At 69.3% G+C, this 57,671-nt stretch carries 33 protein-coding genes (1 of these 33 running past the window's edge); 21 read left to right on the forward strand and 12 right to left on the reverse strand.

Going from position 1 to position 57,671, the window contains the following annotated elements; genetic code table 11:
• Positions 1 to 331: 331 nt before the first annotated feature.
• From ACWGKS_RS26575 to ACWGKS_RS26585, 3 genes are all read left to right on the forward strand, one after another.
• Positions 332 to 1,186, forward strand: coding sequence for a S1 family peptidase (locus tag ACWGKS_RS26575; protein ID WP_358513948.1), 855 nt, complete (start codon positions 332 to 334; stop codon positions 1,184 to 1,186).
• A 156-nt stretch (positions 1,187 to 1,342) separates the two neighbouring features.
• Complete coding sequence (locus ACWGKS_RS26580; protein WP_358513950.1) at positions 1,343 to 2,077, forward strand: DUF6882 domain-containing protein; 735 nt, start codon at positions 1,343 to 1,345, stop codon at positions 2,075 to 2,077.
• Between the two features lie 201 nt (positions 2,078 to 2,278).
• Positions 2,279 to 3,646, forward strand: a complete 1,368-nt coding sequence (locus ACWGKS_RS26585; RefSeq protein WP_358513952.1) for a CoA transferase — start codon at positions 2,279 to 2,281, stop codon at positions 3,644 to 3,646.
• Positions 3,647 to 3,667: 21 nt separating this feature from the next.
• Here ACWGKS_RS26585 and ACWGKS_RS26590 read toward each other — a convergent pair whose 3' ends face one another.
• Together ACWGKS_RS26590 and ACWGKS_RS26595 are read right to left on the reverse strand one after the other, a co-directional pair.
• A complete protein-coding gene (locus tag ACWGKS_RS26590) occupies positions 3,668 to 6,094 on the reverse strand; it encodes an FtsX-like permease family protein (protein ID WP_452524420.1) in 2,427 nt (808 codons plus the stop codon).
• The gene (locus tag ACWGKS_RS26595) at positions 6,091 to 6,855 is read right to left on the reverse strand and encodes an ABC transporter ATP-binding protein (protein WP_358513956.1); all 765 of its coding nucleotides are present in this window, start codon (positions 6,853 to 6,855) and stop codon (positions 6,091 to 6,093) included. Before ACWGKS_RS26595 ends, ACWGKS_RS26590 begins: the two co-directional genes overlap by 4 nt.
• Before the next feature lie 111 nt (positions 6,856 to 6,966).
• Between ACWGKS_RS26595 and ACWGKS_RS26600 the strand changes: the two genes are divergently transcribed.
• Positions 6,967 to 8,172 (forward strand): sensor histidine kinase, encoded by a 1,206-nt coding sequence (locus ACWGKS_RS26600; protein WP_358513958.1) that lies wholly within the window; start codon positions 6,967 to 6,969, stop codon positions 8,170 to 8,172.
• Entirely contained in the window at positions 8,169 to 8,822 is a 654-nt protein-coding gene (locus ACWGKS_RS26605) for a response regulator transcription factor (RefSeq protein WP_358513960.1), read from the forward strand. Before ACWGKS_RS26600 ends, ACWGKS_RS26605 begins: the two co-directional genes overlap by 4 nt.
• 137 nt (positions 8,823 to 8,959) lie before the next feature.
• Here the strand turns inward: ACWGKS_RS26605 and ACWGKS_RS26610 are convergent, their stop codons facing one another.
• A complete protein-coding gene (locus ACWGKS_RS26610) occupies positions 8,960 to 9,571 on the reverse strand; it encodes an ArsR/SmtB family transcription factor (RefSeq protein ID WP_358513962.1) in 612 nt (203 codons plus the stop codon).
• Between the two features lie 148 nt (positions 9,572 to 9,719).
• On the opposite strand from ACWGKS_RS26610, the gene ACWGKS_RS26615 reads away from it, so the two are divergent.
• On the forward strand, positions 9,720 to 11,219 hold the full coding sequence (locus tag ACWGKS_RS26615; RefSeq protein ID WP_358513964.1) for an alpha/beta hydrolase: 1,500 nt from the start codon (positions 9,720 to 9,722) through the stop codon (positions 11,217 to 11,219).
• Here ACWGKS_RS26615 and ACWGKS_RS26620 read toward each other — a convergent pair.
• A complete protein-coding gene (locus ACWGKS_RS26620) occupies positions 11,209 to 12,039 on the reverse strand; it encodes a hypothetical protein (RefSeq protein ID WP_358513966.1) in 831 nt (276 codons plus the stop codon). The two genes, ACWGKS_RS26615 and ACWGKS_RS26620, sit on opposite strands and share 11 nt — an antisense overlap.
• Positions 12,040 to 12,186: 147 nt before the next feature.
• Here ACWGKS_RS26620 and ACWGKS_RS26625 point away from each other — a divergent pair, with 147 nt between their 5' ends.
• The 3 genes from ACWGKS_RS26625 to ACWGKS_RS26635 are packed head-to-tail and all read left to right on the forward strand — an operon-like array spanning position 12,187 to position 15,164.
• A complete protein-coding gene (locus tag ACWGKS_RS26625) occupies positions 12,187 to 13,947 on the forward strand; it encodes a carbon starvation CstA family protein (RefSeq protein ID WP_358513968.1) in 1,761 nt (586 codons plus the stop codon).
• A 3-nt stretch (positions 13,948 to 13,950) separates the two neighbouring features.
• Positions 13,951 to 14,232: a cory-CC-star protein gene (locus ACWGKS_RS26630; protein ID WP_358513970.1), complete on the forward strand. Its 282-nt coding sequence runs from the start codon at positions 13,951 to 13,953 to the stop codon at positions 14,230 to 14,232.
• Complete coding sequence (locus ACWGKS_RS26635) at positions 14,223 to 15,164, forward strand: ArsA family ATPase (RefSeq protein WP_358513972.1); 942 nt, start codon at positions 14,223 to 14,225, stop codon at positions 15,162 to 15,164. Before ACWGKS_RS26630 ends, ACWGKS_RS26635 begins: the two co-directional genes overlap by 10 nt.
• 94 nt (positions 15,165 to 15,258) lie before the next feature.
• On the opposite strand, the gene ACWGKS_RS26640 is transcribed toward ACWGKS_RS26635, so the two are convergent.
• The 3 genes from ACWGKS_RS26640 to ACWGKS_RS26650 are packed head-to-tail and all read right to left on the reverse strand — an operon-like array spanning position 15,259 to position 18,369.
• Positions 15,259 to 15,921 (reverse strand): sulfotransferase family protein, encoded by a 663-nt coding sequence (locus tag ACWGKS_RS26640; RefSeq protein WP_358513974.1) that lies wholly within the window; start codon positions 15,919 to 15,921, stop codon positions 15,259 to 15,261.
• Positions 15,918 to 17,231 carry an activator-dependent family glycosyltransferase gene (locus ACWGKS_RS26645; RefSeq protein WP_358513976.1) on the reverse strand — a complete coding sequence of 438 codons (1,314 nt, stop codon included), beginning with the start codon at positions 17,229 to 17,231 and terminating at the stop codon, positions 15,918 to 15,920. Before ACWGKS_RS26645 ends, ACWGKS_RS26640 begins: the two co-directional genes overlap by 4 nt.
• 28 nt (positions 17,232 to 17,259) lie before the next feature.
• Entirely contained in the window at positions 17,260 to 18,369 is a 1,110-nt protein-coding gene (locus ACWGKS_RS26650; protein WP_358513978.1) for a DegT/DnrJ/EryC1/StrS family aminotransferase, read from the reverse strand.
• Positions 18,370 to 18,599: 230 nt separating this feature from the next.
• Between ACWGKS_RS26650 and ACWGKS_RS26655 the strand changes: the two genes are divergently transcribed.
• Genes ACWGKS_RS26655 through rfbB form a run of 3 tightly spaced genes read left to right on the forward strand, consistent with a single transcriptional unit; the run spans position 18,600 to position 20,932 of the window.
• Positions 18,600 to 19,019 carry a cold-shock protein gene (locus tag ACWGKS_RS26655; RefSeq protein WP_358513980.1) on the forward strand — a complete coding sequence of 140 codons (420 nt, stop codon included), beginning with the start codon at positions 18,600 to 18,602 and terminating at the stop codon, positions 19,017 to 19,019.
• A 49-nt stretch (positions 19,020 to 19,068) separates the two neighbouring features.
• Complete coding sequence (rfbA, locus tag ACWGKS_RS26660; protein ID WP_304069506.1) at positions 19,069 to 19,956, forward strand: glucose-1-phosphate thymidylyltransferase RfbA; 888 nt, start codon at positions 19,069 to 19,071, stop codon at positions 19,954 to 19,956.
• Positions 19,957 to 19,963: 7 nt separating this feature from the next.
• Positions 19,964 to 20,932 carry a dTDP-glucose 4,6-dehydratase gene (gene rfbB / locus ACWGKS_RS26665; RefSeq protein ID WP_358513982.1) on the forward strand — a complete coding sequence of 323 codons (969 nt, stop codon included), beginning with the start codon at positions 19,964 to 19,966 and terminating at the stop codon, positions 20,930 to 20,932.
• 59 nt (positions 20,933 to 20,991) lie between these two features.
• Here rfbB and ACWGKS_RS26670 read toward each other — a convergent pair whose 3' ends face one another.
• Together ACWGKS_RS26670 and ACWGKS_RS26675 are read right to left on the reverse strand one after the other, a co-directional pair.
• Entirely contained in the window at positions 20,992 to 22,377 is a 1,386-nt protein-coding gene (locus tag ACWGKS_RS26670; RefSeq protein ID WP_358513984.1) for an NDP-hexose 2,3-dehydratase family protein, read from the reverse strand.
• A complete protein-coding gene (locus ACWGKS_RS26675; protein WP_358513986.1) occupies positions 22,377 to 23,603 on the reverse strand; it encodes a class I SAM-dependent methyltransferase in 1,227 nt (408 codons plus the stop codon). The genes ACWGKS_RS26670 and ACWGKS_RS26675 overlap by 1 nt, the downstream gene beginning before the upstream one ends.
• Positions 23,604 to 24,153: 550 nt before the next feature.
• On the opposite strand from ACWGKS_RS26675, the gene ACWGKS_RS26680 reads away from it, so the two are divergent.
• Genes ACWGKS_RS26680 through ACWGKS_RS26695 form a run of 4 tightly spaced genes read left to right on the forward strand, consistent with a single transcriptional unit; the run spans position 24,154 to position 27,622 of the window.
• Positions 24,154 to 25,029: an ABC transporter ATP-binding protein gene (locus ACWGKS_RS26680; RefSeq protein WP_358513988.1), complete on the forward strand. Its 876-nt coding sequence runs from the start codon at positions 24,154 to 24,156 to the stop codon at positions 25,027 to 25,029.
• A complete protein-coding gene (locus ACWGKS_RS26685) occupies positions 25,026 to 25,781 on the forward strand; it encodes an ABC transporter permease (RefSeq protein ID WP_358513990.1) in 756 nt (251 codons plus the stop codon). The genes ACWGKS_RS26680 and ACWGKS_RS26685 overlap by 4 nt, the downstream gene beginning before the upstream one ends.
• Positions 25,782 to 25,796: 15 nt before the next feature.
• A complete protein-coding gene (locus ACWGKS_RS26690; RefSeq protein ID WP_358513992.1) occupies positions 25,797 to 27,020 on the forward strand; it encodes a sensor histidine kinase in 1,224 nt (407 codons plus the stop codon).
• Entirely contained in the window at positions 27,017 to 27,622 is a 606-nt protein-coding gene (locus ACWGKS_RS26695; protein ID WP_358513994.1) for a response regulator transcription factor, read from the forward strand. Before ACWGKS_RS26690 ends, ACWGKS_RS26695 begins: the two co-directional genes overlap by 4 nt.
• Before the next feature lie 29 nt (positions 27,623 to 27,651).
• Here the strand turns inward: ACWGKS_RS26695 and ACWGKS_RS26700 are convergent, their stop codons facing one another.
• Together ACWGKS_RS26700 and ACWGKS_RS26705 are read right to left on the reverse strand one after the other, a co-directional pair.
• Positions 27,652 to 28,257 (reverse strand): dTDP-4-dehydrorhamnose 3,5-epimerase family protein, encoded by a 606-nt coding sequence (locus ACWGKS_RS26700; protein ID WP_358513996.1) that lies wholly within the window; start codon positions 28,255 to 28,257, stop codon positions 27,652 to 27,654.
• A gap of 80 nt (positions 28,258 to 28,337) precedes the next feature.
• A complete protein-coding gene (locus ACWGKS_RS26705) occupies positions 28,338 to 28,511 on the reverse strand; it encodes a hypothetical protein (protein WP_358513998.1) in 174 nt (57 codons plus the stop codon).
• A 221-nt stretch (positions 28,512 to 28,732) separates the two neighbouring features.
• Between ACWGKS_RS26705 and ACWGKS_RS26710 the strand changes: the two genes are divergently transcribed.
• Positions 28,733 to 29,908, forward strand: coding sequence for a macrolide family glycosyltransferase (locus ACWGKS_RS26710; protein WP_358514004.1), 1,176 nt, complete (start codon positions 28,733 to 28,735; stop codon positions 29,906 to 29,908).
• On the opposite strand, the gene ACWGKS_RS26715 is transcribed toward ACWGKS_RS26710, so the two are convergent.
• On the reverse strand, positions 29,889 to 30,773 hold the full coding sequence (locus ACWGKS_RS26715) for a TIGR03621 family F420-dependent LLM class oxidoreductase (RefSeq protein ID WP_358514000.1): 885 nt from the start codon (positions 30,771 to 30,773) through the stop codon (positions 29,889 to 29,891). The genes ACWGKS_RS26710 and ACWGKS_RS26715 overlap by 20 nt on opposite strands.
• A gap of 165 nt (positions 30,774 to 30,938) precedes the next feature.
• On the opposite strand from ACWGKS_RS26715, the gene ACWGKS_RS26720 reads away from it, so the two are divergent.
• From ACWGKS_RS26720 to ACWGKS_RS26735, 4 genes are all read left to right on the forward strand, one after another.
• Entirely contained in the window at positions 30,939 to 43,736 is a 12,798-nt protein-coding gene (locus tag ACWGKS_RS26720) for a type I polyketide synthase (protein ID WP_452524429.1), read from the forward strand.
• Positions 43,733 to 48,388, forward strand: a complete 4,656-nt coding sequence (locus tag ACWGKS_RS26725; RefSeq protein WP_452524431.1) for an SDR family NAD(P)-dependent oxidoreductase — start codon at positions 43,733 to 43,735, stop codon at positions 48,386 to 48,388. The genes ACWGKS_RS26720 and ACWGKS_RS26725 overlap by 4 nt, the downstream gene beginning before the upstream one ends.
• Entirely contained in the window at positions 48,385 to 53,253 is a 4,869-nt protein-coding gene (locus tag ACWGKS_RS26730; protein ID WP_452524433.1) for a type I polyketide synthase, read from the forward strand. The genes ACWGKS_RS26725 and ACWGKS_RS26730 overlap by 4 nt, the downstream gene beginning before the upstream one ends.
• Positions 53,250 to 57,671: part of a type I polyketide synthase coding region (locus ACWGKS_RS26735; protein ID WP_358515630.1), annotated on the forward strand (this coding region is incomplete at its 3' end). The annotated region continues 1,475 nt past the right edge of the window; the window shows 4,422 of its 5,897 annotated nt. The genes ACWGKS_RS26730 and ACWGKS_RS26735, both read left to right, overlap by 4 nt.

A 57,671-nucleotide genomic window follows, 5' to 3' on the forward strand; every position in this document is an offset into this window, starting at 1 on the left:
CGTTGTGTCCAGTGCGGCTACACAGAGCACGCCGATCGGGTGGGAGCGGTCAACGTTGGTATCAGGGCCGGGCTGGTCCTTCCTGTTGCCTGAGTAGCGACAGGAGAAGCCCACCGCTTCAGCGGTGGGAGGAGTCACGTTCCGCATCCTAGATGACGCGGGCCGGTCCGATCGGCGACGGACGAGGACTTCCGTAGCCCTCGGTCCGGTTCCCGGCCCGCCTTTCGTAGGTGTGCGTTCTCGTTCCCGAGGTCGATGTTCCGGCCGATTCCGTTCCGTAGTTTTGCTGTCACATCGAACGAAGCGACAGCGAGACGGAAAGGGCCAGGACGTGAGCCACAGCCGAGAGAAGCGAATCGGAACACGGGTCGGTACGGTCGGTGCGGGAGCCCTGCTCGCGGCGGTCGCCCTGAGCGCCCCGGCCGGCGCCGTCATCGGCGGAACCGACGCCACTGAGGAGTACTCCTTCATGGCGGCGCTCTACAACGATCAGGGCGAACACTACTGCGGTGGCGCGCTGGTGGACGCGGAATGGGTGTTGACGGCGGGCCACTGCACCGAGTCCGAGAACATCGCTGTGCGGGTCGGCAGCACCGACCGTGGCGGTGGCGGCAGCGAGCGCGAGGTGGCCGAGACCGTCCTGCACCCCGAATACGAGGTCGAAGACGTGAGCGACGACCCCGACTACCCCATCTCGCAGTACCTGCTGCACAACGACCTGGCCCTGCTCCGGTTGGACGCTCCGGTCGACGAGACCCCCATCGACATCGCCGCCGAGTCGGCCACCCCCGGCACACCGGTGCGAGGACTGGGCTGGGGCATGGTCGACGAGTTCGGAGAGGAGGAGAAGCCCACCGTCCTCCAACAACTGGACACCGAGGTCACCGAACCCGACCGGTGCGCGGAGATGGACGAGGACGCCGACCTGTGTTCGGAGCACCCCACCGAGGCGGCCCAGATGTGCATCTCCGACTCCGGCGGCCCGGCCGTGCGGGGCGAGGAGGGCGACTGGGAACTGGTGGGCGTGGTCAGCCGGGACGGTGACTTCGACGTCGACCCGTCCTGCGTGGGGCCGATGGTGCTGACCGACCCGGTCGCCCACGGCGACTGGATCACCGAGACGACCTCGACCGATACCCACGCCCCCGAGGCGCGCCGGGCCGGAGAGCCGGTGACCACCTCCTGAGCGGGTAGGACTCACCACCACCCGAAGGGACCGCCCGGACGACCAACGGACCGGCCGCCACCGCGATGCTTCCGGAGCATCGCGGTGGCGTCGGACGGTTCGTCGCCGCGCGCCCCGACCCCGGAGGGTGTCGGAACCGGGCAATAGCATCGTGGCATGAGCAAGAAGCACACCCTCCCGGACATACTCGACGACGCGGCCTTGTTCTCCTTGGAGCACCAGCTCCACCTGGAGGAGTTCCTCGGCGACCACCACTGGAACGTCGACTTCCAGGTGCCCAGGTTCGAGTTCACCGGTGATCGCCCCCTGGTCTGCGAACGCTTCCACCTGCTGGGCAGCGCCGCCCTGGGTCCGCGATCCTGGATGTGGGGCTGGGCCAACCCCTCCGGCTTCTCCCCGGATCTGACCGCTCTCGGCGCGGCCGTTCGGGACTTCGGTCGGGACAACGACATCCCCGCCCTGTCCGAGGCCGAGGTCCCCTTCGCGACGCTGCCGGGCGCGCCGGAGGAGGCACACCTGGCGCTGCATCCGTTGACCGAGGCGGCCAAGCTCCTCACCGGCCGTTGGTTCGCCTACAACGGTGACGCGGGCGGCGGCACCCGGGTCTCCTTCATCATCGAACATCCGGACCTGAGGCTCCCGCGGCCCACCCCCCTGCGGGTCATGCGCATCCTCCAGGAAGGGGTGGCGGGTCTGCGGCTGTCCGACCCCAAACGCGCCGTGTACACCTACGCCCGGCTGCGCGGGTTGTCGCCGCGATTCACCGACGCGGACCGTCGGAGGTTGTCCCTGACCGGACCCGACATCGGTGTGGAGGTGGGTTTCGACGAGCTCGACCGGGTGAACCGGATCGAGGGGACCGCGACCCCCGCCGGGGAACGGGGCTACTAGGGCGTGTTCCGTTGTGAGCGTGGCGCCGGTGACCACGGTTCGGCTCTGGGGCGGGCCGACCGAAGCCGACGCGGATCCCCGGGGGAGGGCGAACCGGGTATGTATTCGCGTGACACGCCCCAAGAGCCATCGCCGGCCGAGTACCACCTGCTGTTCGGCGAGGTCCCCCTCCTCGCCGAGTAGGGATTGTGAGTCACCCCGATGATCGATGAGACGACCCTGCGAGCCTGGACCGCGATCGCGGGCGCGGCCGAACCACCGGCCGCGATCGTCCGGCACACGGCCGGGAACGTACTGCCCGCGGTACTTCCGGTGCGCGCCCTGGCCACGGCCACCGTCGGTGTCTGTTCCCTGGCCGCCGCCGAACTCCTGGCCGCCCGCAACGGCGGTGCGGTCCCACGGGTCCACGTGGACGAGGGCGCGGTGGCCACCGCGTTCGTCAGCGAACGACACCTGCGCGTGGACGGCCGCGAACCCACCTCCTTCGCGCCCCTGTCGGGGTTCTGGCGGGCCTCCGACGGTTGGGTGCGTACCCACGCCAACTATCCGCACCATCGGGAACGGTTGCTCCACGCGCTCGACATCGACGCGGAGGGCGACCCCGGCACGCTGCCCGATCGGCTCGCCGCGGTCCTGTCCGGGCTCGCGGCCACCGAGGTCCAGGAACGGGTGTACGCGGCCGGCGGGTTGGCGGTGGCGGTCGCTCCGGCGCCCGATCGAGGAACGTCGGCGATCGGACGTTCGCCCCTGGCCGAGGTCGTCCCGCACGGCGAGGCCGGAGACCGGTATCTGGAACCGGCGGCGTTGCCCGCCGCGGGGGTGCGTGTCCTGGATCTGACCAGGGTCATCGCCGGCCCCGTCGCGACCCGCACCCTCGCCCTTCTGGGTGCGGACGTGCTGCGGATCGATCCACCCGGGATGTCGGAGGACCCCGACAGCCACGTCGACACCGGCCCCGGCAAACGTTCTGCCCTGGTGGACCTGGACTCGGCGGAGGGACGAGGCGTTCTGGAGGGGTTGTTGGACACGGCCGACGTGGTGGTCACGGGGTACCGGCCCGGGGCCCTGGACCGGCGCGGCATGGCCGCCGCCGATCTGGTCGCGCGCCGTCCCGGACTGGTGGTGGCCGGGTTGTGCGCTTGGGATCGGAGCGGTCCTTGGTCGGGTCGTCGGGGTTTCGACAGCCTGGTACAGGCGGCCACCGGTATCGCGGCGATCGAGTCGGGCCCGGACGGGCGTCCGGGGGTCCTGCCCGCGCAGGCCCTCGACCATGGCACCGGGTACCTGATGGCCGCGGGCGTGTTGCGCGCGCTCACCGATCGGCGGGTCGACGGGCGTGGCCGACGATTGGACTTCTCCCTCGCGGGGACGGCCTCCTGGCTGCTGCACGACATCGCCGCGCGGGAGCCGGGTGAGGGAACCTACGACGCCGAGGAATGGCTGGTCGAGGCGGGGTCCCCCTACGGGCGGCTGCGCTACGCCGTGCCGCCGGTGCGCTACGAGGGCGGCCCCCGGGACTGGGCGCGCACCGCCTCACGTTGGGGCACCGACCTCGCCACCTGGCGCTGAACCGGGGACCGAACGATCCGGTCATCGGCGTTCGGCCACCATGGCCGACGGTGACCGGCGCAGGGTACGGGCCGCCGGTACCAGCGCGGCCAGGACCCCGATCAGCAGGGAGGCGGCGAAGACCAGGCCGAGTTCCGACCAGGGCAGTAGCACGGCGACCTCCGCCGGGCCCCGGCGTGGATCGAACTCGTCCCGGAGCCCGATGGTGAGCGCGTACAGACCGGGCAGGGAGAGCGACGCGCCCAGGATCAGGCCGATCGTGGTGACCAGCCCCGACTCCGCGGTCAACAGGCCCAGGACCTGTCGCCGGTGCGCACCGGCGACCCGCAACAGGGCCAGGTCGCGGCGGCGCGCCGAAGTGGACAGGGACAGGGTGTTGGCCAGGGAGATCGCCGTGTACCCCAGGGACAACACCAGGATGATCCCGGCGAACAGGCGCAGTAGCCCGATCTCGGTGGCGACGCCCTCGTCGAGCAATCGGTCGGTGTCCTCGACGCGCACGCCTTGGTCGGCCAGGGCCGTGGATAGTGCCTCGGCGTCCACCGGATCGAACGCCGCCATGATCGTGAAGGTGGCCGGGTCGTGCTCGCGGGCCAGGTCGTGCGGCAGCGCGAGTTCCGCCCACATCTCCAGTTCGGGTGGGAACTCCTCGATCGTGACCGGGATCCGGCCGGTGGTGCCGTCCCGCCAGGTCAGGTCGACGGTGTCGCCCTCCGCCCAACCGAACCGCCCGGCCGTGGCGGGGGAGGCCAGCGCCGTTCCCTCGGGTACGGCGTCCGGACGGAGTCCCACGGACTCCACCCAACGGCCGTCCACGTACACACCGGTGGAGAGGTGGCTGACGACCTCCCCGCCGACGTGCTCACGGGTGCGTTCGAGCGCGGTGTCGGTCAGCCCGCCGCCACCGTCGGTCCGTACGAGCATGGCGTCGCCGGGGATCTCGCCCCGCGAGTGCTCTTCGATGGCGCCGCCGAGGGTGTCGGTCTGACCCAACACGGTGACGGCGAGCGTGGACACCAGCAGGGCCGGTAGGAGCGTCGACGCCGTTCGCCGCGGACCGGTACGCGCTTGGACGCGCAACAGTTCGGTGAGCGGTGAGTTCCCCGGCAGCAGACCGATGAGGCGTGGCAGGTAGAGGGGTGCGGCGACGGCCGCCGCCACCAGCAGGGCCAGGCTCGACGCCAGACCGTAGGCGATGGCCTGTTCCATGTCCCCTCGCATGGTCGCCACCACCAGAACGACGCCCAAGAGCCCGGCGCAGACCGCGACCCACAGCCGCCACCTCGGCATCGTTTCGTCCCTGCCTTCTTCGGGGCGCAGCGCCTCCAGGGGCCTGACCGCCGCACCCTTGCGCGAGGCGGCCAGGACCCCGGCGACCGCCGTGGCGAGACCGATCAGCACCGACGCTCCGACGGGCAGGGCCACCGATCGCACCTCCCAGTAACGGGAGAGCAGGCCACCGTCGATCATCCGGTCGCCCAGCAGGTGCGCGCCGACGATCCCGAGCGCCGCGCCCACCAGGGAGGCGACCACACCCACGACGGCGGCCTCACCGAGCAGCATTCGACGCACCTGACGTGGAGTGCCGCCCACGGCGCGTAGCAGCGCCAGTTCACGGCGGCGCACCGAGACCTGGAAGGTGAAGGTGGTGCCGACCACGAACACGGAGACGAACACGGCCAGCGCGCCGATCAGGACCAGCAGCTGTTGGCCGACCCAGTTGTTGGACGCGTCGAACTCCGACTCCATCGCGCCGCGTTCGTCGTCGGTGTACACGTCCGAGGTCGGGCCCACCACGCCCCGTACCAGGTCACCGGAGCCCGCGGGGTCGGCGCCGGCCGTCGTGACCACACCGATGAGGGACACCCCGGTCGCGCTCTCCTCGGCCAGGGGATCGGGGAGCAGGACGTCGTCGCCGTCGGTGATCCCGGAGACGGTCATGGGCCACTCGGCGCCGGCCGTCAGCACGTCGACGGTGTCGCCCACCGAACGTCCGTAGGAGGCGGGCAACACGACCTCGTCGTCCCCGGAGGGTCCCGCGCCGTCGAGCAACCTCGTGCTCCCGAGGACGAAGGACGACCACCCGGCGCCGTTGGGGTCGCCGTCGACCGCGTCGCCCAGGATCCGGTCACCGTCCATGACCTGGACCTGGAACCGGTGCTCGGCCACCGCGTCGGTCACCCCGTCGTCCCGGGCGATCTCCTCGACGAGGACGTTCGCCTCGTCGACGCTCCACACCGCGCGAGCGACGGTGAAGTCATCGGACCTGGTCCCGGCCTCCTCGGGTACGGCCAGGACGGCGGCGTTCTCGTAGCGTGGCGGCACCGCCGGTCGTGCCGAGGTGATGACGATCGCCGAAGCCGCCAACAGGGCCACACCCAGCGTCAACGCGACGAACCCGCCCAGGATCGAGCGCAGGCGGTGCCGCACCATGGCGAACGCGATCATGACTCCTCCAGTCCGGCCATGCGCAGCGCGATGCTCCCGGCGTCGAATCGCCCACCGTCGCGAGCGTCGATCTCGTCCACGATCCGTCCGTCGGCCATGAACACCACGCGGTCGGCGCGCGCGGCCACGGCGGGGTCGTGGGTGACCACGAGGACCGTCCGACCGTGCGTGTCCACGACCGCGCGCAGGTGGTCCAGAACCTGACGGCCGCGGGCGAGGTCGAGGGCGCCGGTGGGTTCGTCGGCGCAGATCACCGCGGGGTGGGTCAGGACGGCGCGGGCGATCGCCACCCGTTGCTGTTCACCGCCGGAGAGTTGGTGCGGTCGGTGATCGGCGCGATCGCGCAGCCCCACCTCGTCGAGTGCCTTGAGCGCGTCCTCGCGCCCCAGGCGCCGTCGTGCCAGACGGGCGGGCAGCAGCGTGTTCTGGGCGGCGGTGAGCGCGTCGATGAGGTTGTAGCTCTGGAAGACGAATCCGACCCGTTCACGGCGGAACTCGGTGAGCCCTCGTTCACCGAGGCCGCCCAGTTCGGTCCCGTCCACGACGATGCTTCCGCCGTCGGGCCTGTCCAGGCCGACCGCGCAGTGCAGCAGCGTCGACTTCCCCGAACCGGACGGCCCCATGATGGCGGTGAAGCTTCCCTCCCGCACGTCGAGCGACGCGCCGTCGAGGGCGGCGACCCGGTGGTCCCCGGTCGCGTAGTGCTTGGTCACGGAGTCGATGCGTAGGGCGTCACGTGTGGCGCCGAGTGTCGCGTTCATACTTCGAGCACAGCGGTTCGGACGGGTTCGGCGCGGGTGCCCGTGGTGGAGTCTCGGAGGTAGACCCTGCTCTACCGCGCGACCATCCTCGGGCGGGCTACCGTCGAGTGGGTGAGCATCCCGAACCTGCGCGCGGCGATCACGCTCGCGCCCCACCGCTTCCTGCTGTCGGCGTGGCCGTGGCGGGCCCTGGCGTACGTCCTGGCCGGCACGGTGGGCGGCGTGCTCATCGTCGGGAGCGTGGATCTCCTGGTGAAGTACACGCCCATCACCGAGTGGCCGTGGTACTGGGAGCCGCTCGTGCTCATCGTGGTCCTGGTGGCGATCCCCGCCAGTACTCCGCTGGTGGCGCGCTGGGGTCGGCTTTGCGAGGGGCTGGTCGGGGAGCGGCCGGAGCGGTCGGCGACCGCGCGTTCCACGTCCGGCCCATGGCGCGACCTCGGGTACACACTGCTGAGCCTCACGATGCTGTGCGTGCTGGACCTGGCGGTGCTCGGGGTGGCGCTGGGCGCTCCCCTCCTGGGCGTGCTCAACTTCGTCGACGCCGGGCACCTGAACGTCTTCGAACGGTGGGCCTCCGTGCTCGGATGGGCCGCCCTGTGGCCGGTCGGGCTCTACCTGATCGCGGGATGGGCGGCCACACGTTCGGAGATCGCCCGCGCCGTGTTGTCCCCGCGCGAGGACCGGTTGGTCGCCGAACTGCGCGACGTCACCAGTTCCCGCGCCGCGCTGGCGACCGCCTTCGACGAGGAGCGCCGACGCATCGAACGCGACCTGCACGACGGTGCCCAACAACGCCTGGTCGCGGTGAAGACCTCCCTGGGACTGGCCCGGCTGGACCTGCCCGCCGACTCCCCGGCCGCCAACGCCGTACGGGAGGCCCAGGAGCAGGTGACGCGGGCACTGAGCGAACTGCGGGACCTGGTGCGCGGCATCCATCCCCGAGTACTCACCGAGAGGGGCTTGCCGGCCGCCCTGCTGGACGTGGCGGCCCGCGCCGCGTCCGAGGTGGAGATCGATCTCGACCTGCCCGAACGCCTCCCGGGAGCGGTGGAGTCCACCGCCTACTTCGTGGTCTGCGAGGCCATCGCCAACGCCGGCAAGCACGCGCCCGGCGCCACCGTTCGGGTGCGGGGCGGGATACGGGACGCGAGACTGTGGGTGGACGTCACCGATGACGGCCCCGGAGGCGCGAGCCCGGACGGTGGCGGGCTGAGCGGCCTGCGCCACCGGCTGGCGGTCCTGGCGGGGGAGCTGACCGTGGACAGCCCGCGGGGCGGGCCGACCACCGTGCGATTGGAGATCCCGGAACGATGACGCGCGCGCTGACCGTGGTGGTCGCGGACGACTCGGTCCTGCTTCGTGAGGGTGTGGCGGGGGTGTTGGGCAGGTTCGGGCACGAGGTGGTCGCCGCGGTCGGCGACGCCGACGCCTTGGAGGAGGCGGTGCGCGAACACGACCCGGACCTGGTGGTCACGGACGTTCGCATGCCCCCGGGCTACGCGGACGAGGGGCTGCTGGCCGCGGTGCGGATCCGCCGCCAACGCCCTGGGTCGGGGATCATCGTGCTCAGCCAGTACGTGCAGCCCGCCTACGCTTCGGACCTGCTGGCGATCGACGCCCCGGGCGGGGTGGGTTACCTGCTCAAGGAACGCATAGGTGACGTGGAGGAGTTCGCCGAGGCGGTCACCAAGGTCGCTTCGGGCGGCACCGTCCTGGACCGGGAGGTGGTCCGGGTGATGCTGGCGGCCCGCTCCAGCCCGCTGAACCGGTTGGCGCCCCGGGAACGCGAGGTGCTGTCCCTCATGGCGCGGGGCGAGTCCAACACGGCCATCGCCCGCCTGCTGGTGGTGTCGGACGCGGCGGTGAGCAAACACATCGGTTCGATCTTCACCAAGCTGGACCTGGATCCTCAGGTCGACGGACACCGAAGGGTCCTGGCCGTCCTGGCCTACCTGGATCACTGATCGGGGAAGCGACGCTCGCGGGGACGGAATGTCCGCGGGAAGGGATGTCTCCGGACGAGCGAGGTCCAACGGGGAAGCGGCGCCCATGGAGAAGTGACGCCTGCGGGCAGGAGGACCGGGGTCTGTCAGGGCGGTGCTCAGGTCCGCTCGGGAGGGTTTTCCGGTTCCGAAGCGCTGTCCGGTGTGGTGGGGAAGGCCAGGAACCGGGTGACGATGGTCCGGGCGCCCTCGGGCGTCTGCTCCGGGGCGCGCTGGTAGCGCTTGAGCAGGGCGATGTACTCCTCGAAGAAACCGGACAGCTCCTCCGGTGTCACCTGGATGCTTCCGCTGGAGAAGGGGAACGCGTCGCCCCAGGTTCCATCCTCGGCGGTGGCCTCCAGAGCGCGGTTGAAGTCCTCGAAGTCACGGGTGAACGTGGCTCGGGCGTACTCGTCCAGCGCCTGCCGGAAGGCCTCCTCCTGGGCACTGCGCGGTGGGAAGCGCAGGTCGTGCCGGGGAGTGCGCCACCAGCGTTCCCTGCCGTGTGAACCCTCGGGCGGATCGGTCTCCTCCACCAGGCCGTTCCTGGCCAGTTCGCGCAGATGGTAGCTGGTGGCGCCGGTGTTCAGCCCGAGCTCGCGGGCCAGGGAGGCAGAGGTCGCGGCGCCGTGCTCGCTCAACCGGGCGAGGATGCGCTGCCGGCGGGGGTGGGCGAGTGATTTCAGGACCGATGGGTCGTCGATCGTCCTGGGCTCCGAGGCTGGGCTCATGGGGCTCAACGTAGTTGTGCACAGGTTTCTGTGCAATCCCTTGACCGGAAGCGAGGGGCGTGCACAATAAAGTGTGCACAGGTTTTTGTGCACATGTTCTTGTGCGTGGGGAACCGTGCTCGATGTCCGAACCGAGAGAGGTGACCCGATGCCCGCCCCCCGAAAGCGAGCAGTGGTCCTGAAGGCACTGCTTCCCCTTCCGTTGCTGCTCCTGGGTGTGTTCCTGGCACTCCCGGCCCGAGCCGCCCCCGACGATCCCGGTGCTCCGCCACGAGAGGAGCGTGAGCGCGGGACGTCAGGGGTGAGCCAGGTGGCAGTGGAGTTCACGGCGGGGGAGCGCACCGTGCGCGGGGCCGTGCTCGCCCCGGAGGGCACGGAGGACCAACACCCCGGAGTGGTGCTCGTCGCCGGCTCCGGCGCAGGCGTGCCCATGGAGACGTACCTGCCGGTGGCCGAGGCCTTCGCGGCGGCCGGCGTGGTCGCCCTGGTCTACGACAAGCGGGGGGAGGCCGACGGAGACGGCCTCTCCGAGGCCTCACTGCCCGACCTCGCCGACGACGCCGTCGCCGGGGTCAGGTTGCTCCGCGAACGTCCCGACGTCCGTTCCGACCTGGTGGGGGTGCACGGCCACAGCGAGGGCGGCTGGACCGTCATCGAGGCGGGGGTCCGATCGGCGGAGGTGGACTTCGTGGTGGCGGCGGCGCCCAGCGCGCTGCCACCGGACCGCACCCAGATCTGGATGAACCAGGTCCAGCTGCGCCACGCGGGGGTGTCCGACCGGCTGCTCGACGACCTGGGCGGGCGTTTGACCCGCCACGTGGTGGGCGCCGACGCCTTCCGCCTGGCCGGCCACGATCCCCTGCCCGACCTGGCCCGACTGGAACAACCCTTCCTGGGGGTGATCGCCGAACACGACCGCAGTACCCCACCCGGACAGACCCTGGAGCTGTACAGGGACACCCTGGAAGGGAGCGGGCACCCCCACCACACCCTCCGTGTGGTCCCTGGGGTGGGACACGGGATGAAACCGAGCCCGGACGGCTTCGTCGAGGGCGTTGCCGATCCGGATGCCCTGTTCGAGGGCCTGGCGCCGGAGTACGTGGACACGGTCACCGGTTGGGTGCACGGACTGGCCGCCGGTGACCCGGGAGGCGGGTCGGACGCGCCGCCCGCTCAGGACCTGGAGAGCCTCCAACAGCCACCGGCGGGCCCCGGAGCGCTGTGGTTCCTGGCCGCCACCGGTGGCGGCAGCCTGGTCTGCTTCTCCGCCTACCTCGGGATCGGCCTGATCGCCAGGGTTCGCGGGAACCGGGGCCAAGGCCGGAGCCGGTCGCCCGTGGCCGGGGCGCGCGGGGCGCTGGCCGTCCTCGGGTTGTCGCTGCCGCCCCTGACCATGTCCTATCTGGGGTGGATCATGATGACCGCCGGAACCGAGGTCGGCACGGTGGTGCTCGGTCGACCATTGCCCTGGCTGGGGTTGCAGGTGGGCGCGCTGGCCGCGCTGGGTGCCACCGCGGTGCTGCTCCTGGCCTGGTGGAACCGGCCAGATCCTCTGACCGGGGTCGATCGGGTCCGACTCGGTCTGCTGCTGGTGGGTGCCGCCACCCTGCTTTCCTGGGCGGTGACCTGGGGGCTGCTCACCCCATGAGCCCCCGGGCGCGGCGACGGCGTTCGGCCTCGGAGATCCCTCGACGGCAGGATCGGGCCAGGGATCGGTGGTTGGAGTAGCGTTCGAGGAGACCGTAGGGCGGCAACGGGCCGGCGGGTTCTTCGCCCACGGGGGCGCCCTCGGCCCGCTCCACCAGTAGGGACTCGCCGTTGAGCCGCCCCGAACGGGACCAGCGTTCCCATCGTTCGAAGTCGGGGCTGTACTGGTGGGAAAAGGTGAAGACCGGCTCGTCGGTTCCCGCCAGAAGCCCTCCGCCGCGGGCCCACAACTCGGTCCTCGCTCCCGATTGGTCGGACCACCGGTCGGCCGTGACCACGTCGACCTCCGGGTGACCGTGGCGGTCGCGCACCAGGAGCGCGTCCGTGGCCCGGGTGCGGGGATGGATCTCACGGATGCTCTCCACCGAGGCGAGCGTCACGATCATCCTTGGGACCCACCACCAGTTCTCCCGACGGGCCATGAGGCTGTCCGCGCGAAGCCGGGTGGGTGGATGCTTGAGTGCCTCCTGCTCGACCAGGGACTCCGCGAATTCCCGTCCCTCCAGGTCTTCGAGCACCTCGACGGGTCCGCTGCCCACCAATCCCACCTGACCACCGGCCCCCTGATCGGTCACGCTGAAGGCGACGTGCCGACGGTCACCGAGGGTGAGAGCGAGGTCGGCCATCGAGTAGGGCAGGGCGACGCACACCTGATCGCGCAGTGTCAACGGGACCACCGGGATACCCGTGGGCCCGGACGGCGAGATCCAGCTGAGTTCCGCGACGGTGGATCGCTGCCAAACCGTGATCAGGTCAGTCAAGGTCAGACCTTATAAGTGAGGAATGTCGCATGTTAATTTCTGGTGACCCTAACCCATGGTCCGAGCGGGCGTGATCACCGGGAGACGGGTCCGGGTCGACGATCACGCCGCGTCTCGGGCCCGGAATGCGGAAGGTAGGCCACGGCCATGCCCGCAGCCCTCGTCCTACTCGCGTCCGTGGCGGTGTTCGCACTCGGCTACCGCTACTACTCGCGATACCTCGCTGAGAAGGTGTACGCGCTGGAACCGGGGTTCGTCACCCCCGCGCACACCTACAAGGACGGCATCGACTTCGTGCCGACCAACCGTCACATCGTCTTCAGCCACCACTTCATCTCGGTCGCCGGCGCCGCACCCATCGTCGGTCCCGCCGTCGCCGTGTTCTGGGGCTGGGGACCCGCGCTCGCGTGGATCCTCCTCGGCACCGTGTTCGCCGCCGGTGTGCACGACTTCGGTGCCCTCGTGGTGTCCGTCCGGCACAAGGCGCGTAGCATCGGCACCCTGGCCGGAGACGTCATCAGCAAGCGTTCACGAACGCTGTTCCTGGTGATCATCTTCTTCCTGCTCACCATGGTCAACGCCGTGTTCGCCGTGGTCATCGCCAACCTGTTCGTGGGCTACCCGGCCGCCATCCTCCCGGTCCTGGTGACGATCCCACTCGCGATCGCCGTCGGACAGATCGTCTACAGGCGCCGTACCGCGGCCCTGGTGCCGTCGATCATCGCCCTGGCCCTGGTGTACGTGTGCATCCCACTCGGTGTGATGTTCCCGATCGACATCAGCGGTGTCTCCGAGACCATGGGAATGACCCCCAACACGGTGTGGATCATCCTGCTGTTCGTCTACGCGTTCATCGCCTCCCGTATCCCGGTGTGGATGCTGTTGCAACCGCGTGACTACATCAACCTGCACCAGATGCTGCTGGCCTTCGTGGTCATCTTCCTCGGCGTCGTCGCCGGTTGGGACACCATCGTCGCTCCGGTGATCAACAGCGACGTCCCGGCGGACTCCCCGCCGTGGTTCCCGCTGCTGTTCATCACCATCGCCTGCGGCGCGATCTCCGGCTTCCACAGCCTGGTGGCCTCCGGTACGACGGCCAAACAGATCGACAAGGAGACCGACTCCCGGCTGGTCGGTTACATGGGCGCCGCGGGCGAGGGCACGCTCGCGGTCTGCTCCATCCTGGCCTGCACCGCCGGCGTGGTCGCCGCCTCCACCTCTCCGCTGGCCGACTGGAACGGTCTGTACAGCGACTTCGGCTCGGCCTCCGCCGGCGCCACCGGCAACTTCGTCGAAGGTGTGGGACAGTTCGGCGGCAACCTGGGGATCCCGCTGGAGATCGGTGTCATCTTCGCCGTCGTCGTGGTGGTCAGCTTCGCCGCGACCACCATGGACACCGGTGTACGTCTACAGCGCTACATCGTCCAGGAGATCGCCGAGATCATCCGGTTCCGCCCGTTGGCCCGCAACCTCACCGTCGCGACGTTGATCGCCACGATCGTCCCGCTGGGCCTGGCGCTCATCCCGGGTGACTTCGCCTTCGGTACCCTGTGGCAGCTGTTCGGCACCACCAACCAGCTCACCGCCGGCCTGGCGCTCGCCGTCATCGCGGTGTGGGTCACCAAGCGTCGCCGCAACCCGCTGGCGATCCTCATCCCGCTGGTCTTCCTGTTGGTCATGACCTCGTGGGCGCTGATCGTCAACCTGATCGCGTTCGTGCGTTCCGACGACGTCATCGACCGTTTCCTGCTGGCACCACTCGACTTCGTCATCTTCGCGTTGGCCGTCTGGCTGGTCGTGGAAGCCACCATCGCGCTGCGCAAGGCCTTCGCGGCGCGCAACCTGCCGGAGACCGAGGACACGGAGTCCGAAGGGACCACCGAGATCTCCGACCCGAAGGAGAAGTAGGACGTGAATCCGCTGGGTGCGCTCTCTCGCGCATATGACGCCTGGAAGAGGTTGGAGGCCTTTCACGACGAGGTCTTCACCGCGAAATGGCGTCAGGAGGTGCGACGGGAGACGCGCACCCAGCACGACACGCTGCGCGCCCTTCTGCTCCTGGAGACTCTGGGGGTGGAGGGGCCGGTGTCCTATGAGACCCTCGACCTGATCCCCTACATGGTGTCCGACCTGCACGAATGGCATCAGCGTATGGGGCGGGACGACCTTGGCGGACCGGGGGTGTGCTGTTGAGGTTCCGACGGCCCGCACGAGCGAAGAAGGACCCGGACATCCCCGCCGTGCCCCCCATCGTCTTCTTCGGCGGTAAGGGCGGGGTCGGCAAGACCACCATGGCCGCCGCCCACGCGCTCCACTTCGCCGACCACGGCCTGCGCACGCTGCTGCTGTCCACCGACCCCGCGCACTCGCTCGGCGACGTCCTCGCGACGCCCCTCGGTGACACGGCCGTTCAGGTCGGTGAGAACCTGTGGGTGCGCGAACCGGACGCCGACGCGGCCCTGCGCCGCAGAGTCCGGCGGATCGGCGACGACGCCGCACGAGCGTTGCCCCGCGAGATCCTGCCCGCGGTCTCCCGCCACCTCGATCACGCCGCGGCCGGGCCCGGAATGGCCGAGTCCGCACTGGCCGACCTGCTCATGGACACCATGGAGGAGGTTCCCGACAGGTGGGACCGCCTGGTGGTGGACAGTGCCCCCACCGGCCACCTGATGCGCCTGCTCCACCTGCCGGAACTGCTCACCCCCTGGGTGGAGGGGTTGGCCCGCCAACGCGAGCGCGCCGTGGACGCCGACCGCTTCGCCGTCGGTGTCATCGGTGGTACTCAGGAGAGCACCGACGACCCGCTGTTGGAGAAGTTGCACGCCCGCCGCCGCAAACTCGAACGCGCGGCGGCCCGCCTGCGAGAGGACGCCGAGGTCCGGCTGGTCCTGGTGCCGCGCCGTATGGTCCTGGCCGAGACCGATCGCGCCGCCAAGGAGCTCGCCGACACCGGTTTCCGCCTGGGCACCGTCGTGGTCAACCAGGTCCCCGCAGACGTCGATCCCGAGGTCATCGGGGACGTCCGCGCCCGCTTCTCCGAGCAGGGCACCGTCGAGTCACCCCTGACCGGACGCGAACCCATCGGCCCCGACGCCCTGCGCGACCTCATCGCCCACCTGGCCTGAGTCCGGTACCCGTGCGTGCGGACCCGCCACCCCCAACGGGAGCGGGCCGCCCCTGGACAGGGCGGCCCGCTCGCGACACGGTCCAGTGCTCTCCTCAGCGTGAGGACATCAACTTCTGGATGTGCTTGTTGGACTCCTTGCTGAACTCACTGCGCTTGTTCAACCGGGGGAAGGGCGTGTTCGGCGCGGGGACGTCCAAGAACTCGCAGAGCGGCTCCCATCCCTGCCCCAACTCATAGACGAGGAGGCGCTCCGAGGGGATCGTCGCTCGGACCTCGGCGATGTGCCGCTCGAACACCGAGATCATGTGCTGTTTGTCGTGGACCGAACCGCCGAAGACGCGGTCGACCACGCTGGCCCGGTCCATCCGCAGGAACGCCCTCAGGTCAGGGCTCTGCCGCTCCGCGAGCCAGGTCAGCGGCCGGACCCAGGGGTTCCGCTTGAACACCGTCTGCTGGGTGCTCTCGTACCACTTGTTCGGATCACGGACGGTGAGCACGATCTTCGCCTCGGGGTAGTGCTCCGAGAGTTCCCGCCAGTAGGCCGCCGTGGGCCAGTCGACGCCGCTCTCGTACCCGGCGAACAGCGCGTCCCAGTCCTTGGAACGGCCTTCGACGACGTCGAGCCACTTGTGGATCCGCTCCGGTCGCTCGGCGATCTCGTACATGTGGTCGCACGGGCCGAACCCGATCTGCTCCAGCGCCACCTTGAGGGAGTAGGTCCCGGTACGACCGAACCCCGCTCCAATGACCTTCATGCCCGACCACCCGTCCAGGTTCCCGGGGTGTTCGCGCCGTCCGAATCCCTGCGGTGCCGGTGCGTCAACCGTTCGAGGTCGGCCACGATGTCGTTCGGGGTCGCCGTCATCACCATCTGTTGTTGGAGGTCCCAGGCCTTCTCCCTGAAGGAGCGCTCTTCGAGAAGTCTCGTCAGGGACTTTCGGATCGTGCCGGTGTCGGCCTCCAGCGCGTGGTGGAACAGACCGGCGCCGGCCTGCGCCAAGTGCTCGGCCCGGACCCACGCGTCCGCGTGCCTGATGGGAAGGAGGAGCTGGGGCACGCCGTTGAGGGCGGCGGTGGAGGCGGCACCGAACCCACCGTGGTGGATCAGGGCGGAGCAGGTGGGCAGGAGCATGTGGAACGGTACGAAGTCCACGAGACGGATGTTCTCCGGTACCGTTCCCAGCTGCTCTCGCTCGTCCTCGCTCAGGACGGCCACGACTTCGACGTCCATCTCGGCCAGGGCCTCGATGGTCGCCTTGACCGGGAAGATGCTGCTGTTGAGTTTCGCGTCGAGCGACCCGCGACCGGAGAGCGCGACCCGGGGCCGCACGGGCTGTTCGTGGATCCACGAAGGGGCCGGGCGCCGCGTGTGGAACGGTACGTAGCGCACCGGAAGGCGCGGTGTCTCCAACTCGAACTGGAGGGAGTCGGGAACCAGGTCGATGGTCCACTGACCGGTCAGGATCTCTTCGGAGAACTCGGCTCCGACCTTGTGCAAGGCGGGCGTGAGCCAGTCCCGGAGGGGGTCGTGCCGCTCCTCCAGAGGCTGTTCCATGCTCAGTCTCTGCCAGGTCCGGTACATCGTCGAGTAGATGTCGACCGACCACAGCAACCGGGCGTGCGCGGCGCCGATCGCCTCCGCCGCGACGGCCCCCGCGTAGGTGACCGGGTCCCAGATCACCAGGTCCGGTTGCCACTTCCGCGCGAAGTCGACCAGTCCTTCGAGGATCGGGTCGTTGTAGGGCTGGTAGCCATACGGCACCGAGGCCTGGTACTTGATCAGCACCTCCGGCCAGGTCAGGGACTCGTCGAAGGGGTGGCTCCAGTCGGCGATCTCGTTCTCGATCGACCCGCCGGCATCCGACTCCGCTGCACGCAGCAACTCGTCCATGCCGTGGTCCTCGCCGACCGCGACGGGCGGCAGCCCGGCGGCGGCGATCAGGTCGGTCATCGCCGGTCCGCTGGCCACCCGTACTTCGTGGCCCGCGGAGATCAGTGCCCAGGCCAGCGGGACCTGGGGGTCCAAGTGCGAAGGTTCGCCGATGGTGGCGAAGAGAATACGCATGAGGCGGGTTTCCGGTTTCTGTCGGAGGTCAGGCGGCACCGAGGACTTCGCGCATGGCCTTGATGACCTGCTCCTGACGGTCCTCGGGAAGAGAGGGGTACATGGGAAGGGAGAAGATCTCCCCGGAGAGCCGCTCCGTGACCGGAAGCGAACCCTTCTCGTAGCCCAGGTGGGAGAACCCCGTCATGGTGTGCACCGGCCACGGGTAACTGATGTTGAGCGAGATCCCGTGGGATCGAAGTTCGGAGATGATCTCGTCGCGTCGAGGATGCCGGACCACGTAGACGTAGTACACGTGCTCGTTGCCATCGTTGACGTGGGGAAGGACCAGCTCGGTGTCGGAGAGGGCCTCCGCGTACCGGCGGGCGACCCGACGGCGCCCTTCCGTGTAGGTGTCGAGCCTGGTCAGCTTCCGGCGAAGGATCTCGGCCTGGACCTCGTCCAGGCGACTGTTGTGGCCGGGGGTGTCGACCACGTAGTACTGGCTCTCCATGCCGTAGTAGCGCAGTCGGCGTAGCGACGCGTCGGTCTCATCGTCGTTGCTGAGGATCGCGCCCCCGTCACCGTAGGCACCGAGGACCTTGGTGGGGTAGAAGGAGAAAGCCGCTATCTTCCCGAAGGTGCCGGCCAACCGGCCCCATCGGCGCGCTCCGTGCGACTGGGCGCAGTCCTCCAGGATCGGGATGCCGTGCCGGTCGGCGATGGACTGAATGGTGTCCATGTCCGCGCACTGACCGTAGAGGTGCACCACCAACAGGCACCGGGTGCGTTCGGTGATCTGCTCTTCGATCAGGTCCGTGTTCACGAGGTAGTCGGCTTCGTTCACGTCGACGAACACCGGTTTCGCACCGATCTGGTCGATCGCGATGACCGTCGGCGCGGCGGTGTTGGAGACGGTGATGACCTCGTCGCCCGGGCCGACGCCCAGGGCGCGCAGGGCCAGGACCAGGGCATTGGTCCCGTTGTCCACGCCGAGGCCGTGCGGCAGGCCGTGATAGCCCGCGAACTCTTCCTCGAACGCGCGGACACTGGGCCCCATGATCAGCTGTCCGGACTCGAACACCTTGACGACGGCGTCGAGGATTTCTTCCTTCTCGCGCTCGTACTCGTCAAGGTAGTTCCACACGTAAATACTCATGGATCCCCTAGCCTGCCTGAATTTCACTTCACCCTTTCGTGAGGGCACACTCACGAAAATATATGGATGACCACCTGGACATTTCCAGGCCCGTGGGATTTTTAAGGGCCCCTAGGAAGCGTGGGAGGGGGCGGCGTCCGAAGACTAGGGGGTGCAAGGGGTTCCGGTCGTGGTTTCGGCTGTGCAAGCCTACTTTTGATCTGGTCGCCTTGAAGATTGATGGTGTTCTGGTGGAGACAGGAGTAGTCGTACGGTTCGATGAGGAACGCGGTTATGGATTCATCGAACCGGACTCCGGCGGCGAGGATGTCTTCATCCACGCCTCGGGGTTGGAAGAGGAGCTGAAATCCGAACTCCAGGCCGGACGAAGGGTCCGCTTCGACGCGGTCAACGGGCACCGTGGCCGAAAGGCCTTCGAGGTCCGGTTGCTCGAACCCACCGATGAGGACGTCGGCTCCCCCGCCGGCGTCACGAACGGTGAGTCGGGTGCCGGGCCCGCGACGCAGGGGCCGGACCTCTCCCGGGGCGAGCTGCGGCATCTGCTCACCGAGGAGTTCCTCGCAAGGGTGCCCGACCTGAACGGCGCTCAGATCGTGGCTCTGCGTGAAGCGGTCGGCGAGATGGCGCTGGAACGAGGCTGGGTCCGGTGAACGGCGCGGCCCCGGCACATGGCCGTTCAGGTACCGGAGAGGACACCCCATGAAGGGCATCCTCCTCGCGGGTGGGTCGGGAACCCGGTTGCACCCGGCAACGATATCGATCTCCAAGCAGATTCTGCCGGTTTACAACAAGCCGATGATCTACTATCCGCTTTCCGTCCTGATGCTGGCCGGTGTGCGGGATATCCTGATCATCACGACGCCCCGGGACATGGCGCTCTTCAGGGGCCTGTTGGGCGACGGATCCTGGTTGGGGATCAATCTGACCTACGCCGAACAGACCAAGCCTCGGGGGATCGCCGAGGCGTTCGTCCTCGGAGCCGACCATGTCGGTGACGACAGTTCGGCGCTGATTTTGGGCGACAACATCTTCCACGGTCCGGTTTTCTCGTCCATCCTCCAGGACAAGGCGCAGGATGTCGACGGATGTGTTCTCTTCGGCTACCCGGTCAACGACCCTTCGCGGTACGGGGTCGGGGTGACCGACGACCAGGGCAGACTCACCGATCTCCAGGAAAAGCCGGCCGAGCCGCGTTCCAATCGCGCCGTAACCGGCCTCTATTTCTATGATTCCACGGTGGTCGACATCGCGAAGGACATTCGTCCCTCGGAGCGTGGGGAACTGGAGATCACCGACGTCAACCGGATCTACATGGAGCAGGGGCGGGCCGAAATGGTGGACCTCGGCCGAGGGTTCGCCTGGTTGGACACGGGAACGCACGATACCTTCCTGCAGGCCTGCCAGTTCGTCCAGGTGATGGAACAGAGGCAGGGAATCCGTATCGCATGCCTGGAGGAGGTGGCTTTGCGGATGGGGTACATCGACGCCGAATCCTGTTATCGACTGGGGGCGGCGTTGGGTGGAAACGATTACGGAAACTATGTCATGAGAATTGCAGAAGAAAAGGCGATGGGGAAACTGGAGTAGAAATCTCATGCGAATCATGGTCACCGGTGGTGCCGGTTTCATCGGATCCCATTTTCTGCACAACCTTCTCGACGGCCGTTACCCGGATCTGCCCGCCACCGAGGTGGTGGTCGTCGACAAACTCACCTACGCGGGCGATCACCGGTTGTTCACCGGACGGGTCGACCCGCGCATCCGTTTCGCAGAGATCGACATCTGTGACCCATCGGTCGATGAGCTGATGAAGGGTGTGGACCTGGTGGTCCACTTCGCGGCGGAGTCCCACGTCGATAGATCCATCGTGGACTCCGCCGCCTTCGTCAGGACGAACGTGCTCGGTACCCAGAACCTCCTGGAGTGCTCGCTCCGGAACGGGGTCGGTAAGTTCGTGCACGTCTCCACCGACGAGGTGTACGGGTCCATAGCCAAGGGCTCCTGGGACGAATGGTGCCCGTTGGAGCCCAACTCGCCCTACGCGGCGTCGAAGGCCGCCTCCGACCTCCTGGTGCGGTCCTACCACCGCACCCACGGTCTCGACGTCTCCGTGACCCGCTGCTCCAACAACTACGGGTCGCGGCAGTACCCGGAGAAACTGATCCCCCGCTTCGTCACCAACCTCTACCAGGGGCGGAGCGTGCCGCTGTACGGTGACGGCTCCAACGTCCGCGAGTGGCTGCACGTGAGCGACCACTGCTGGGGGGTGGCGCTCGTGGCGAAGGGCGGCCGGCCGGGAGAGGTCTACAACATCGGTGGCGGCAGCGAACTCACGAACCGGGAACTGGCGGACATCCTTGTGAAGCACACCGGAGCCGATCCGAGCCTGGTGGTGCGGTCGGAGGACCGACTCGGGCACGATCTGCGTTATTCCGTGGACTACAGCAAGATGTTCGACGAGTTCGGCTACGAACCGCGCGTGGAGATCTCCGAAGGACTGAAGTCCACGGTGGAGTGGTACCGCGAGAACCAGGACTGGTGGGAGGGCTTCGGGGTGCGCTGAACCGGCCGGACCACGAGGGTGAGCACCCCCTCTCGTGGCCCGGCCGGAACCCTTCGGCGCTACCGGTCGGCCGGTGAACCATGGTCGTCGGAGAGGCTTCGGACACAGGCGACCAGACTCCGAGCCTGGATGTTCAGGTAGTGGCTGTGTCGGAGAAGGGCGTCCACCTGTGGAAGCGACACCCACAGGTGATCGGGGAGGTCCTCCTCCGGAAGCGGCCGTTCTCCGCGTTCCACCACGAGGTTGCGTGTTCGAGCGTGGAAGAAGCGGCCTCCCTCCTCGGACTGGACGGCGTCGAAGAGGACCCTGCGTCCCGGGGCCTTCGACATCTCGTCCGACAACGACCCGTGCGAACCGGACCCGAGTTCGCCCTCGCACGCGAGCTGGAGCGTCGGGCCCAGTTCGACGGTCTCTCGCAGACCGGGTTCCGCGGTCGCCCTCAGGAGCAGGTGCGTGACCCCGTTCGCCCGGCGTGTCACCACGGCGGCCAAGCCGAGCCCACGGGGTTCGATCATCGGTTGCGACCACTTCCTGACCTCTCGGCCCCTCGTCGCCACGTCCACACCGATCACCCTGAAGTGCAGGTCCTCCAGGTGCCTGATCTCCCCCGCCGTTCGGTGCCATCCCTCGATCGTTCGCAACGGTACGGGCGAGGCGGACATGGCGGTCAGCGAGCGGGCCGCGGTGATCGTGCTGAGGATCTCCGACATCGAGAGCAGAGCGCCGTCGTCGGGGTCACGCGTGTGGGACGGCAGACACGAGAGTACGGTCCTGGTGTCCATGTTCACCAGGTCGTCCTCGGCGAGCAATTCGTGTACCTGCTTCAAGGTCAGCCAGCAAAAGCCCTCCCGCAGCGGGACGTCCTCGTCACCGGCGAGCACCACCATGTTCCGGTTGTGCTTGCGGAGGAACCACGAACCCTGCTCCGACTGGAGCGAGTCGGCGAGGACGCTCCCCGGTGGGGGATCCAGGAAGTGCTCCACGTAGGGCACGGACCGGCCACGGTGCACCCCTGTGTAATTGCTCCGGGTCGCCTGAACGGTGGGGGAGAGCTGGAAGAGGTTGACGTTCCCCGGTTCCATCTTCGCCTGCATCAGCAGGTACGGCACACCTTCGAACTCCTTGATCAGGATGCCGAGGACACCGATCTCCGGCTGGTCGATGATGGGTTGGGACCAACCGGGCTCCTCACGGTTCTCGGGATCGCGGACCCGCAGGCCGCGCACACTGAAGAACCCACCGCTGTGGTGCCCGATGTCGCCGGTGTCCGGCACCTCGTCCCAACCTTCGAGACCGTCCAGCGGTGCCCTGTCCACCTGTACACCGGTGTGCGCGGCCAGTTCGGAGAACCACTCCCTGACCTCGTCCGGGCCGAAGCGCCCGGGTGTCTCCGCCGACGCGGAACGGGCGACGACGTCGACGGCCCACCCCGTCAGCGCCGCCATCAGGAGACGGTGACGTCGGGAACGTAGCGGATCCACTTGCCTCCGGATGCCCGGAACCCCTCTTCCTTGGCCATGATCTCCTCGGCGTGGTTCCACGCGAAGAGCAGCGCGTAGTCGGGGTAGGGGTCGGTGAAGGCCTGTGCGGGTCGCACCGGGATGTGCATGCCCGGTGTGAGTCGTCCCTGCTTGGCCGGCGTGGTGTCGCAGACGAACTCCACCAGGTCGGGGCCGATCCCGAAGTAGTTCGCGACGGTCGCGCTCTTGGCGGTGGCCCCGTACGCGACAACGGTCTTGCCCTGCTCCTTCAGATCCCTCAACAGGCCGACGAGGTCGTCCCGAATCGCGTCGACCTTGGCGCTGAACGCCTCCAAGGTCTCCAACTTCGAGACCCCTGAGGCGTCCTCCTCGGAGATCAGCTCGGGGACGGCGAGGCTCGGCGTGCGGGCGCCGGCGTGGGCGAGCGTGTAGCGCACCTCGCCACCGTGGACGGGCAGCCGTTCGACCTCGACCAGTTCGAGACCGTATCGGGCGGCCAGCGCCTGTACCGAGCGCGCGGTGAAGTAGTAGTAGTGCTCGTCGTAGATCTGGTCGAAGGAGTTGCGCTGGAGAACGTCCCCGAAGTAGGGGTCCTCGAAGACGAAGACACCGTCCTTCGCCAGGAGCAGCGCGATCCCCTGGAAGACGGAGTCGAGGTAGGGGATGTGGCACAGGGTGTTCGCGGCGTAGATGACGTTCGCGGGGCCGTCCTCGGCCATGATGCGTTCGGCGCTCTCCTTCTCGAAGAAGTCGACCAGCACCCGAACGCCCTGCTCCCGAGCCGTCTCACCGACCCCGCCGGAGGGGTCGACGCCCAGGTGGCGGACCCCGGCTTCGGCGATGGTCCGCAGCATCGTCCCGTCGTTGCTCCCGAGTTCGATCGCGAAGGTGTCCTCGCCCTTGAGGTGGGTGTTGAGGAAGCGGCGAGCGATGGACGCGAAGTGCTCGCGCATGACACTCGACCCCGCGGAGACGTAGGGATAGTCCTCGTTGAACATCAGTTCACGGGGCACCTCCTCCATGAGCTGCACCATCGTGCAGCTCTCGCAGACGCCCGTGGCGAGCCTGAAGAAGGTCTCGCCCTCGATGTCCTCCGGTCGCACGAATCGGTTGGACAGTGGTTGGCGTCCGAAGTCGATGAACTCACGCAGTGTTCCGGAACAGATTCGGCATGTGGAGCCCGCGGGCATTTCGTCCTCCTCAGGAGAAGCAACCAGGGTTCGGTCGACCACCGGCCCGGCAGCCGGGAAACGGCGTAAGCCGATTTTTCGCACGATCAATGTGCTCCGGTTCCGGAGCGCAGATTCGCGGTTCATGTTTCCCTGGTGGAGGGCTCGAATGCCACCCGTATTTTTCCTTTCCGGGGCCGCGTTCGTTGATAGGGGTCGGCTAGGGGGCCCAGGGTCTTCGACGGGCTCTCAGACCCTGGTATACCGAGAGAACCCGATCCGTGTTCTCGCTGGAGACACGGGTGGGGCGGGGCTCTTCGACAGTGTGTCCTCTACTCCTTGTTCGGAACAGGCGATGTTCGTTCCGGTGGCCTGTGCATCGTGATTCGTGCAGGGCACGCTACGTGGGTGACAACGGAGATGACAATCATCATGGTCGACCCGTGATAGACGATCTAGGCGAGTCGGTCGCCGTGACCACATAATCGGTTCCATGGGAAACGGACAGGATAGAGGAAAGGTGCGATCGGTCGTGCGTGTCGGTGATACTCCAGCACTGTACATATCGGGGTTGCGCAAGAGTTACGGGACGGTGCACGCGGTCGATGGCATCGACTTGACCATCGCGCCGGGTGAGGTCGTGGCGCTCTTGGGGCCCAACGGGGCGGGCAAATCGACCACCATCGACATGATCACCGGCCTCACCCGCCCGGACAAGGGCGAGGTCCTGGTCTTCGGCGCGGAACCGGGCGAAGCGGTGAAGGAGGGTCGGATCGGGGCGATGCTCCAGGACGGGGCCCTGCTCGACGATGCCACCGTAGGGGAGATGGTGGCGATGGTGGCGTCCCTCCACCGTTCCCCGCTCACCGTTACCGAGGCCTTGAACAGGGCGGGTATCGAGGACCTGGCCCGACGTAGGTCGACCAAGCTCTCCGGCGGCCAGAAGCAGCGTGTCCGTTTCGCCATCGCGATGGTCTCCGACCCGGATCTGCTGATCCTCGACGAACCGACGGCCGGTATGGACGTCGCCACCCGGAAGTACTTCTGGGAGTCGATGAAGAAGTTCACCCAGAGCGGGCACACCGTCATCTTCGCCACCCACTACATGGAGGAGGCGGAGGAGGTCGCCGACCGAATCGTCTTCCTCCGGGACGGGCAGGTGGCCGCGGACGGGAGCGTCGAAGAGGTCAGGGCGCTCGCGGAGGGCCGGACCCTGACGGCCACCGTCCCCGACGTGTCCCAGGAGGAAGTCCTGGATTTGCCGTTCGTCGTGAGCGCGGACGTGCGCCTGGACAAGGTGGTCATTCTCAGTTCCAACTCCGACAGAACGCTCCGGGCCCTCCTGGACCGGTTCCCGGAGGCGGTGAACATCGAGGTGGTCGGCGTCGGTCTGGACGAAGCCTTCCTCGTCCTGACCGGCAACCTAGATGAGGACGAACAGTCATGAACGTCGGATACCTGAAGCTGGAGCTTCGCCGGGTGCTCAGGGAACCCGGAACCCTTCTCTTCGTCCTCGGTTTCCCGGCCGCTTTCTACGTGCTGGAAGTGATCATCTTCCAGGCCGAGTGGCCCGACTCCCACGACGCCTACGACCCGGCCACGATCCTCATGCCGAGCATGGCCGCCTGGGGCGTACTGATCTCCGGCATGCTCGTCGGTGCGCGAGTGGTCAACGAGCGGCAGGCGGGCTGGCAGCGTCAGCTCCGGCTGACACCCCTGTCGAGTTCTGGCTACCTCTTGGGGAAGGTCTCCGTCGGCATGTTGGTGGCCGTCCCGCCACCGCTGGCGGTCGCCTTCGTGGCCGCCGTCTTCCTCGGAGTGCGTCTCGACCCGGCCGCCTGGGTCTCGGTGACCCTGCTCGTGACTCTGGGAGGGCTGCCCTTCGCCATCCTGGGTCTCCTCGTGGGGCAGGTGGGAACGCGCGAGAACGTCCAGCAGATCACGATCATCGGCATGCTCGTACTCGCAATCTTCGGTGGGTTGTTCATCCCCCTCCAGACCCTTCCGGAGTGGTTCCTCTACGTCTCCTACGTGACCCCGAGTTATTGGTTGGCGGAGTTGGGCAAGTCCGGGATGGCCGCCGCCATCGGTGTGGAGGCGCAGCCCCTTCTGTACTCCGCGGCGGCGCTCACGGCGTGGACGGTGGCTCTCGCCGTGGCCGTGGGCTGGCGCTATCGTCATGACTCCGCACGTACCTGACCGGAACGGCTCTTCATGAACCACCCAGGCGCGCAGGAACGGCCGACCGCATCGCTGGGACGATCCATCGATGAGGTCGGCCGGCGACTTTTCGACCCGCCCTCCCACTCCTCCCATGGCAGCGGGGCACTGTGGGTCTCCGCCGGATTGACCCTGTTGTTCAGCCTGCTGATGCTGCCGTACGGACTGACCGTGGCGGAGGGCCTGGACGCGGAACCGGGCGCGTGGGTCCTCGGGATCGGGTTCGCCTACGTCGTCTCCTATCTGATCTTCGTGATCCTGGGGGAGTCGAAGGCGTGGTTCGTACGAATGCTCATGTGCGCCCTGCTCCTGCTCCTGGGAGGTGCGCTGGTCACACTCGCCGGGTTGGAGAACGCATGGGTCCTGGTCTTCGCCCTCTGCGTGATCACCGCCTTCTCCCGCACCGTGGTGGCGACCGGTGTGGTGCTCTTGGTGGTCGGTGCCCTCGCCGGCGTCGCGTTCTTCACCGGGGAGATCATCTCGGTGCTCTCCGACCTGGTCCTACTGGCCTCCGTCGGCATCGCGATGATCCTGTTCATCCGCCTGGTGGACGCCAACGGTGAGTTGCGCAGGGCCAGGGACGAGGTGGCGGAGTTCGCCGTCGTGAAGGAACGTGAACGTGTCGCCCGGGAACTCCACGACATCCTGGGCCACAGCCTCACCTCCATCACCGTCCAGGCGGGGGTGCTCCGACGCGTCCTCGAACACGCCGGACACGAGCAGGAGGCGCGACAGGCGGGAGAGGTCGAACAGGTGGCCCGGCAGTCGCTGTCGGACGTTCGAGCCACGGTGTCGGACTACCGATCGGTGACACTGGCGGGCGAGATCGCGGGGGCCGGAGTCGTCCTCCGCTCCGTGGGGATCGTTCCACGCCTTCCACGAGCGGTGGACGAGGTCTCCTCGGACGCGCAACGGGTGCTCGGCTACGTGGTCCGAGAGGCGGTGACCAACGCGGTACGGCACTCGGACGCCACGGTGGTCGAGATCCGCCTTGACAGGAACGGCGTGGAGGTGCTGGACAACGGTCCGGGCGTTGGACCCGTGGTCAAGGGGAATGGTCTGCGCGGCCTGGAGGAGAGGATCACGGATCAAGGGGGCGAACTCAGGTTCGGTCGGCGCCCCGACGGAGGGTTCTACGTGGCGGCGGCCCTCCACCCCGAGGACGACTTCGAGGGTGGCGGATCGGCTCCACCGGAGACTGATGGGAGCAACGAATGATCCGTGTCCTCGTGGCGGACGACCAGGCGTTGATCCGCGGCGCGCTCGCCGCCATGCTCGACCTCGAATCCGACATCACGGTCGTGGCCCAGGTGGGTACCGGGGAAGAGGTACTCGCCGCGGCTCGTGAGACGAGTCCGGACGTGGCCCTGCTCGACATCCAGATGCCCGGCAAGGACGGATTCGCCGCCGCGGAGGAGCTACGCCGAAACGTCCCGGGGTGCCGGGTCCTGATCTGCACCACCTTCAGCCGGCCCGGCTATCTGGTTCGCGCCATGTCCGCCGGAGCCACGGGTTTCATGGTCAAGGACGCGCCTCCCGAGGAGCTGGCGAAGGCCGTGCGCAAGGTGAGCAAGGGGGTCAGGGTCGTGGATCCGACACTGGCCGCGGAGTCCCTCACCCACGGCATCAACCCCCTCACCTCCAGGGAGAAGGAAGTACTCCTGGGGGTGCTGGAGGGGGACACCATCACCGAAACGGCCAAGCGGTTGTTCCTCAAGGAGGGGACGGTGCGCAATCACCTGTCCTCGGCGATCGGCAAGACGGACACCCGGACCCGGTCCGAGGCGGCCCTGGTGGCTCAGGGCCGCGGTTGGCTGTGAGCGGTGGGGCGCTCCCGGGCCGGGTGTCCTCAGGCCTCGGTCAGGGCCTTCTCCCCGGCGATGGAGTCCTCATACGTGGGCAGCAGTCCCGCTTCGAGCGCCTTCGCCACCGTGGGGGCGGAAGCGTCACGGGTGGACCGGATGAGACCCGATCCCTCCGGTAGGGGTAGCCCCAACTCCGGATCGTGGACGTCGACCCCCAACTCGTTCGCGGGCACGTACTCCTCCGAGAGGAGATAGGTGATCACCGTCCCCTCCTCAAGTGCCAGTACGGCGTGTCCCACCCCGACGGGAAGGTAGACCGCCTTCGGTGAGTCGGGGCCGATGAGCACCGAGTCCCACCGCCCCCAGGTGGGTGAGCCGACCCTGAGGTCCACGACCATGTCGAGCGCACGTCCGGCCGGGCAGTGCACGAACTTGGCGCACCCCGGAGGGGTGGCCGTGTAGTGGACCCCGCGCACCACACCCTTGCGGGAGCGGGTGAAGCTGACCTGACCGGGCCGGAAGGGCCGGCGCCCGAGCGCGCGCACGAAGTCGGACTCCATGAGCGAGGACGCGAAGCATCCCCGGTCATCGGGGAACACGGGGAAACCGAACTCCACGGCTCCCTCCACCGAGAGGTGGCGAAACTCCATGATGTCTCTCCGATGAGCTGTTTCTTCGAGCTGGGACGAGTGTGAACGGCTGCGGGTCGTCCGGCTTCGGAAGGGGTGGGTCAGGCCTGGCGGCTGCGCTTGCTCAGGCTGAGCCCGACCGCGATGCCGATCACCACACCGATCGGGATGAGGATGTGCGGGCCGAGTACGAACAGGCCGGCGACGCCTCCGATCACACCACCGGCGACCGAGGTGGCGGACATGACGACGATCTGCTTGGTGTTCTCGTTCATGACGGAGACCTTTCACTTCTGCTGCGGAGACTACGGAGATCTCTGAATTCTCATTCTCGATCCACTTTCATGATGTCGTTCCGATCGTGTCCGTGCTTAGGGTGAATATCATGCGAACGGGATGACAGTTGTCATTGGTCTGATGCCCGAAAAATCACTAGTCTGACCGAAAGTCTAATCTAGGAGTAAGCGACGGAGTCGACGTGGCACATTTCGTCTTCATGGCCCCCCCGGCCACAGGACACATCAACCCGACACTGGGCCTGGTCTCGGCGCTCGTCCGGAGAAGACACCGAGTGAGCTATTTCGTCACGGAGGAACACGAGGGTCGGGTCAAGGAGGCCGGTGCCGAACCGGTGCCGTACCAGACCACGATGCCCGGTTCGGAGGCCAAGCCCCTCACGCTGAGCGGACTCGACGTCACCCGAGGCCTCCTGTCCGGGCTGAGGGAGACCCGGCACCTCTCCGAGAGCCTTGACGGTTGGTTCGCGCGGAATCGACCGGACCTCGTGGTCTTCGATGGCCTGGTCGCCTGGTGGGGTCGCCTGCTGGCCTACCGGCACGGCATACCGGCGGTGCCCTCCTGGCCCAACTTCGTGTCCAACGACGCGTGGTCGCTGACCGACGAGTACGTCAAGTTCAACAAGCTGGACCCGAGGCTCTACGGGTTCATCCTTCGCATGCGGCGGATGGCGATCAAGGAGGGGCTCACCCTGGTCGAGCTCATGGACTCGCTCGGCCGTGGTGTTCCCGAACACCTCGTCTTCCTGCCGCGGGAGTTCCAGTTCGAGGGGCACAGCTTCGACGAGAGCTTCCGTTTCGTCGGACCCTGCCTGCGCGAGGGGCGAGGGGACCAGGGCTGGACGCCCCCGCCGGACCGCCCCGTGCTCCTGGTCTCCCTCGGCACCCTCTATCACAACCGGCCCGACTTCTTCCGGGATGTCATCCAGGCCTTCGGTGACTCGTCCTGGCACGTGGTCCTGGTGATCGGACGACACGTCGACCCGGCCGTTCTCGGCGAGGTCCCGCGCAACTGCGAGGTCCACGTGACGGTGCCGCAACTGGAAGTGCTCGGGCACGCGCGGCTGTTCCTCACACACGCGGGGATGGGAAGCGTCATGGAGTCCCTGAGCTTCGGTGTCCCGATGCTCGCCGCGCCCCAGATGGGCGAACAGCGCGCCAACGCGGACCGCATCGAGCAGCTCAACCTGGGAAGGGTGCTTCGGGAGGGTCCGGAGGACATGGTGGACCATCTGCGTCGACTCGCCGACGAGATCTCGACCGACGACACGGTGCGGACCTCGGTGGAGGACATGCGCCGCGCCTTCGAACGGGCCGGTGGGGTGGAGGCCGCGGTTCGAGTGGTCGAGGGTGCGGTCAACGCACGAGTTCGATGACCTTCCCGAAGTCCTCCATGGCGGCCTCCATCACCGTGTAGTAGGTGATGCCGAACCTTTCGGTGTGGCTCTCCAGTTGTTCGGCGATATCGCGTGGGCGGCCGACGAACACGGTGGGGAGTTCGAGGACCTGATCGATGGTCAGGTCGGGCCCGTACCGCTCCCGGAGTCGGTCGCCGGCGGCGCGACGGTCGCCGGTGAGGACGGTGGCCTTGCTCAGCACGTTGAACTCCACACCATCGGGCCGGTAGGAGGTCTCCGCCCGCACGAAGTCGACCCTCTTCTCCAGTGTCGGTGCGTCGACCAGGCCGGTCCTGCCGTATTCAGGGCGAAACCTCGCTCCCGTGAAACCGACGATCTCCGCCTCGTGGGCGGCCAGGCGCAGGACACGTTCGCCGTGGCCTCCGATCATCAGGGGCGGGTGCGGACGCTGCGCGGGGTACGGAAGCACGTCCGAGTCCAGGAACTCCCGTAGACCGGACAGAGCCCCCTCCAGCCGCCGGACCCGCGACCCCGGACTCCCGAACTCGATGTCGGCCGATACGAATTCGTGCTCGACGTAACCGGTTCCCATTCCGATTTCGAGCCTGCCGTCGAGGAGAAGGTCGGTCGTGGCCACATCTCGGGCTAAAAGGGCGTGATTGTAGAAACAGCTGTTGATTACATAAGCGGCGATCTTTGGTCGGCTGGTGGCCGAACCGGCCGCCACCATGGAAGGAAAGGGAGACATCAAATTAAGGTGATCGGGAACCCCGATGACGTCGTATCCCAACGCTTCCGCCCGTGCGCACTTCTTCGCCCACTCCGCTGCGGTGCAGCCGGATGAGATCAGTACGACGCCGAATCTGAGTCGTCTATCGAGCATGTGGACCAGTATTCCAATCCACCGCCTACGTGTCCGCCGCAGGTGCACAAACAGGGGTCCTAGGGGGCGATGTTAGGGGTTGTTGGCGCCCCACGACGAGGGGCAGGCTCAAACCGGACAAGTACCTCTGTGTGCCATTCGTTCTGTGCTCGCCGGAAGGTGGAGATGGTGCAGCAATTCACGCTCGGCGGATCGGGTTTCCGAAGCGACGAGGCCGGAGACCTCCCGATAGCCGTCGTCGGCATGTCCTGCCGGGCTCCCATGGCGCATGGACCCGATGAACTCTGGTCCCTGATCGGTTCCGGGGTCGAAGCGGTCCGAGAGGTTCCCGAGGGACGTTGGTCCGACGGTCCTGGACTGCCCGGGTTCGTCGCACGGGGCGGCTTCCTGGACGACGTCGAGTCGTTCGACGCACCCTTCTTCGGGATCTCCCCGAGAGAGGCCGCCGAGATGGACCCGCACCAAAGGCTCGCCCTGGAGCTGGTCTGGGAGGCGTTGGAGGACCAGGGAACGGACGTCCGTTCCCTACCCACGACGGGTCTCTACGTGGGGGCGATCGGGGACGACTACGCGGTGCTCCGTGACGCCTCCGGTACCGGAGTGGACGCTCGGCACGCGGTCACCGGTGCGGCGAGGAGCATGATCGCCAACCGCGTCTCCTACGCCATGGGGCTCCGTGGCCCGAGCCTCGTCCTGGACACGGGCCAGTCGTCCTCCCTGGTGGCCGTCCACATGGCTTGCGAGAGCCTGCGTTCCGGCCAGTGCGACGTGGCCGTCGCGGGGGGCGTACACCTCAATCTCTCCGGCCGGGGCACCGCTCGTATGGGGGCCTTCGGGGCGCTCTCTCCCGACGGTCGCTGCTACGCCTTCGACGAGAGGGCCAACGGCTTCGTGCGAGGAGAGGGCGGCGGATTCGTCGTGCTGAAGCCCTTCGCCGAGGCGATGGCCGACGGTGACCGGGTCTACGCGGTCCTCGCGGGCAGTGCCATGAACAACGACGGGGGCGGGGGCGGCCTGACGGTGCCCAGCGCGCCCGCGCAGGCGGCGCTGCTCGATTCCGCCTACCGCCGGGCCGGGGTGGAACCGGGGGCGGTCGGATACGTGGAACTGCACGGCACCGGCACCCCCGTCGGAGACCCCATCGAAGCCGCCGCCCTGGGCGAGGCCCTGGGGGCCGCCCAGGAACCGGGCTCACCACTGCTCGTGGGATCGGTCAAGACCAACATCGGTCACCTCGAAGGTGCCGCAGGGATCCTCGGGCTGCTCAAGACCGTTCTGTCGGTCCATCACGAAGCACTCGTCCCCAGTCTCAACTTCTCCCGGCCCAACCCGAGCATCCCCTTGGAAGAGCTCAACCTGAGGGTCGTGACCGAACGCATGCCTTGGCCGGCGCCGCACGTGGCCGGGGTCTCGTCGTTCGGCATGGGCGGGACCAACTGCCACGTCGTCGTCACCGGCGCACCGGGACGGACCGAGACCGTCGAGAGGACCACGGAAGGCCCGCGGACCGTGGCCTGGACGGTCTCGGCCCAGGGCCCGAACGCTCTCAAGGAGCAGGCCCGACGCCTCGTCGATGCCGCTCCCGCGGCGCACCCCTCGGACGTCGGACACTCACTGGCGACCCGGCGCACGGGACTGCCCCATCGGGTGGCGGTCGTGGGCCGGGACCGTGACGAGCTGGCACGGGCACTGGCCGCCTACGTGGACGGCAGACCCGACCAGAACGTCCACCAGGGACGTGTGCGGGAGGGTGGAACGGCCTTCCTCTTCACCGGGCAGGGAGCTCAACGGCCGGGTATGGGGGAGGAACTGCACGCCGCCTTCCCCGTGTTCGCGGACGCCTTCGACCGAACCGTCGCGCTCCTGGATAGCCACCTCGACCGTCCCCTGAAGGACGTGGTCTGGGCCGTCCCTCGCACCGAGGCCGCGGGCCTGCTGCACGAAACCCTGTACACGCAGTGCGGCACCTTCGCCCTTGAAGTCGCCCTCTACCGCCTCTACGAAAGCTGGGGGGTGCGTCCGGGGCACCTGCTGGGTCACTCGATCGGTGAGATCGCGGCCGCGCACGTCGCCGGTGTTTTCGACCTCGCCGACGCCTGTGCGTTGGTCGCCGCCCGCGGCTCCCTCATGCAGGCCCTACCTCGTACCGGCGCGATGGTGTCCTTCCGGGCGTCGGAGGCCGAGGTGGCCCCGTACGTGGCGGAGTGGACGGGGGTCGTGGACATCGCCGCGGTGAACGGTCCGCGCGCGACCGTCGTCGCCGGAGGGGCGGCCGCGGTCGAGGAGATCACGGCGTCGATGAACGCCGACGGTGTCAAGAGCCGCCGGCTGAACGTCAGCCACGCGTTCCACTCACCACTCATCGACCCCATGCTCGCGGACTTCCGCCGGGCCGTGGAGGGCTTGACCCTGCACGAACCCCTGATCCCGGTCGTCTCCAACGTGACCGGTGGCCTCGCCGGTCCGGGGCTGCTGAGCGACCCCGAGTACTGGGTCGGGCACGCCAGGAAGCCGGTCCGTTTCCTGGACGGCGTGCGGGCCCTGGAACAGGCGGGGGTGGTCCGGTGCCTGGAGTTGGGCCCGGACGGCGTGCTCACCGTCGGCGCGAAGGAGTCGTACACCTCCGACGCGGTCTTCCTGCCCGGTCTCCGCCGCGACCGTGAGGAGACCGTCACCGCGGTCGCCGCCCTCGCCGGGCTGCACGTCGACGGCGATCAGGTCGACTGGGACGGCTTCTTCGATGGTGGACATCGGGTGTCGCTACCCCACTACGCCTTCCAGCGCCGACGGTATCCGTTGCCCGAGCCGGTCGCGGGACCGGAGCGGGAGTCTCGCGCCCCCTCCGAGATCCCGGCACCCGAGCCCGTCGAAGCCGACACCGACACCGACACCGGTGCCGACACCCGAGCGCCCGCGATCGACCCACTACCGCTCGTCCTGACGCACGTGGCGGCGTTGTTGGGTTACGAACACCCTGGTGACATCGACCCCCGGACGTCCTTCCAGGACCTGGGGATGAGCTCGCTCACCGCCGTGGAGTTCCGTGACGGGCTCGCCGGTGAGGTCGGGGCGCGACTCCCCGCTTCCCTGGTCTACGACCACCCCACCCCGGAGGCGGTGGCCGCGTACCTGGGGACGGACCGTCGAGACGCGGAGCAGGGCGTCGGTCCGGCGGACCCGTCCGAACCCATCGCGATCGTCTCCATGGCCTGTCGGTTCCCCGGCGGGGCCGACACCCCCGAACGACTCTGGGAGATCGTCCGAGAGGGACGCGACGTGGTCGGGGACTTCCCCACCGACCGCGGATGGGATCTGTCCGCACTCTTCGCGTCGCAGGGAAGGGACGCCGGCACCAGTGCCACCCGCCAGGGCGGGTTCCTGCACGAGGCCACCGACTTCGATCCCGAGTTCTTCGGTATATCCGCCCGAGAGGCGGCGTCGATGGAGCCCCAGCAGCGGTTGTTGCTGGAAACCTCGTGGGAGGCCCTCGAAAGAGCCGGTATCGTCCCGGACTCCCTCCGCGGTGGCGACACCGGTGTCTTCGTCGGAGCCATGCCGCAGAAGTACGGTCCCGAGGAGACGGCGACCACGGAGGACGTCGCCGGGTACCTGCTCACCGGAACCACCACCAGCGTGGCCTCGGGCCGGATCGCCTACACGTTGGGTCTGCAAGGTCCCACGCTGTCGGTCGACACGGCGTGCTCCTCCTCCCTCGTGGCCATCCACCTCGCCGTGCGCGCGCTGCGCGCGGGCGAGTGTGATCGGGCGCTCGCCGGTGGGGCCACCGTCATGTCCGACCCGGGGATCTTCAGCGAGTTCACGCGTCAAGGAGGTCTCTCTCCCAGCGGCAGGTGCCGTCCCTTCTCCTCGGACGCCGACGGCACCGGGTGGGGCGAGGGAGCCGGCATGCTCCTCCTGGAACGTCTGTCCGACGCTCGAAGGCACGGGCACAAGGTGCTGGCCGTCATCCGAGGGACGGCGATCAACCAGGACGGCGCCAGTAACGGACTCACCGCGCCCAACGGCCGAGCACAGAGCCAGGTGATCCGGCGTGCCCTCGCCGACGCGGACCTGACCCCCGCGGACGTCCAGGCGGTGGAGGCACACGGCACCGGAACGGTGCTCGGAGACCCCGTGGAGGCGAACGCCCTCACCGACGCCTACGGAGACGGGTCCGAGGACTCTCCGCTGTGGTTGGGGTCGTTGAAGTCCAACATCGGCCACACACAGGCGGCGGCCGGTGTCGGCGGCGTGATCAAGATGGTCATGGCCATGCGTGGGGGAGTGCTGCCGAGGACACTGCACCTGGAAGAGCCCACACCGCATGTGGAATGGAGCCGGTCACGGCTGCGCCTGCTCGAGGAGGCCCGGCCCTGGGCCGGCACGGACGGACCGCGCAGGGCCGCGGTCTCCTCGTTCGGTATCAGCGGTACCAACGCACACGCCGTGCTGGAGGAGGCTCCGGAGTGGGCCGACGTCTCGGACGGGTCCACGGCCTCCGGACCGGAGACGGTGCCCGTCGCCCTGGCGGCCAGGAACGAGGGGGCGTTGCGTGCGATGGCCGGGAGGCTCCGCGCGCGGATCGCGGAGGAGCCCTCCGACGTCGTCGACCTCGGCGCCACTCTGGCGACGTCCCGTACCGCCTTCTCACACCGGGCCGTGGTGTTCGCGTCCGAAGGTCGAAGCCTCGACGAAGGGCTCGCCGCGCTGGAGGGCGGTGGCGAGCACGTGGACCTGGTCCGGGGCACGGCCCCCGGACGGGCGAGGCGTCCCGTCTTCGTCTTTCCCGGTCAGGGTTCGCAGTGGAAGGGCATGGCACGGGGGCTCTGGGAGACCCATCCGGCCTTCGCCGAGGAACTCCGCGCCTGTTCCGACGCCCTGGGGGAGTTCCTGGACTGGGACGTGGTGGACGTGCTGCTCGGACGACCGGGTGCGCCCTCCCTGACCCGGGTGGACGTGGTCCAGCCCGCGCTGTTCAGCATGATGGTCTCGCTGGCCGCCATCTGGCGTGAGTACGGGGTCGAACCCGCCGCGGTCGTCGGACACTCCCAGGGCGAGGTGGCCGCCGCCTACGTCGCGGGTGCGCTGTCGCTGTCGGACGCCGCCAGGATCGCGGCCCTGCGCAGCCGGGCCTGGTCCCGGCTCGACGGGGCCGGGGCGATGCTGTCCGTCCATCTCCCCGCGGACGAGGTGGGGGAGAGGATCCTGCCATGGGGCGACGCCCTGGCCGTGGCCGCCGTGAACGGACCGGCGTCGACCGGGGTCTCCGGCGACCCCGGGTCGATCGAGGAGTTGTCGGCCGCCCTCACCGCCGAGGGCCACTCGGCGCGCAGGATCCCAGAGGTCAACGTCGCGGGGCACTCTCCGCAGGTCGAGGTACTGCGCGAACAGATGCTCGCGGACCTGGAACCGGTACGACCCCGGGCCTCCCGCGTCCCCTTCTACTCGACCGTCACCGGCGGTGCGCTCCCGACCGAAGAGCTCGACACCGTCTACTGGTACCGCAACCTCCGGGAACCGGTGCGCTTCCACGACGCGATCACGACGCTCCTCGACGCGGGCCACGAGGCCTTCCTGGAATCCGCTCCGCACCCGGTGCTCGCTTCCGCCCTGAGGGAGACCTTCGAGGAGCACGGTCGCCCGGCCGTCCCGCTGGCCACACTCGCCCGTAACAAGGGCGGCGGCGACCGCTTCCTGCGGGCCGTGGGAGAAGCGCACGCGAACGGGGTCGTCGTCGACTGGGAGCGCGTCCTGGGGAACAGGCCCCCGGTGGACCTTCCCACGTACCCCTTCCAACGCAGGAGGCTCTGGCTCGGCAGGGCCCGAGGGAACGCGGATGTGGCCGCGGTCGGACTGGACCGGCGGAATCACCCCGTGATCAGCGCGTCCACGGAGCTTCCGGACGCCGGCGGACACATGTTCCTCGGCCGACTCGGCCCACAGGACTCGCCCTGGCTCACCGACCACCGGATCGGGGAGACCGCGGTCGCGCCCCCCGAGTTCTTCCTGGAACTGGCCATGTACGCGGCCGGCGAGGTGAACCGTGACGTCATCGACGAGCTGTCCCTGGAAAATCCGCTGGTGGTACCCGAGAACGGCGGTACGGCGGTCCGGGTCGTCGTCGAACCCCCGGATGAGGAGGGGCGCAGGGTCCTGCGCGCCTTCTCCAGGCCCGAATCGCACGGACGCGACTGGACGCTGAACGCTCGGGGCGTACTCGGTGCGGGTGAGCCCACGGCCCCGCAACACGTCATACGCCCCAACGGGTCCCCGGTCGACCCCGAGAACCTGTACACGACGCTCGCCCGCCGTGGACTCGGCTTGGGCCCCGCGATGCGCACGTTGACGCATGTACGTCGGGACGGTCACGACGTCTACGCCGAGTGCTCCCTGGACCGTGCCGGTGAGTCGGTGGACGCGTCCGGGGGGTACACCCTCCACCCGGCGTTGCTCACGGCCGGGTCGCGGGCCGCGCACTCCGACGGCTCCGGAACGGTCGCCACGGTATGGCGGGGCGTGGAGGTCCACGCCGTCGCCGCGCGACGTCTGACCCTGCGCCTGACCGAGACCGGCCCGAACCGGTTCCGTGTCCTCGCCGTCGATTCCCAGGGCGACCCGGTTCTCACCGTGGAGGAGGTCCGGCTCGAAGAACCCTCGCCCGAGTGGAGTCGACCGCTCGCCGAGAGGGCCCCCGAACAGCTCTACCGGGTCGCCTGGACGCCCCGTTCCGGCACCGCCGCCGCTCCGGGCACGGAGGAACCCGAACTCCTGCGCCCGGCCCCGGTCGAGGGCTCTTCCGACATGGCCTCAGCGACACGTACGGTCCTGACGGAGGTCTTGGGGACCCTCCGGGAAGGGCTGGCGCAGGACCGTCTGATCGCGGTCGTCACCCGAGGGGCCGTTCCGACCTGCGAGGGCGACCCGGTCGACCCCGTCGGCTCGGCGGTCAGGGGACTCGTCCGCTCGGCACAGGCCGAGCACCCCGGCCGTCTGCTGCTCGTGGACATCGACGACTCTCCCGAGTCGGAGGCCGCACTCCACGCGGCCCTGGGTTCGGGCGAGCCCGAGTTCGCCCTCCGTCGGGGGTCCGTGCTGGTGCCGCGGCTGGAACCGGTGGCCGCGGCCACCGAGCCGGTGCCGCGGACCGAGGGCACCGTACTGGTCACGGGTGCTTCGGGCACCCTGGGCCGACTGGTCTGCCGACACCTGGTGCACACCCACGGGGTACGGAGCCTGCTGCTGTTGAGCCGGCGCGGGGCCGACGCCCCGGGCGCCGCCGACCTGACCGAGGAGTTGACGCGGGCCGGCGCCCAGGTGCGTTGGGAGGCCTGTGACGCGGCGGACCGGGATCGGCTGTCCGAGGCGTTGGCCTCGGTCCCCGAGGACGCGCCGCTCACGGGGGTCGTCCACGCCGCGGGGATCCTCGACGACGCGGTCTTCACCTCCTTGACCTCGGAGCGGTTGGAGCGTGTCCTGCGGCCGAAGACGGACGCGGCGGTCAACCTGCACGAGTTGACCGCGGACCATCCGATCTCCCTGTTCGTGCTCTACTCCTCCGTCATGGCCGTCCTGGGTGGTCCGGGCCAGGCCAACTACGCCGCGGCGAACGCCTTCCTCGACGGCCTGGCCGCCCACCGCAGGTCCCTGGGCCTACCGGCGACCTCGTTGGGTTGGGGGTACTGGGACCAGCGCAGCGGGATGAGCGGCCACCTCTCCGAAGCGGACCTCGCGCGGATGGCCCGCTCCGGGATGCTGCCGCTGGCCACGGAGGAGGCCCTCGCCCTCTTCGACTCCGCCGTGGGGACCGGTGCGGCCCACACCCTCCCGGTACGCCTCGATTCGAGCGCACTGGGAGTACTCGCGGGGGAGGGGACCCTTCCTTCGCTCTTCCGCTCCCTGGTCGGGCGTCGTGCCGCCGCCTCCGTCGGAGCCGGCGCGGATCCGGATCCGCTGACCGAACGCCTGTCGCGAATGCCGGCGGACGAGCGTGAGGGTGCGCTCCTCGACCTGGTCCGCGAACACGCCGCCGTCGTGGTCGCCGCACCGGAACCGGGGGCGATCGACGCCGACGGAGCCTTCAAGGAGATCGGCTTCGACTCCCTGATGTCGGTCGAACTGCGCAACCGTCTGAACAATGCGACAGGGCTGCGCACGCCGACCACGCTCCTCTTCGATCGGCCCACCCCGAGGGAGGTGGCCCGGGACCTGGCGACCCGTCTGTTCGGGGATCGGGTCGGGAGCACCCGGACCGAAGCACGCTCCGTGCTCCCCGCCGACCAGGACGATCCCATCGCCGTGGTGGCCGTCGGCTGCCGCCTCCCCGGCGGGGTACGCGGACCGGAGGACCTCTGGAACGTACTCCGGGACGGAGAGGACACGATCTCGGACTTCCCGGCCGACCGCGGTTGGCCGACGGACCTCTACGACCCGGACCCCGACAGCAGGGGCAAGTCCCGAGTGCGATCGGGCGGGTTCGTCTATGACGCACCGGACTTCGACGCCGAGTTCTTCGGTATCTCCCCGCGGGAGGCGCTGGCCATGGACCCCCAACAGCGCATGCTGCTGGAGGTCTCCTGGGAAGCGGTGGAACGCGCGGGCATCCCCCGGAGCGCCTTGAAGGAGGAACCGGTCGGGGTCTTTGTGGGGACCAACATGCAGGACTACGCCGCGGACGGCAGGCAGGTCCCGGAAGAGGTCGAGGGCTACCTGTTGACCGGGCGGTCACAGAGCGTGGTCTCCGGCCGGGTCGCCTACTCGCTCGGGGCGGAGGGCCCGGCGGTCACCATCGACACGGCGTGCTCCTCCTCCCTGGTGGCGATGCACATGGCGGCCCAGTCGCTCCGTAGGGGCGAGTGCTCGCTCGCTCTGGCCGGAGGCGTCACCGTGATGTCCCGCCCGCTCCTGTTCGTCGAGTTCAGCAGGCAGCGCGGACTGGCTCCGGACGGCAGGTGCAAGACCTTCTCGTCGGCCGCGGACGGCACCGGCTGGTCCGAAGGGGCCGCCCTGGTCGTGCTGGAACGGTTGTCCGACGCCCGCCGTAAGGGGCACCAGGTGCTGGGGCTGCTCAGATCCAGCGCGGTCAACCAGGACGGCGCGAGCAACGGTCTGACCGCGCCCAACGGGCCCGCGCAGCAACGCGTGATCCGGCGGGCCCTGGACGAGGCCGGACTGGAGTCGGCCGACGTCGATTTCGTCGAGTCGCACGGTACGGGCACCGTGCTCGGTGACCCCATCGAGGCACAGGCGATCCTGGAGACCTACGGGCAGGACCGCCCTCCGGAGAGGCCGGTCCTGGTCGGCGCCATGAAGAGCAACTTCGGCCACACCCAGGCCGCCGCCGGGGCGGCGGGGGTCATCAAGGCGCTCATGGCGATGCGTCACGAGGAACTGCCCCCGAACCTGCACTGTGAGAACCCCTCCGAGCACGTGGACTGGGACACCGGGGCCGTGCGTCTGCTGGACTCCTCCACGCCCTGGAATCGCCGTGAGGACGGCGGACCCCGGCGCGCGGGTGTCTCGGCCTTCGGTATCAGCGGCACCAACGCCCACGTGATCATCGAGGAGCCGCCGACCCCGATCCCGACCGAGGTCGAGGGACCCGAAGCCTCCGAAGGCCATGGGGAACAGGGGCCGCCGTTCGCGTGGCCGCTCTCGGCGCGCTCCGCCGCGGCCCTGCGCGCCCAGGCCGCATCGCTGCACGCCCACGTGGTGGCTCGTCCCGGCCTGGACGCGGCGGACGTGGGCCACACCCTGGCGGTCGGCCGGAGCGGTTTCGAACACCGGGCGGTCGCCGTCGGTGACGATCGCGACGCCCTTCTGGCCGCATTGCGTGAGATCGCGGAGGGGGGCGAACCGTCGTCGGGCAAGGGGGACGCGGGCGGAACGGCCTTCCTCTTCACGGGACAGGGAGCCCAGCGCGCGGGTATGGGCAGGAGACTGCACGCGAGGTTCCCCGCGTTCGCCGAGGCGTTCGACGCCGTCTGTGCCGAGTGCGACCCCCTTCTCGGCCGTTCACTTCGCGAGATCGTGTTCGCCGAGGCGGAGCACGCGGACCCGGAGACGTTGAACCGCACCGAGTTCGCCCAACCGGCCCTCTTCGCGTTCGAAGTGGCCCTCTACCGGCTGCTGACCGGCCTGGGCCTGAAACCCAAGGCGCTGATCGGGCACTCGATCGGAGAGTTGGCGGCGGCCCACGTCGCGGGTGTCTGGTCGCTCCGTGACGCGTGCGCGCTGGTGGTCGCCCGGGGCCGGCTCATGCAGCGGTTGCCCGAGGGCGGTGCGATGGTCGCGGTGAGCGCGCCCCGAGAACAGGTGCTCGCCGCGATCGAGGAACACGGAGGGGCGGTGTCCCTGGCCGCGGTCAACGGTCCCCGATCCTGCGTGATCTCGGGTGCCGTGGACGCGGTGGACGAGGTCGTGGCGGCGCTTCCGGGCAGGTCGAAGCGGTTGACGGTCAGTCACGCCTTCCATTCACCCCTGATCGAACCCGTCCTGGACGAGTTCAGGGCGGTCGCCGAGCGGATCGACTACCGAGAACCGACGGTTCCCGTGGTCTCGAACGTCACCGGGGCCTGGGCGCACGGTGAGCTGACCGACCCCGAGTACTGGGTGGCCCACGCCCGGCAGGCCGTGCTCTTCCACGACGGCATCGGGGAACTGCGTGCCTCCGGCGTGCGCCGTTTCCTGGAGGTGGGTCCCGCCGGGATCCTGACCGCCGCCGTGAGAGAGGGGCAGGACGAGGACGTCGTCGCCGTCCCCGCCCAACGGAGCGGCGCTCCGGAGACGGAGGCGTTCGCCTCCGCGCTGGCCCTCTTGTACGCCCAGGGGGAGACGGTCGACTGGTCCGCGTGGAATCGGGGAAGACGCCTGGTCGAGCTTCCGACCTATCCGTTCCAGCGCCGGCGCTACTGGCTGGAGGACCGGGTCCGGCCGACCCCGGCCGACCCCGGAGAGCACGAGTTCTGGAGCGCGGTGGAGAACCGGGACTCCGAGGGGATCAGAAGCCTCCTCGGGTTGGACGCCGACGTGACCTTCGACGGAGTACTCCCCGCCCTCGCCCGGTGGTACCGGAAGGATCGGGGCATCTCGTCGGACACGGGGCCGGGTTACCGCCTCGCCTGGCGGCCCGCGGTCCGATCCCGGGGCGCCCTGGCCGACAGGTGGCTGCTGTTCACCCCGGACGGGCGGGAACCCTCCGACGCCGACGTACTGGCCGGGGCCCTGCGCGCACGCGGCGCCGAGGTCGTCGAGGTCGAGGTCGACACGGTCGACTGCTCCCGGCCCTCGCTCCGTGAGGCGGTGCGCCGGCACACCGGGGACGACCTTCCGGCGGTCTCCGGTGTCGTCTCTCTCCTGGGCCGGGACGAGCGTCCCCACGCGCAAGCACCCGGGATCGCCGCCGGATTGGCCGCCAACATCCATCTGCTCCAGGCACTGGAGGACACGCTCACCGGTGTGCCGCTGTGGATGGTCACCAATGACGCCGTCGCGGTGCGTCCCGACGACGGCCCGGTACGGCCGGCACAGTCGGCGATCTGGGGAATGGGGCGTTCCCTGGGACTTGAACACCCGGATCGTCTCGGCGGACTGGTGGACCTCCCGACACACGTGGACGACCGTTCGGCCGAGGCCTTCGTCGACATTCTGAGCAGGACGGACGCCGAAGACCAGGCCGCCGTCCGATCGGGCGCGGTGTCCGTCCCCCGCGTCGTTCGCGCCCCCGCGCGCACCTCCGAGGAATGGCGGACCAGCGGCACCGCCCTGGTCACCGGCGGCAGCGGTGGGATCGCGGCGCACCTGGCCCGATGGCTGGGCGAGCGCGGAGCCGAGCACATCGTCCTGTTGAGCAGAGGAGGGGGAGAACCCGACGGGGTGGACGACGTCCGTGCACTCGGGGTGCGGGTGACCGCTCTGGCGTGCGATGTCGCGGACCAGGCCGCCCTCGCCGCGGCCGTCAAGGACGTGGAGTCCGGGAGCGGTCCGGTGCGGTCGGTCCTGCACAGCGCGGGCGTCGTCCGGTTCGCACCCTTGGCGGGTACGAGCCTGGACGAGGTGGCCGAGTGCGCGTCGGGCAAGGCGCTCGGCGCGCTCAACCTGGATCGCGTCCTCGGAGACCGCGACCTCGATGCCTTCGTCCTCTTCTCCTCCGTCGCGGCGGTCTGGGGCAGCGGTTCCCAGGGTGCCTACGCCGCGGCCAACGCCTACCTGGACGGGTTGGCGCAGAACCGGCGGAGCCGGGGCCTGAGAGCGACCTCCGTCGCCTGGGGGCCCTGGGGCGGCGGGGGCATGGCGCGGATCAACGGCGTCGACGAGCACCTGACCCGTCGGGGACTACGCCCGATGGACCCCGATACGGCTCTGGGCGCGCTCGCCCACGCGGTGACGGGAACCGACCCGTGCGTGGTCGTCGCCGACGTCGACTGGGAACGTCTCTCGGTCGGATACACCGCTGAGCGCACACGACCCCTGCTCGACGAACTCGGCTACGCGCAGGGGCCGGGTGAGGAGGAACGGACCGACACCGGGACCGAGGCGCAGGAGCACGACGGTTTCGCCGAACGGGTGAGGACACTGTCGTCCTCCGAACGCCGACGCGTTCTGCTGACCCTGGTGCGGGAAGAGACCGCGCGCATTCTCGGCCATCCCTCCCTGGACGCCGTGACCCCGTCCCGTGCCTTCCAGGAGGCCGGGTTCGACTCCCTCATGGTGGTCGAACTCCGGACCCGGCTCAGGGCGCGGACGGGTCTGAGGGTGAGCGCCGCCACCATCTTCGACCACCCCGACCCGCGGGCTCTGGCGGAGTACCTGGCCGACCGACTCGCCGAGGGCCCGAACGATCGCGCGGCCGACGAAGCGGGCTCGGTGAACGAAACGGATTCCGAGTCGGCCGTCGGCCGGTACATCGAGTCCTCGAACGCGGACGACCTGTTCGATTTCATCGACAAGGAGCTTGGGGCACCATGAGCGACGAGAGACTGCTCGCCTACCTCAAGAAGGTCACCGGCGAGCTGCACAAGGCCCGACAACGCCTACAGCAGATGCCATCGGACGAGCCGATCGCGGTCGTGTCCGCCGGCTGCCGCCTGCCGGGTGAGGTCGACTCACCGGAGGACTTCTGGGATCTGCTGTCCACGGGATCCGACGCGATATCGGGGTTTCCCACCGACCGGGGCTGGCCCACCGACATCCACTCCAGCGACCCCGAGGAACACGGCCGGACCTACACCGACCGCGGCGGTTTCCTCCGAGGCGCGGCCGAGTTCGACCCCGAGGCCTTCGGGATCTCGCCGCGTGAAGCCACGGCGATGGACCCCCAACAGCGCCTTCTCCTCGAACTGGCGTGGGAGACGTTCGAGCGCGCCGGAGTAGCCCCCTCGTCGCTTCGGGGAACCCCCACCGGAGTGTTCGTCGGGGGGTGCTCCTTCCACTACGAGGGCGACCTCGTCGACACCCCCGAGGAGCTCGCCGGGCACCTGCTCACCGGCAACGTGACCAGCGTTCTCTCCGGACGTGTCAGCTACACCTTCGGTCTGGAGGGGCCGGCGGTCACCCTGGACACCGGATGTTCCTCGGCGCTGGTCGCGATGCACCTCGCCGCGCGGTCACTGCGCTCGGGCGAATGCTCCATGGCGCTGGCCGGTGGCGCCGCCGTGATGTCGACCCCCGGTGTCTTCGTCGAGTTCAGCAGGCAGCGCGGACTCTCCCCGGACGGCCGATGCAGGTCCTTCGCCGCGGGAGCGGACGGCACCGGTTGGTCGGAGGGAGGCGGTCTGGTGCTCCTTGAGCGGTTGTCCGACGCCGTCGCCGCCGGACACCCCGTCCTCGGAATCCTGAAGGGGACCGCCGTCAACCAGGACGGAGCGAGCAACGGCCTCACCGCCCCGAGCGGACGCTCGCAACAGCGGGTCATACGGGCGGCTCTCACCGACGCCGGGTTGGCGCCCGAGGACGTCGACGCCGTCGAAGGACACGGCACCGGAACGGTCCTGGGAGATCCCATCGAGGCCAACGCGCTCATCGAGACCTATGGGCGCGGCCGCGACGCGGGGAACCCGCTGCTGCTCGGATCGGTCAAGTCCAACATCGGACACACACAGGCCGCGGCAGGGGCGGCGGGCGTGATCAAGATGCTGCTCGCCCTGGAGCGGGGTCGTCTGCCCCGATCCCTGCACATCGACACCCCCACCTCCGAGGTGGAGTGGGAGGGGAGCGGGATCGACCTGCTCACCGAGTCGGTCGAGTGGCGACGGGGGGAACGACCACGTCGCGCGGGCGTCTCCGCGTTCGGGGTCAGCGGGACCAACGCACACGTGATCCTGGAGGAGGCCCCCGAACTCGAACCCGCCCTCGAACCGGAGACGGACGACGTCGGTCCGGCCCAGGGGCCGACGCCCTGGGTACTGTCCGCCCGCACCCCCCAGGCCTTGCGGGCGCAGGCGGGTCGGTTGCGGGATCGCTTCGCGCGCGGCGACGAGGACGTCCGGGACATCGGTTACTCGCTGGCGACGACCCGCAGCTCGTATGAACACCGGGCCGTCCTCGTCGGTCGGGGGAAAGAGGAACTCCTCCTCGGGCTGGAGGGCCTGGAGACCGGAGCGATCTCGCCCGACCTCGTCACCGGTACCGCGAACGAGTCGCTCGCCCCGGTCTTCGTCTTCCCCGGCCAGGGATCGCAGTGGTCGGGTATGGCCAGGGACCTGATGGAGTCGTCGCCGGTCTTCCGTAAACGGGTGGAGGAGTGCGCCGACGCCTTCTCCGGGCTCGTGGAGCGTTCGCCCCTGGACGTGCTGTGCGCGGACCCCGGCCGAGCGATGGAGGACCGGGTCGACGTGGTCCAGCCCGCCCTGTTCTCCGTCATGGTCGGGCTGGCGGAGCTCTGGCGTGCCTACGGGGTCGAGCCCGCCGCGGTGATCGGGCACTCCCAGGGTGAGATCGCCGCGGCGTGCGTTTCCGGCGCGCTCACCCTCCGGGAGGCGGCTCGTGTCGTGGCCGTCCGGGCCCTGGCCCTGCGGAACCTGTCCGGCCACGGAGGAATGCTCTCCCTGGGGCTTTCCGCGAAGGACACCGAAGCCCTGATCGGCCGAGCCGGCACGGGCCTGTCACTCGCCGCGGTGAACAGCCCCACGGACACGGTCGTGTCCGGAGACCCCCGGGCCCTCGAAAGGCTGCGCGTTCTCGCCGAGGGACGCGGCGCCCGAGCCCGAATGGTGCCGGTGGACTACGCCTCGCACTCACCCCAGGTCGAAAGCGTGCGCGAACACCTGCTGGAGCGGCTCGGCCGCATCGGCCCGACCGTGTCCGAAGTACCGATCATCTCGACGGTGACAGGGGAGCGCCTGGACACCGAGACGATGGACGCCGGCTACTGGTACGACAACCTGCGCGGCACGGTGAACCTGGAGGGGGCGGTCGAGACCGCCCACCGTGACGGCCACCGGATGTTCGTCGAGATCAGCCCGCACCCGGTGCTCACCCTGCCCGTGCAGAAGATCCTTCCGGAGGCCGCCGTTCTGGGCACCCTCCAACGGGGGGAGGACGGCAACCGGTCCTTCTTGTTGTCACTGGCCGGGGCCCACACCGCGGGCGCCGACGTCGACTGGTCCGCCGCCTTCGACGTCACGCGGGCCGACCGACTCCCGCTCCCGACCTATGCCTTCCAGCGGCGCAGGTTCTGGATGCCCCCGCGCCGTCCCGCCACCTCCGAGTTCGGCAGGATCCTCGACAACCGGCACTACCGGCCGCGATGGACGGCGGTTTCGGCACTCTCCGGTTCTCCCACGGGCCGGTGGCTGCTGGTGGCCGGCCACGACACCGACACCGCTTCGCCGGCCGACGCGCTGACGAGGGCCGGAGCGGAACCGACGAGGGTGGAGTTCGATCCCGCCCAGGGGAGTGGACCACTCGCCGCGCGGCTACGCGAGATCGCCGCCGAACACCCCGTCGGCGGAGTTCTCTTCCTGCCCGGCACGTCGGACGGATACGAGGGCGAGGTCCCGGTTCCCGTCCAGGCCGCGGTCTCCGTTCACCGGGCCCACTCGGAGGCGGGCCTCACCGCTCCTCTGTGGTACCTCACCAGCGGGGCCGTATCGGTGTCCGGGGAGGAGACGAACCCGGTGCGGACCGCGCTCTGGGGCCTGGGGGTGTCCTTGGGCGCCGAGCGCCCGGACACGTGGGGCGGGACGGTGGATCTGCCCGATCGGCCGGAGCCCGGAGAGTGGGACCGCGCTGTCGCCGTCCTGGCCCAGAGCGAGGAGCGGCAGTGCGCCGTGCGCCGATCGGGCACGTTCGTCCGGCGTCTGTCGTCCCACCCCGAGGGCACGGTGACGCCGTGGAGCCCGGAGGGGACCGTGCTCGTGACCGGCGGCCTCGGCGGTGTCGGCGCTCAGGTGGCCCGTTCGCTGGCCAGGGACGGAGCCGAGCACCTCGTCCTCGTGGGCCGACGCGGCATGGACTCCCCGGGCGCACCGCGGCTACGGGAGGAACTGACCGAACTGGGGGCGCGGGTCACCATCGAGGCCTGTGACGCCTCCGACCGGGACGCGCTGGACGCGGTCCTCGCGGCCATCCCCGAGGAACGGCCGCTGACGGCGGTGATCCACGCCGCCGGAGTCCTGGACCCGGCGACCGCGGACAACCTCGGCCACCGGCAGTTGGAAAGTGTGCTCCGGGCCAAGGCCACCTCCGCGCGCCACCTGCACGGACTCACCCGGGACCTACCACTGTCCGCCTTCGTCATGTTCTCCTCGATCGGCGCCCTGTTCGGCACCGCCGGACAGGCGAACTACACGGCGGCCAACGCCTACCTCGATGGACTGGCCGCGCATCGGCACTCCCTCGGTCTGCCCGCCACGTCCGTCGCTTGGACGGTCTGGAGCGACTCGGGAATGGTCGACGCCCGAACGGAGCGGTGGTTCGGGGAACGCGGCGCGCACCCGATGTCCTCCGAAGCCGCCTACGAAGCGATGTGCGGGGTCGTCGGCTCGGGTGACCCGCTCGCGGTCGTCGGCGACATCGACTGGAACCGATTCGCCGCCCCCGGCGGCGTGGTCGAGCCCACACCGATCCTCGACGACCTCGTCGAAAGCGACCGGACCCAGGACGACGACCTCGCCGGATCGGTGGCCTCGCTCCCACGCGAGGAGGCCCTGGCGGAACTGGGCCGACGGGTCGCGGATGCGGCGGCGGCCGTGCTGGGACACGACGGGACCGACGTCGTCGTCAGGACCGGTCAGCTCAAGAACCTCGGTTTCGACTCGGTGACATCGGTGGGCCTGCGCAACCGACTCGCGGCGATGACCGGCCTCCGGTTGCCGGTCACGCTGGCCTTCGACCACCCCTCCGTGGACGCCATCGCCGAGCACCTCTACGAACGGTTCGCACCGGATCCCTCGGGCGCGGCCGTGGCCGAACTGGAACGGCTGGAACACCTGATGGAGGCGGACGGCGACGACCGGGTCCGATCCGCGGTGGTGGAACGCATGCGTTCGCTGCTCTGGAGGTGGGACCGCCAGGGAACGGACACCGCCGGGGAGACGGCGGGCGACGCCGACGAACTGCGAGACGTCACCGACGAGGAGATGTTCGAGTTGCTCGACAACGAACTGGGAAGCGCATGACTGCCAACGAGAGCAAGTTGCGGGACTACCTGAAACTCACCACCGCCGAGCTCAGGACCGTCCGTCGGCGTCTGCGCGAGGTGGAGGAAGGCGCGTCCGAGCCGATCGCGATCGTCGGTATGGCCTGCCGATTCCCCGGTGGTGTCCGGTCTCCCGAGGACCTGTGGGACGTGGTCGAGTCCGGCAGGGACGTCGTGACCTCCTTCCCCGCGGACCGCGGGTGGGACCTGGAGGGTGTCTTCGACCCTTCGGGGAGCCGCGAGGGGACCACGTACTGCGACCAGGGCGGCTTCCTGGAGGACGTGGCGCTCTTCGACGCCGGGTTCTTCGGGATCTCTCCGCGTGAGGCCACCTCCATGGACCCGCAGCAACGGCTCTTCCTCGAAACCTGCTGGGAATCCCTGGAACGGGCGAGGATCGTGCCGGAGAACCTCCGGGGAAGTCGAACCGGCGTCTACCTGGGAGCCACCGACCACGACTACGGCAGCGACGTGCGTCCCGCCCCGGAGAAGCTGCGCGGAAACCTGATGATCGGTCGCTCCGGGGCGGTGACCGCGGGCCGGGTCTCCTACACCCTCGGGTTGGAGGGGCCCGCCCTCACGATCGACACCATGTGCTCCTCGTCCCTGGTCGCCCTGCACACGGCGGTCGCCGCCCTGAGAAGGGGCGACTGCGACCTGGCGCTCACCGGCGGCACCACGGTCATATCCACTCCGGAGGGGTTCATCGAGTTCAGCGCCCAGGGGGCGCTCTCCCCCGACGGTCGCTGCCGGTCCTTCGGGGCCGACGCCAACGGAACCGGCTGGTGTGAGGGCATCGGCACGGTGGTACTGGAGAAGCTCGGCGACGCCCGCCGTAACGGCCACCCCGTACTCGCGCTGGTCCTCGGTGGCGCGGTGAACCAGGACGGGGCCAGTAACGGCCTGACCGCGCCCAATGGGGAGGCGCAGCGCCAGGTGATCAAGCAGGCACTGCGCGACTCCAGGGTCACCGCGGACGAGGTCGACCTGGTCGAGGCGCACGGTACCGGGACCACGCTCGGCGACCCCATCGAAGCGCATGCGCTGCTGTCCACCTACGGGCAAGGACGTCCGGAGGACGGGCAGCCGCTGTGGCTGGGATCCCTGAAGTCCAACCTGAGCCACAGCGCCGCCGCCGCGGGGATCGGTGGGGTCATCAAGACGGTGATGGCGATGCGCCACCGGACCATGCCCCGGACACTGAACGCCTCGCCTCCCTCACCCGCCATCGATTGGTCGACGGGCAGGGTGGAGCTCCTGCACGAGAACCGCGAATGGACCGTTCACGGCCACCCCCGACGCGCGGGGGTCTCCGCGTTCGGTGCCAGCGGAACCAACGCCCACGTGGTCCTGGAAGAGGCGCCCGCAGCGGAGGTCGACGGCGAGGACGGCGCACCGACCGCTGTGGAGGAGGAACCGAGCACCCCGGCCGTCCTGGGGCGGAACCCGTCCCTTCCCCTGGTGCTGTCGGCCAAGACGGAGGGTTCCCTGCGCGGCCAGGCCAAGCGACTCGCCGAGGCCATGAAGGAGCGACCGGACCTCTCCCCGGCCGACGTGGCCTTGTCCCTGGTGACCACTCGTACCCCCTTCGAACTCCGGTCCGTGGTGGTCGGGGCCGACCGCGCCGAACTGGTCGAGGCACTGGAGGCCCTCTCGCGGGGGGACGAGCAGGAGGGGGCGGCACACGGTAGAGCCGCCGCCGTCACCGCCGGTCCGGTCTTCGTCTTCCCCGGTCAGGGAGCCCAGTGGCCCGGAATGGCCGGTCGGCTCGCCGAGGAGTCCCCGGTCTTCGCCGCGGAGCTTCGAGAGTGCGCCCGCGCCCTCCGACCGTGGGTGGACTGGCCGGTACACGAAGTGCTGTTCGACAAGGACGGTCACGCGGGCGGGGTGGACGTCGACCGGGTGGATGTGATCCAGCCCGTCCTGTTCGCCGTCATGGTCTCTCTGGCCAGGACCTGGGAGGCGTGCGGAGTCGCACCCGCCTCCGTGGTCGGGCACTCCCAGGGTGAGATCTCGGCGGCCTGTGTCGCGGGCGTCCTGTCCTTGGAGGACGCGGCCCGAGTGGTGGCGCTGCGCAGCAAGCGCATCCGCACCATCACCGGGGACGGGGGGATGCTCTCCGTCGCGCTGCCACGGGCCCGGGCCGAAGAGCTGCTCTCATCCTGGCGCGGACTCTCCGTCGCCGCGGTCAACGGCACCGGTTCCGTGGTGGTGTCCGGTAACGCGGACGGCCTGGACGAACTCGCCGCGGAGCTTGAGGGTCAAGGCGTGCGCACGCGTCGCGTCCCGGTCGACTACGCCTCCCATTCCCACCATGTCGAACGGATCAAGGAGGGGATCCTCTCCGACCTCTCCGGTTTGTCCCCGCGTCCCGCGCGGATACCCCTGCACTCCACGGTCACCGGCCGCCCCATCGGGGACGATGTCATGGACGCCGACTACTGGTACCGCAACCTCCGAGGCACGGTGGAGTTGGACGCCGCCGTGCGCGGCCTGGTCGAAGCCGGTTACTCCACGTTCGTCGAGGTGAGCCCGCACACCGTGCTGCTGCCCGCCATCACGGAGACCCTGGAGGACGAGGCACCCTCCGGGAAATTCCTCACCGTCGGTTCGCTCCGCAAGGAGGACGGAGGCGCCGACCGATTCCTGACCTCGCTCGGGTCGCTGTACGCGCACGGGGAGTCGGTCGATTGGGAACGGGTCCTGGCCGGTTCCGCCGGAACCGCGGTGGACCTTCCGACCTACGCCTTCCAACGGCAGCGTCACTGGTTGGAGGCCGAGGACACCGGTGAAGCGGCCGCACCCGCCGACGTCGGTGGGGACTTTTGGGACATCGTCCGATCGGCCGATCCCAAAACCCTGGCCGAGGAGATCGGTATCGACCCCGAGGCCTCCTTCCTGGACGCGGTGCCGGCGCTCGGCAGGTGGTACGAACGCCGACAGACCGGGGCGTCCATCGAACGGTGGCGCTACCACCAGACCTGGAATCCGCTTGCGGAGCCCGTCTCACCCCGGCTGCGGGGGCGCTGGCTCGTACTCGTGCACGAGCACGGGAACACGGATCCGATCCATGCCGAGGTCACCGATCTGCTGCGCGGACACGGGGCCCGGGTCGAGGAGGTCGTGATCCCGGCCGAGGGGGCCGATCGCTCGGCGCTGTGCACTCTGTTCAAGGAGACCGCCGAAGGCGGAGTCCAGGGGATCGTCTCCCTGCTCTCCCTGCAGGAGGGACACCACCCGGACCACCCCGGACTCCCGAGGTCGGTCGCCTCCGCGTTCTCCTGCATCCAGGGTTTCGCCGACTCCGGGGTCGACGCGCCGTTGTGGATGATCACCACGGGAGCCGTCGCGGTCAGTGGCGCGGAATTCGTGAGCCACCCCGAACAGACGGCCGTGTGGGGACTGGGTCGTGTGGCGGCCCTGGAGTTCCCGGACCGCTGGGGAGGACTGGTGGACCTCCCCGGGCAAGGACTGACGGACACTTTGGGATCGCGCTTGGCCGCGGTCCTCGGGGGCACGGGGGAGGACCAGGTCGCGCTTCGCCCGGCGGCGGCCTACGGGCGACGCCTCACCCGAAGCACCGTCGACCGGGGACGGCCTCGATGGACTCCCGGCGGTACGGCCCTGTTGACCGGCGGTACGGGTGGGGTGGGCGCCCAGGTGGCCCGCTGGCTGGCCGAACTGGGCGTGCCCCGCCTGGTGCTGACGTCCAGACGCGGACCCGGCGCGCCCGGGGCGTCCGAACTCGAACAGGAGTTGCGGGCGCTGGGCGCCGAGGTGGAGATCACCGCGTGCGACGCGGGTGACGCGACCGCGCTGGCCCACATCAAGGAGCGGTCGGCCAAGGAGGGATTCCCCGTCCGCACGGTGTTCCACATGGCCGGCGCGGGCGTGCTTCGCGGCCTGGCCGACACCGATGTCGAAGAGTTCGCGGAGACCACCCACGCCAAGATCGCCGGCGCCGACGCCCTGGACCAGGTCTTCGGCGAACCAGGAGAGCTCGACGACTTCGTCCTCTTCTCTTCGGTTTCCGCGGCCTGGGGGAGCGGAGAGCACGGCGCGTACGCCTGTGCCAACGCCTATCTGGACGGCTTCGCGGAGCGCCGCCGGGGCAGGGGGCTGGCGGCGCGTTCCGTGGTCTGGGGGATCTGGTCACCCGACGAGGGCGGGGGTATGGCCGCCGATCTCGTCGAGGAACAACTGCGCAGCAGGGGCATCCCCTTCATGGACCCGAAGGCCGCGCTAGAGGGCTTTCACCGGGTCCTTGGGGGCGGGCCCGTCGTGGAGGTCCTCGCCGACGTGGACTGGAGCCGCTTCGCGCCCGTGTTCACCATGGCCCGACCCAGCCCTTTGATCACGACGGTGCCCGAAGCGCGCGCGGCACTCCTGACGGAGGAACCGAAGGAGGCCGCGGCGTCCTTCGGGTCACTCGCGGACCGCCTCGTCACCTTGGGCCCGGCTCAACGGGAGAGGGAACTCTCGGACCTGGTGCGCACCCAGATCGCCGCCGTCCTCCAGTACACCGGCCCGGACGACGTCGACCCCGAACGCGCTTTGCGAGAGCTCGGGTTCGACTCTCTGACCGCGGTCGACCTGCGGAACCGACTGGGAGGAGCCACCGGGCTGCGACTCCCCGTGACGATCGTCTTCGATCATCCCGACGCCGACTCCCTCACCGCCCACCTGGACGGGCTGCTGGTCCCCGACCCACGAGGAGACGTGGAAGCCCCTCCGGGCCGGGAGCCCGAGGTCGGACTCGACGACCCCGACGAGGTGAACGACATGGACATCGACTCTCTGGTCCGGTTGGCGCTGCAGAACGAGACCGATGAAGGTGTGAAATGACCGAGAACAACGAGCAGTTGGTTTCCGCGCTGCGCGCGTCAGTCCGGGAGAACGAGAGGCTGAAGCAGGCCGAACGCGAACCGATCGCGATCGTCTCCACCAGTTGTCGCTGCCCTGGCGGGGTCACCTCCCCCGAGGAACTCTGGAACCTCGTCTCCCGTGAGGAGGACGCGGTCGGGCCCCTGCCCACGGACCGTGGTTGGGACCTCGAACGCCTCTACCACCCGGACCCGGAACACGAGGGCACCTCCTACGTGAACTCCGGTGGCTTCCTGAAGGACGCGGGAGGCTTCGACCCGGACTTCTTCGGTATCGCCCCGCGCGAGGCCGAAGCCATGGACCCGCAACAGCGTCTGCTGTTGGAGACCTCCTGGGAGGTCTTCGAACGGGCCGGGATCCTTCCGCGTTCCCTCAAGGGCACCCCCACGGGCGTCTTCCTGGGCGCGGCCTGGCAGGGGTACGGCGAAGGCTGGCGCGAACTGGAGGGAAGCGTCCAGGGACACCTCGTGACGGGGATGTCCACCAGCGTCATCTCGGGACGCATCGCCTACACCCTGGGCCTGGAAGGCCCCGCCATCACCCTTGACACCGGGTGCTCGTCCTCCTTCGTCGCCCTGCACCTGGCCATTCAGTCCCTGCGCCGCAAGGAGACCTCGCTCGCCGTGGTCGGTGGCGTGGCGGTGATGTCCGCTCCGATCTCCCTCATCGGCTTCAGCCGGCACAAGGCCCTCGCCAAGGACGGTCGTTGCAAGGCGTTCTCCGCCGACGCCGACGGAATGGGTCTGGGGGAAGGCGCGGGAACCATCCTCCTGGAGAGGCTGTCGGACGCTCGACGCAACGGCCACCCCGTCCTCGCGGTGGTGTCCGGTAGCGCCATCAACCAGGACGGCGCCAGCAACGGCATGGCCGCCCCCAACGGTCTGGCCCAGCAGAGGGTGATCCGCCAGGCGCTCGCCGGCGCACGTCTGGACCCCGGTGACGTGGACGTGGTGGAGGCCCACGGGACCGGGACGGGCCTGGGCGACCCGATCGAGGCCGAGGCGCTCATCGCCACGTACGGCAGGGACCGCGACGGCGCCCGCCCGCTGCACATCGGATCGCTGAAGTCCAACATCGGCCACCCCCAGGCCGCCGCGGGCGTGCTCAGCGTGATCAAGATGGTCGAGGCCCTGCGGCACGGTGTCCTTCCCCGGTCGCTTCACCTCGATGAACTCACGTCCAAGGTCGATTGGTCCGAAGGCGCGATCACCCCGCTGGTCCGCTCACTGCCGTGGCCGGAGACCGAGCGGGAGCGCACCGTGGGGATCTCGTCCTTCGGTGTGAGCGGCACCAACGCCCACGTCATCCTCCGTGAGGCCCCCAAGGCCGAGGAGATTCGGGAGTCGGTCGACCCGCGGACCGTCGCTTCCTCCGCCCTTCCCTGGGTCCTGTCCGCCAGGACGGAGACCGCACTGCGGGACCAGGCCGTTCGTCTTCGCGACCGGTTGAGGGACGAACCCGACCAGGATCCGCTCGACGTCGCCTACACGCTCGCCACGGCTCGGACCGCTTTCGAGCACCGTGCCGCGGTGGTCGCCACGGGGAAGGACGACCTGCTCAAGGGGCTGGAGGCCATCGCGCAAGGCGACCCCTCCGACCTGGTGTGCCGGGGCAGGACGGGGCAGCGGCGCAAGCGCCGTGTCGTCTTCATGTTCCCGGGTCAGGGCTCGCAGTGGTCGGGGATGGCACGTCGCATGCTCGACGAATCCCCGGTGTTCGCCGGCCGGATCGCCGAGTGCGAGCGTGCCTTCTCCGACCACGTCGACTGGTCGCTTGAGGAGCTGCTGCGAACCGAGGACGAGGGCTGGATGGAACGGGTGGACCAGGTCCAGCCGGTCCTCTTCGCCGTCATGGTCTCCCTCGCCGCGGTGTGGCGTTCGCTGGGCGTGGATCCGGACGCCGTGGTCGGTCACAGCCAGGGGGAGATCGCCGCCGCCTGTGTGAGCGGGGCGCTCTCACTCGAAGACGCGGCCCGAGTGGTGATCCTGCGCAGCCGTTCCCTGACGCGTATCGCGGGAAGCGGGGGCATGCTGTCCGTCGGCCTCCCGGCCGAGACGGTGCGCACCGAACTGGACCGATACCCGGAGCTCGCCGTCGCCGCCGCCAACGGTGCCTCCTCCGCCGTCGTGTCCGGTCCCGACGAGGAACTGAACCGACTCGAACGGGAACTGGGCGCGGAAGGGGTCCGGACGCGACGCGTCCCCGTGGACTACGCCTCGCACTCGGCCGCCGTCGAACTCCTGCGGGAGGAACTCGCCACGGCCCTTGCCCCGGTGCGACACCGTGACTCCCAGGTCCCCTTCTACTCGACCGTCCTCGGGGCTCCACTGGAGCTGTCCGCGGAGGACACCGACTACTGGTACCGCAACCTTCGCCGGACGGTGGAGCTGGAGAGCACGACCCGGAGGTTGGCGCGTGACGGCCACGACGTGTTCGTGGAGATGAGCCCGCACCCCGTTCTGACCCCGGCCGTGACCGAGACCCTCGATGACGAGGGGCGCCTGGACGCGAGCGTCGTCTCAGACAGCCTGCGTCGTGAGCAGGGCGGGCTCGACCGGCTCATGAACTCGCTCTGCGGTCTGCACACCCAGGGTGTGCGGGTGGACTGGGAGGCTCTGCTCTCCGGGGGGCGCGTCATCGACCTGCCCACCTACTCTTTCCAACGGCGCCACTACTGGCTCGAAGCACCGGTCCGCGGAGTCGGCATCGGGTCGGAGACCTCGTCCTGGCGATACGGGGTCGCGTGGAAGCGCACCGACCTCACCGCTTCGCCCGAGCTCGCGGGACGGTGGCTGATCGCCGTGCCCGCGGGGTCGAGGGATTCGTCCCTGGTCACGGATGTGCTGGGCGCCCTCGACGGTCACGGAGCACGATGCGAGGTCCTCGAACTCGTTTCGGGTGAGGACCGCGCCGCCATCGCGGAGCGCCTGCGCTCCGTCGAGGCTCCCGTGGGTCTGCTGTCCCTGTGCGCGCTGGAGGGGGACGCCGTCTCCTCCTCCGGGCGCAGCCTGGGACTCACGCTCAACAACGCGTTGGTACAGGCGTGCAACGACATCGGTGGTGACGTGCCGTTGTGGGCCGCGACCTCCGGCGCCGTCGCGGCGCACCCGGGGGAGACCGTCTCCGAACCCGAACAGGCCACCACCTGGGGGCTGGGCCGAATCGCGGCGACGGAACACCCACAGTTCTGGCGAGGACTGATCGACCTGCCGGAACGGCTCGACGACTCGGCCGCGGAGAACCTGGTCGCCCTCCTCGCCTCCGGTTCCGAAGAGCCGCAGGCGGCCGTGCGCGGAGCCGGTGTGTACGTTCGACGACTGGTCCGGGCACCCGACGTCGCGCGCTCCTGGCGACCCGAAGGCGTCGTCCTCGTCACCGGTGGCACCGGAGCCCTGGGTGGCAGGGTCGCCCAATGGCTCGCCGACAACGGTGCGGAGCACCTCGTGCTGCTCAGTCGCAGTGGTCCGGCCGCCCCCGGGGCCGATCGCCTTCGGGAGGAACTCACCGCCAAGGGCGTCCGCGTCTCCATCGTCGCGGTGGACGCGTCCGACCGCGACGCCCTTTCCGCCGCCCTGGACGGGTTGCCCGACCTGAACGCGGTCGTCCACACGGCGGGGGCCCTCGACGACGGTCTGATCGACGGTCTCACCCCGGAACGGTACGACACCGTGCTCAGGCCCAAGATCGCCGCGGCCCGTAACCTGCACGAACTCACCAGAGAGCACGATCTCTCGGCGTTCATCCTGTTCTCCTCGCTCGCGGGCACGCTCGGCGGCCCCGGCCAGGGGTCCTACGCGGCGGCCAACGCCTACCTCGACGGTCTCGCGCGCCACCGACGCGACCAAGGACTCGCGGCGACGTCCATCGCGTGGGGGGCGTGGGACAGCGGAGGCCTCGTCGATGAGGAGACCTCCGAGCGGCTGCGCCGCGGCGGTATACCCGCCATGCCCGCGGAGAAGGCCGTCGACGCGATGGCCAAGGCGGTCGGAAGCGGTGACGTGTGCGTCGCCGTGGCCGACATCGAGTGGCGTCTCCTGCTGGACTCGTCGCCATGGACCAAGGACCTTCCCGTCCTGGGCGAGCTTCCCGAGGTCCGGGAACGGGACCGGGCGGCGGCGGACGAGCGGGTGGACGAAGAGGACGACCGCTGGCTCGGTCTTCGGGGAGAGGAGCGTGACCGGGAGCTGCGGCGCCTGGTCACGGCGGAGGTCGCCGCGGCCCTGGGGCACGACCCCGCCGACCTGGAGACCGATCGGGCCTTCCGCGATCTGGGATTCGACTCCCTGACCGCGGTCGACCTGCGTAACAGGATGGCCTCCGCCACCGGTGTCGGTCTGCCGGTCACCCTCGTCTTCGACTACCCCACCGTCGACGACCTG

The sequence above is a fragment of the Nocardiopsis sp. NPDC055879 genome (assembly GCF_053615935.1).

What these genes read in the sequence shown, in the direction of transcription:
- ACWGKS_RS26615 (WP_358513964.1), top strand. Translation starts at nt 9,720, where the DNA reads ATGCCCGCCCCCCGAAAGCGAGCAGTGGTCCTGAAGGCACTGCTTCCC.
- ACWGKS_RS26625 (WP_358513968.1), top strand. Translation starts at nt 12,187, where the DNA reads ATGCCCGCAGCCCTCGTCCTACTCGCGTCCGTGGCGGTGTTCGCACTC.
- ACWGKS_RS26720 (WP_452524429.1), top strand. Translation starts at nt 30,939, where the DNA reads ATGGTGCAGCAATTCACGCTCGGCGGATCGGGTTTCCGAAGCGACGAG.
- ACWGKS_RS26690 (WP_358513992.1), top strand. Translation starts at nt 25,797, where the DNA reads ATGAACCACCCAGGCGCGCAGGAACGGCCGACCGCATCGCTGGGACGA.
- ACWGKS_RS26610 (WP_358513962.1), bottom strand. Translation starts at nt 9,571, where the DNA reads ATGAGCCCAGCCTCGGAGCCCAGGACGATCGACGACCCATCGGTCCTG.
- ACWGKS_RS26595 (WP_358513956.1), bottom strand. Translation starts at nt 6,855, where the DNA reads ATGAACGCGACACTCGGCGCCACACGTGACGCCCTACGCATCGACTCC.
- ACWGKS_RS26605 (WP_358513960.1), top strand. Translation starts at nt 8,169, where the DNA reads ATGACGCGCGCGCTGACCGTGGTGGTCGCGGACGACTCGGTCCTGCTT.
- ACWGKS_RS26725 (WP_452524431.1), top strand. Translation starts at nt 43,733, where the DNA reads ATGAGCGACGAGAGACTGCTCGCCTACCTCAAGAAGGTCACCGGCGAG.
- ACWGKS_RS26710 (WP_358514004.1), top strand. Translation starts at nt 28,733, where the DNA reads ATGGCCCCCCCGGCCACAGGACACATCAACCCGACACTGGGCCTGGTC.
- ACWGKS_RS26645 (WP_358513976.1), bottom strand. Translation starts at nt 17,231, where the DNA reads ATGCGTATTCTCTTCGCCACCATCGGCGAACCTTCGCACTTGGACCCC.
- ACWGKS_RS26695 (WP_358513994.1), top strand. Translation starts at nt 27,017, where the DNA reads ATGATCCGTGTCCTCGTGGCGGACGACCAGGCGTTGATCCGCGGCGCG.
- ACWGKS_RS26715 (WP_358514000.1), bottom strand. Translation starts at nt 30,773, where the DNA reads ATGCTCGATAGACGACTCAGATTCGGCGTCGTACTGATCTCATCCGGC.
- ACWGKS_RS26670 (WP_358513984.1), bottom strand. Translation starts at nt 22,377, where the DNA reads ATGGCGGCGCTGACGGGGTGGGCCGTCGACGTCGTCGCCCGTTCCGCG.
- ACWGKS_RS26640 (WP_358513974.1), bottom strand. Translation starts at nt 15,921, where the DNA reads ATGAAGGTCATTGGAGCGGGGTTCGGTCGTACCGGGACCTACTCCCTC.
- ACWGKS_RS26580 (WP_358513950.1), top strand. Translation starts at nt 1,343, where the DNA reads ATGAGCAAGAAGCACACCCTCCCGGACATACTCGACGACGCGGCCTTG.
- ACWGKS_RS26685 (WP_358513990.1), top strand. Translation starts at nt 25,026, where the DNA reads ATGAACGTCGGATACCTGAAGCTGGAGCTTCGCCGGGTGCTCAGGGAA.
- ACWGKS_RS26650 (WP_358513978.1), bottom strand. Translation starts at nt 18,369, where the DNA reads ATGAGTATTTACGTGTGGAACTACCTTGACGAGTACGAGCGCGAGAAG.
- ACWGKS_RS26590 (WP_452524420.1), bottom strand. Translation starts at nt 6,094, where the DNA reads ATGATCGCGTTCGCCATGGTGCGGCACCGCCTGCGCTCGATCCTGGGC.
- rfbA (WP_304069506.1), top strand. Translation starts at nt 19,069, where the DNA reads ATGAAGGGCATCCTCCTCGCGGGTGGGTCGGGAACCCGGTTGCACCCG.
- ACWGKS_RS26705 (WP_358513998.1), bottom strand. Translation starts at nt 28,511, where the DNA reads ATGAACGAGAACACCAAGCAGATCGTCGTCATGTCCGCCACCTCGGTC.
- ACWGKS_RS26585 (WP_358513952.1), top strand. Translation starts at nt 2,279, where the DNA reads ATGATCGATGAGACGACCCTGCGAGCCTGGACCGCGATCGCGGGCGCG.
- ACWGKS_RS26700 (WP_358513996.1), bottom strand. Translation starts at nt 28,257, where the DNA reads ATGGAGTTTCGCCACCTCTCGGTGGAGGGAGCCGTGGAGTTCGGTTTC.
- rfbB (WP_358513982.1), top strand. Translation starts at nt 19,964, where the DNA reads ATGCGAATCATGGTCACCGGTGGTGCCGGTTTCATCGGATCCCATTTT.
- ACWGKS_RS26675 (WP_358513986.1), bottom strand. Translation starts at nt 23,603, where the DNA reads ATGCCCGCGGGCTCCACATGCCGAATCTGTTCCGGAACACTGCGTGAG.
- ACWGKS_RS26730 (WP_452524433.1), top strand. Translation starts at nt 48,385, where the DNA reads ATGACTGCCAACGAGAGCAAGTTGCGGGACTACCTGAAACTCACCACC.